Source organism: uncultured Fibrobacter sp. (genome assembly GCF_947305105.1).
Taxonomy (GTDB): Bacteria; Fibrobacterota; Fibrobacteria; order Fibrobacterales; family Fibrobacteraceae; genus Fibrobacter.
Genome location: NZ_CAMZCS010000018.1, coordinates 1 through 57,671, shown reverse-complemented (window position 1 = coordinate 57,671; position 57,671 = coordinate 1). Strand labels below are relative to the sequence as shown.

Here is a 57,671-nt window from a genome sequence, read left to right as displayed (position 1 = left end):
CAAACGGGAGAAAAACCAAATTTCTATATTAAAAAATATGACTCAAACATATTCCAATTTGGACCAATACTCTGATATTTTGGCAAATAACGCCAAAAACGCAAGCAAGAATCTCCGCACGCTGACCGCCGAGAAGAGGAGCGCCGTGCTGAACCTCGTGGCAAAACTCATCCGCGAGAAGAAACCGGAGATTTTGGCCGCCAACAAGCTTGACCTCGAAGCCGCCGCCGGAAAGCTCGACGACTCGAAGATAGACCGCTTGACCCTGAATGACGCCCGCATCGAGGCCATGGCCAAGGGTGCCGAAGAAATTGCCTCCTTTGCCGACCCGCTGAACCGCGTGCTCGAAAGCCGCGAACTCAAGAACGGCATCAAGATTAGCCGCGTTGCCGTGCCTATCGGCGCTGTATTCTTTATTTTCGAAAGCCGCCCGAACGTGACGATTGACGGCGCATGCCTCTGCTTCAAGGCGGGCAATGCCGTGATTTTGCGCGGCGGCAAGGAATCGCTCAACTCCGCGAAGTGCCTCGCCGGGATTTTCCACGAAGCGCTTGCCGCAAACGGCATCAACGAAGACGCCGTGCAGCTCGTGACCGAAACGAGCCACGACCTGGTGGGCATGCTCTTGCAGCGCAACGACTGCATCGACCTCGTGATTCCCCGCGGTGGCGAACGCCTGATCCGCGCCGTCGTGGAACAGAGCAAGATTCCCGTGATCAAGCACTTCAACGGCATCTGCCACGTGTACGTGGACAAGTCCGCCGACATCGACAAGGCGGTGAACATTCTCATCAACGCCAAGACGCAGCGCACCGGCGTGTGCAACGCCATGGAATGCGTGATTATCGACCGCCATATCGATGACGCCAACGTCAAGAAACTCCTGGATTGCCTCGCCGACCGTGGCGTGGAACTCTTCGGCAACAAGGATGCCCAGAGCCACGACAGCCGCATCGCAGACATCGGCGACGACAGCAATTACCACCACGAATACTTGGCCCTCAAGGCAAGCGTCAAGTTCGTCGACAACGTCGCCGAAGCCTGCGACCACATCGAGAAGAACAGCAGCCGCCACACCGAAGCCGTCGTTGCCGAAGACGCCAGCGTGCAGGACTACTTTGTCGCGAACGTAGACAGCAGCAGCGTGATGGTGAACGCCAGTACGCGCTTTGCCGACGGTGGCGAATACGGCCTCGGCGCCGAAGTGGGAATTTCTACCGACAAGCTGCACGCCCGCGGCCCCATGGGCGTGGAAAGCCTCTGCAGCTACAAGTGGATTCTCCGCGGCAACGGGCAGGTGCGCGGCTAAGCGCCAGCCCCTAACAATAATTCCATAGAAAATGCCTCGGCATAATTGCCGAGGCAAATTTGTTATATAATCTCTATCAGGATTCTTCCGAGTCTTCTTCTTGCAACTTGAGGACCTGTTTTTTGTAGAGGCCAGTCACAGCGCAAATTTTTTCAACGGAGTCACCCATAGCCAGCAACTTCCTCGCGATTGCCTTGGAGACGCGTTCCTCAGCGACATATACTTCATATGCGGTATCCAACGACATCATACCCTCCTTCAGGAGATATCCCGAACTAAAGTTACATAATTTGACGGCGTCGCGCAAGCCCCTGAAGATAGGGTCTCCCTCAAATTCACTAAAATCAGCATCGCGGTTCAAGGTGTCGATGGCTCGGAGCCATTGGGCTAAACGACAGTTATCTTCTGCGAATGCGCTTGCACGCTCAAAGAATTTCTTCACCTCGATGATGGTGATGGTCTGTTTCTCAAAGAATAGCAGATGTTCCTGATTTCGCAGTTGCACTGTATGGCGGTAATTATGCGACATACTCCACGGGAACGCATCAAAAAACTGGAAACTGATAAGCTGAAGGTTCTTGAGCTTTGGTATCTCGCCGCTCGCCACCATGTTACCGGTGTGGCGCGCCACGTAAAAAACGAGTCTGTCATTATAGAAGTCACTTCCCTCATGTTGCACGTCCAAGGAAATCCGGTCGCAGGGTTCGCCATCGTTGCGTTCGTTAACAAGCACCAGATCGGGTTCACTTGACTTGTAGCCCAATTCGCCAGGTATGTAAGGATTCGTCAATTTCGCATTCAAGATGCGCTCCGACCCCACGAGATTCAGACAGGCGTTTACGAGGTCCTTCGTGAGGGCGAGATTCCTTTCGTCGGCGAAAATTCTCTTGAAGCACGCATCGTTGTAGACATAGACATTTTTATTTTCATACTCCTTGACGAATGCGTCGACATCGCCACCATTGTCGTTTATTTTTCTGAGTTCCTTGAGAAATTCGGCAAATTCTTCTCGAATCATATGCTTTTCCCATTCCGGGACGCGCCGGTGCGCAAACGAGAGAAAACCCGTCTGTACTTATAGATGTTTTTACGGCGTTTTTTGTCCGAGCAAATAGGAAATTTTTCAAATGAATCTAAGGGTTTTCACCATAGTTAGTCTTTAAGGCATCTTACGGATAAACCATCTTTTTTTTCAAAAGCCATTATTCCAAGGACATTGCCATACCTTGCATCATTTTTCAAGATACGTGATATAGCATATTCTTCGGGCGGAAGAGTCGCTTCTTTTCCATCCGTTTCTGACGCTGTCCAAAAAAAAGCATCTCCATCGGTTTTTCCACCTTGGGTAAAATAACGAGTACCTTTACGATAACCCGAACCAAGGAGTATACTGAAACCAAATATGTCATATTTCCCCGTTTCCAAACTTTCAAGGCTTTCTCCAAGTTTAATGTCACCTCTATGTTCATTTGCATAATCAACCAAAATACGGTATTCGGACGTATCAGGCAAATGCCATCCGTCCGGGCAGACAGTCAAGGCTTTTTCCCAGGTATATAGGCGTCCCCATTGTGTACAATTTGAATCTTTCAAATCAAAACACGAACTCAAAGTATCCGATTTGTAGTTCAAGTTCTGGGCCATCCATACCTGTTCGCCGATTTGCACGGTCCTGTACACTTGCGAGTCACGTACATCCAGATACTCGCCGTATTCTATCTCGGGGTTGAGATACTTGGTCGTGACGCACTTGTACTCTTCGCAATCGTAGAGTTTTGAAGGGATGACAACCGTGCTGCTGGACGACTTCGCAGAACTCGACGAAGACTTCGCGCTACTGCTCGATGATTTCGGTTTGCTGCTGGATGATTTCGCAGAACTCGACGAGGATTTTTGACTGCTACTGGATGTTTTTACACTGCTGCTGGACGATTCCTTCTCTTCGCCGCTACTCGAAGAGACCACCTCACTTGACGAGGAGCCTTTCAAGCTGCTTGAAGATCGGGCCAAACTGGAGGAGGATTTTGCTTTGCCGCTCGAAGACGTTTCGGCAAGCTTATTGTCCTTAGAAGTGCTAGACTTCGCTTTGCTGCTAGAGGATTCCTTTATAGAGGAGGACTGATCCTTGCTGCTGGAAGACTCCGGTTCCGCTATTATCGATGACGAAGGTTCGTCAGGGACAACCGGATTGTTCCCTGACGATTTATCATCACCACATCCGATTAGGAAAACGAATGTGAACAGAAATAAAAGGAATCTTTTCGCCATCTTCATAAATTTAAAACAATAAGCCCTGTATTTCACCAATGCAGGGCCGTTTGTTATACGTTGCTTTTAGGACTCTTCCGTATCTTCATTCTGCAATTTGAGGACCTGTTTCTTGTAAAGGCCCGTTGCTGCGCAAATTTTTTCAACGGAATCCCCCATGGCGAGCAGTTTCCTCGCTATCGCCTTGGCCTTTCTCTCTTCGCCGATGTATTCGGCGTAAACGACATCCATCACCTTCATACCCTCCTTCAGGAGATATCCCGAACTAAAGTTATATAATTTGACGGCGTCGCGCAAGTCCTTGAAGATAGGGTCGCCCTCGAATTCGCTGAAATCGGCCTCCCGGTTCAGCGTGTCGATGGCGCGGAGCCACTGGGCAAGGCGGCTGCGGTCTTCGGCGAATGCGCTTGTCTGCTCAAAGAACTTTTTCACCTCGATGATGGTGATGGTCTGCTTCTCGAAGAAAAGCAGATGCTCCTGGTTCCGCAGCTGCACCGTATGGCGGTAATTGTGCGACATGCTCCACGGGAACGCGTCGAAGAACTGGAAACTGACAAGCTGGAGATTCTTGAGTTTCGGAATCTCGCCGCTCGCCACCATGTTGCCGGTGTGGCGCGCCACGTAGAAGACAAGCCTGTCGTTGTAAAAATCGCTTCCCTCGTGTTGCACTTCCAGGGAAATCCGGTCGCAGGGCTCGCCGTCGTTTCGCTCGTTAACAAGCACCAGGTCGGGTTCGCCCGACTTGTATCCCAGCTCGCCGGGGATGTAGGGGTTCGTCAGTTTCACGTTGGCGATGCGATCTGAACCCACGAGGTTCAGGCAGGCGTTCACAAGATCCTTCGTGAGGGCGATGTTCCTTTCGTCAGCGAAAATCCTCTTGAAACATGCGTCGTTGTAGACGTAGACATTTTCGTTCTCGCGCGCCTTGACGATAGCGTCGATGTCCTGGTTGTTCTCCTTGGCCGTCTTGAGATCCTTGAGAAATTTGGCAAATTCTTCTCTAGTCATAATGTTCCCTTTTGCGGGTACGCCCCCGTTGGCGGACAGGGGACAGTCCCCCGTCTGCATGTATAGACGTTTTTGCGGGGAAATTTTTCCGGGAATTTGTAGTAAAAAGATGTTTTCGGCGGGCAAAAAAAAGTTTCACAGGTGGTTTTCTGTTTATACAGAAAAGAGCAACCTTTAAGGCCGCCCGATTTGCGCGTTATTGACGATGAGTGACGAATTTTTTGAGGGGGGCTTGGCGGTTAGCAACCTAGTCCTGGCGCTACTTCGTAGCGCAGGACTTTCGGCTTGGTCATGTCCAAACAAGTTTGGTCGTGACCCTCGGCTTGCTAGTCCTTAAGGCAACGAACAGAGAACCCGTGGCCCTTATTGAGGCCGTACAGGTACGCATTGTCGTCGCAGTAGTACAAGAACATGAAGTACGCGAGGCTGCTACCGTACTCCGTAGAACTCCAAAAGTCCGCGTTGGGGCCCTCGTAGTCGTAATTCCCATCGTAGTCCCTGTAGCCAGCAGGCAACGCCGAGAAGGAATAGGCGTCCGAGCCATTGCCTTTGGAATACCAGCCTTCCGTGGACTTTAGCATTACTCCTGCCGTTTCTCCCCCCCCTACCGCATTGAACAGGGCGTTCCATTCCGTGGTATCGGGCAGGTGCCAGCCTTCAGGGCATACACCACGAACCTTGACGTTGTCGAGGTTGCAGATTTCCCCATAACCGCAACCATTAGCCGTGTTATCAGATATAATACCAGCGCTATCCATTGCCGCGCTCCACAGGTACAAGCGGCCATATTTCTCGCAATTAGCGGGGTCATTATCATAACAATAGCTAGAAGAGTCTCCTTCGCCTCCATTATATGTCTGCTGAATATATCTATAGTTCAAATTTTCCGCCATCCACCACTGTTCACCGATTTTCACCGTCTTGTAAGTCTGTCCGTCCCTGTCGTCCGTCAGGGTGCCATATTCGCAGTTGTCCTCAGTCTCGGTTTTACAAGGCAAAGCCACAGAACTCGATGAGCTGTTTTTTTCATCTGAACTACTAGACTTGCCATCTTTACTGCTGCTGGACGTTTTTACCGCGCTAGAACTTGACCGTGATTTGTCGCTGCTGCTAGAGTCACTTGCCTTATTAGAACTAGACTTCGCTTTTGCGCTTGACGAGGACTTTTTCTCCGAGTCCGGCTGAATCGCCTTAGTCAACGAATCGTCAACGACCCAGAGCCCCTTCTTACAGACATAGGCAGAATCCTCGTCTTCCACATAGGCAGTCTTGCCGTTGCGATCCCCTGTGCAAGCAGGCAAGTCGTCAAAAGAGGGAACTACTGTATCGACATTCTCGCCAGATTCAGCATCCTTGGCAGAGTCGGAGTCCTTGTTCTGAATCGATTCCGTCAAGGAATCATTGACCGTCCAGCGCTTGCTTTCGCAGACATAGGCCTTCTTCTCATCTTCCACATAAGCGGTAGCGCCTTCGTGATCCCTCGTGCAAGATGGCAAGTCGTCAAAAGTGGAAACTACTGTATCGACATTCTCGCCAGGTTCAGCATCCTTGGGGTCGGTTCCCTTGCTGTCGCCACCGCAAGCCGAAAGCGCAAGCAACAAGGCCCACAAAGCAAGACCTAAACAAAAACGACTCATGATACCCCCTTGGTGACATTCATTTGGGAAATCTACACTTTCTTCAACGCATCGTCAACCTGAATAGATTGCTTCGGGACTGTTCGTCCCTCGCAATGACATTGTGGGGAGGTTGCTTACAGCCAATTTTGTCTTTAAAATTTTCTAAAACTTGATCTTGTAGATCTGCGGCCAGTTTTTCCCTGTGACCCACAGGTTCTTGCCGTCGTAGGCGATTCCGTTCAGCACGTCGGCGGAGGGATAGCGTTTTTTCACGTCCTTGGCCTTGGCGGAGAAATCCAGGTACTTGACAACCTTGCCGCTGGGGAGTTCGATGACGGCGATTAGCGCCGTCTGCCAGATGTTGGCGTAAAGCGTGTTCCCGACCACTTCCAATTCGTTGAGCATAGGCACAGGCCTACCTTCATCGGTCACATGGATTGTTCCGATGACGTTGAATGCTCCCAGGGCGATTTTCAAAAGTTCATCCGAACCGTTACTCATGAGCAGGGCGTCGTGCCAATACGTAAGCCCCCATCCTTCTGTCGGGATGCGGAACTCGCCCTTCGCCTTGAACGGCTTGCGATTGTAGATAAACGCTTTTTTCGATTTCCAAGTGAGGTAGAAGATGTCCTCCCCCACGGCCACGGAACCCTCGCCGAAATAGCGTTCAACAAGGCGTGCGGAATCGAGGATTTTCCCTTCGAGCGTGCGGCGGTAAAGTCCCGAGCCGCCATACTGGCCCGTACTTTCGATCAAATCGGAACCGTCAAAGAAAAGGCCTTGCGTAAAATGGGACGTCTCGTGCGAAACGGAATCCACAATGGTCGGCACAACGCGCGGGGTTTCGGCAAATACGAGAGACGAGAGAAGGAAGACGAGAGGCAGGAGACGAGAGATGAGAGAGGATCCCTTCGGCAGGCTCAGGGATCTTATCACCAAAAGAAAACTTCGGTTGAAAATGCTCATGGCGTAAAATTACTAAATTACTTGGCATGGGCGAACTCAGGACACCGGCCAAGGTCAAGATTATCGTGGGCATCCTCGCAAAAGATTCGCAAGCGGTCGAATCGGTACGGGAGACTTTGTGCGAAAAGTTCGGCCCCGAAGACCTGAACCTAGCCCCATTCCCCTTTACGTTCACCAACTACTACGTTGACGAAATCGGCAGCGCCCCCGTCCGCGCGTTCTTCAGCTACGAGAACCTGGTGGAACGCGAAACCATCGTAGACATCAAGCTCTGGACAAACGATATCGAGCTCGAAATCGCCGAAAAGAACGGCACTCCGGGGTTGCGGCCCGTGAACCTCGACCCGGGCTACATGACACTCGGGCAGTTTTTCCTCGCCACCACCAAGGACCAGCGCCAGCGCGTGTACATGCAGCGCGGGATCTTCGTGGAGCCGACGCTTTACTTCCAGGACGGGCACTTCCACGCCTTCGACTGGACCTACCGCGATTACCAGAGCGAAAAGTACATCCAATATTTGGAACAAGTCCGCGCCCGCCTCGCCTACCAGATGAGCACGGGAAAGCCGTACCGACTCAGACGAGAGAACGGCCCTACGGGCCTACAGACGAAAGACGAGAGAGGCTCCAGGCCCGAGGCTCGAGAAACAAAAGGAGATGCCCGTCAAGGCGGGCATGACACAGTTTAACCACTAGATTCTAAATCCTAGCCCCTAAACCCTAAACTTATGAAAGCCGGAATTTTTACCATCCTCCTCCTCATCATCAGCAACGTGTTCATGACCGCCGCCTGGTACGGCAACCTCAAGCTGAAGGAAATGCACATCAGCACCGACTGGCCGCTCATCCTCGTGATTCTCGCGTCGTGGGGCGTGGCACTCATTGAGTACTTCTTCATGATCCCGGCCAACACCATCGGCAGCCGCATCAATGGCGGGCCGTTCAGCCTCATGCAGCTCAAGGTCATCCAGGAAGCCATCTCCATCACCGTATTCACGGTCATCGCGACCACGGTATTCAACAACGAAGCGCTCCAGTGGAACCACATCGTCGCCTTCGTACTGATTGTCGCCGCGGTGTTCTTCGCATTCCTCAGGTAGCCCGCAGGAGTTTACCGTGCAGTTTTTCCGGAAAGTAGCCCTGGGCAGCATTCTCGCCCCCATAGTGCTTTCGCTAGCGTGCATAGCCACGCCCGCCGAAGCAGCGGCAACTACCGGAGCAAAGAAGGACGAAAAGAGTTCAGTCCAAGAAAAGGGCAAGAACGCAGCAAAGAAGAAGCCCGCAAAAAAATCCAAACCGGCAAAGAGCAAAGGCAAAAAAAGCAGCAAGGGTTCGGACAAGGTCCTGATCGACGCGAATGACCCCAAGGCCTTCACCAAGGCCATCCTCATGGAAAAGAAGGGAGTCAAGTACGAAGTCGTCGGAGAAAAGCGTCCAGCCGCACCCAAGGTCGAACAAAAAAAGAAACCCATAGACATTTACCTGGACCTTTCCAAGATGCTCGTGCCTATCACGCACGAGGCTCTAGTCGGCTCCCCCTACGGAATCCGCGACCACCGCCTGCACAGGGGTGTCGACGTGAACGTAATCAAGAACGAACCTGTCGTTGCTGCACTGCCGGGCAGAGTCATCATGTCGAGGTACAATGCGGGCGGATACGGGCACTACATCATCGTGGAGCACGAGAACGGGCTCCAAACACTTTACGGGCATTTGTCCGAAAGATTGCAGAAAGTCGATGATTACGTCTATCCCGGAGATATCGTCGGATTGGCGGGCAGCACAGGCAAATCCTCGTCGGCGCATCTCCACTTTGAAATCCGTTATGGCGAAGTCAACATTGATCCCGCCACCGTCATCGACTTTCCGCATTGGTCCTTGAAAAAAGGCGTAGAAAAGTTCTCGATAAAAAAAGCCACTATCGCCCACCGGAACATTCAGAACAAACTCAAGAAATACAATTATTACGTGGTCAAGAAAGGCGACACCCTCGGGGATATCGCCAACTGGTTCAATATTTCTGTTGAGTCGCTCTGCAGAATCAACAATCTCAATAAAGACGCCCCGCTCCGAATCGGGTTGAAACTGCACGGAAGTAAAAATTAAGTAGGGGTTAGGATCTAGAGGTTAGAATCTAGGGGTTAGGGAAAAATATCACGGCTTCGCCGCGATTATCTACTCTAGCCCCTAGCCTCTATTCTCTAGTCTCTTATTAGTTAGTTGTTGATGGTTAGGGGTTATAATTCCCTAAACGCTTGCTTGAGTTCGCGTGTAGCAGTCTCGGGGTCGGCCACCTTCATAATTGCGGAGACAACGCAGATTCCCGCGATGCCGGAACCCTTCAGCACAAAGATGTTGTCCTTGTTGAGCCCGCCGATGGCGTTGACGGGAATGGGCACGGCCTTCACAACGTCCTTGAGCGTTTCTACCGGGGTAATGACCGTATTTACGTGAGTCGTCGTAGGGTAAATCGCACCGCAGCCCAAGTAATCAGCACCCTGCTCGTAAGCTTCGAGCGCCTGCGGCACCGTCTTGGCCGTAACACCCACGATTTTGTCATCGCCCATCAATTTGCGAGCCAGATGCGCAGGCATGTCGCTCTGCCCCACATGTACGCCTTCCGCTCCGATGGCAAGCGCCACGTCCACGCGGTCGTCGATAATCAGCGGGATTCCATAACGGGCGGTAATTTCGTGCGTCGCCGTTGCAAGCCGCATGTACTCCCGTGTAGACTTGTCCTTTTCGCGCAGCTGGATAATCGTCGCGCCGCCCTTGCAGGCCGCCTCCACCACGGGCAAGAAGCGTTCTTCGGGAACGCAAGTGCTGTCGGTGATAAAGTAAAGCGTCATATCGAGATTTTTGCGCATAAGTAAGTCCTACACGTAAAGGTAATCGTTCAGCACGGGCTGTAAACCTTCGCCCGAAATGTCGCCGTACATATCGTTAAAGCTGCGAGAGTCGTTAATTTCAAACTGCTCGTCGCCGCCTTCCCCGTCATCGTGACCGCTGTACTTGCTTTCGTGGTCGCCAATGCCCGTCGAAACGCCGGCAGAGACCTTGGTTGCCGCAATCTTCACGATGCCGTTGCGGAATTCCTTGCTTTCGCGGCTCGAGACCGTGATGCCCACGAACGGGAGGAAGATGCGATAGGCGCAGAGCACCTGGCAGAGTTCCTTCTCGTGAACGTCGAGCGGGTCGATCTTGTCGTTGTTGATGATGGGGCGCAGTCTCGGGCAGCTGAGACTCATCTCGGCGTGCGGATACTTCTTTTGCAAGTAGTAGACGTGCAACGCGGATGCAAGCGCATCGCGGCGGAAGTCCGAGAGGCCGAGGAGTGCGGAGAACGCGACACCGCGCATGCCCGCCATCAGGGCGCGTTCCTGCGAGTCGAAGCGGTACGGGAATACGCGCTTGTGACCGAGCAGGTGGAGCTTTTCGAAACGCACCTTGTCGTAGGTTTCCTGGAAGACGGTCACGTAATCCACGCCGCATTCGTGCAGGTAGCGGTACTCGTCGACATTGACCGGGTAGACTTCCACGCCCACCATGCGGAAATACTTGCGCGCAAGCTTGCAGGCCTCACCGATGTATTCCACGCTGCTTTTGGCGCGGCTTTCGCCGGTGAGAATCAGGATTTCTTCCATGCCGCTGTCGGCGATGATTTTCATCTCGTGCTCAATCTGCTCCATCGTGAGCTGCATGCGCTTGATATGGTTGTAGCAGTTGAACCCGCAATAGACGCAGTAATTTTCGCAGTAGTTCGCAATGTAGAGCGGCGTGAAGAAATAGACGTTGTTGCCGAAGTGCTTGCTCGTCTCGATTTTCGCCTTCGCGGCCATCTGTTCCAAGTACGGAGCCGCGGCCGGAGAAAGGAGCGCCTTGAAGTCTTCGAGCGTGCAGCGTTCATGTTCCAGGGCGCGCTTCACGTCCTTGCCGGTGTACTTGGAATAATCGTAGTTCTCGGATTCGGAGAGGACCTTGTCGGCGATGTCCGACTGGATGACTTCCATGCCGGGCAGGTAATCCATGATGTTCGTGCGGGCGCTCGGGTCCGTCTCTATGCGGTGCTTCTTGGCGAGAGCGCCTTCCGAAAGGTTTCCGGAATCGAACAGGTAATTGTTGTCTTTTCTTTCTGAATTCATTTTATTAGATCCTTCGACAAAGCACTTCGGCTAGTTCGACAAGCTCACCAACCAGCTCAGTGACCTTATGTCGAATCTCGTTCCTAATCTCTCAAGAATCCCGTGAGCGGGTCGGAGGCGGAAGCCCCGCGCGTGAGAACGCGCCCAAGGCCTGCGAGGTAGGCCTTGCGACCCGCCTCGATAGCAAGCTTGAAACTCTGGGCCATCATCGGCAAGTCGCCAGCAGTCGCAAGCGCCGTGTTCGCCATGATAGCGGCGGCACCCATTTCCATAGCGGCACAGGCTTCGGACGGTTTGCCGATACCCGCATCCACGATGATTGGCAAGTCGATTTCGTCGATGAGGATCTGGATGAACTCGCGCGTGGAAAGGCCCTTGTTGCTCCCGATGGGGGCTGCAAGCGGCATCACGGCTGCGGCACCCGCGTTAGCGAGGTCGCGCGCCACGTTCAGATCCGGGTACATGTACGGCATCACCACGAAACCCTCCTTCGCGAGGGTTTCGGTCGCCTTGATGGTCTCGTAGTTATCGGGCAAAAGGTACTTCGTGTCGCGCATGATTTCGATCTTGACGAAATCACCGCAGCCGAGTTCGCGGGAAAGGCGCGCGATGCGGACCGCCTCATCGGCGGTGCGGGCGCCGGACGTATTCGGCAACAGCGTCACACCCTTCGGAATGTAGTCAAGGATATTCTCGTGGTCCTTCGTATTCGCACGGCGCACCGCCAGGGTCACAATCTGTGCCCCCGCATCGCGCACCGCAGCTTCAATCAACTTGAGGGAGTATTTTCCCGAGCCCAGGATAAAGCGGGACGTAAATTCATGCCCGCCGATAACCAATTTGTCGTCCATAAAGCCTTCGTAATGTTTTTTCGGGGGTAAATATAGAATTAGTGATTAGGGGTTAGGGGCTAGGATCTAGGGGTTAGGGAAAAATATCACGGCTTCGCCGTCTTATATTGACGCACGAAGTGCGTGATTCTTATTCACTAGCCTCTAGCCCCTAGCCTCTAGTCTCTACAAAAAAACTCCCAGCCAACGCGGCCGAGAGTTTTGCAAAACACCGTCTTCGCTATTACAGCGGGATGTTGGCGTGCTTTTTCCAGTGTCTCTTCTGTTCCTTGGTCTTCAAGGCGTCAAAAGCAGTCACCAGGCGCTTGCGCACGTCGGCAGGACGGACGACCTCGTCGACCACGCCCATGGAGGCGGCCACGTAGGGGTTCATCAGTTCTTCTTCGTACTTGGCAATGCACTGAGCACGGGCAGCCACCGGATCCGGAGCCGCAGCGATTTCCTTCTTGTTGATGATTTCCACGGCACCTTCGGCACCCATCACGGCCACCTGGGCAATCGGGAGGGCGAACACGTAGTCGGCACCCACGTCCTTGCTGTTCATGGCGATGTAGGCACCACCGAAGGCCTTGCGCAGAATGAGCGTCACCTTCGGCACGGTCGCTTCGGCAAAGGCATACAGGAGCTTTGCACCGTGGCGGATAATGCCCGAGTATTCCTGCTTGGAACCCGGCATGTACCCCGGAACGTCAACAAGCGCGAGAAGCGGAATGTTGAACGCGTCGCAGAAGCGCACGAAACGGCCAGCCTTGTCGGAACCATCCACATCCAAGGAACCCGCGAGCACCTTGGGCTGGTTCGCAACAATACCAACAACTTCACCGTCCAGGCGAGCAAAGCCAATCACCACGTTCTTGCCCCAGTCGCTCTGCACTTCGAAGAAACTGTCGACATCGGCAAAGGCGGCAATCACCGACTTCACGTCGTAGGCCTGCTTGTAGTTATCCGGAACAATGTCCTGGATCGTTGCGCTGTTGTCGAACGAAGCAGCCACATCGTTCGATTCAGACTTGGAGAACAACTTCTTGAAGAAGCCCGCTTCATCATTCTTGGCGGCTTCGGCAAGCTTGCAGTTGCATTCGGCAGTTCCCTTGCGGTTGCTCTGCGGCAAATAGCTCAACAACTTGCGCACGCCTTCGAGGCAGGACTTGTCGTCGTCGTACATGAAGTGCGCCACGCCAGACTTGGAGGTATGCACCGGAGCGCCACCCAGTTCGGCAGCGGTAATGTTTTCGCCCATCACCTGCTTCACCACAGCCGGGCCGGTCAAGAACATCTGGCTCGTCTGCTTGGTCATGAAGATAAAGTCGCTCAGAGCCGGAGAATAGCAGGCACCGCCAGCGCAGGGGCCCATAATCACGGCAATCTGGGGAATCACGCCCGAAGCCCACACGTTGCGGGCCATGATGGCGCTATAACCGGCGAGCGAGAACACGCCTTCGTCAATGCGGGCTCCACCACTATCGTTCAGCGCGACAAACGGGGCACCAGCCTCGACAGCCATATCCAAAACGCGGCAAATCTTTTCGGCGTGGCACTGGCCCAAGGCACCGCCACCCACGGTAAAATCTTGAGAAGAAGCAAAAACAAGGCGGCCATTCACCTTGCCATAACCCGTCACGACACCGTCGCCCAAAATCACCTTGCTTTCTTTAAGGACGCGGTTGCTGGACTTGCGGAGAGCGCCAATTTCCACAAAGGTGCCTGCATCAAACAGCATTTCCATGCGCTCACGTGCAGTAAACTTACCGGACTGGTGCTGCTTATCGACACGTGCCGCACCACCGGCCGCCTGGGCTTGAGCCAGGAGACCTTCCAGTTTCGTCATATGCTTTTCATTCCACATAGTGTAAAGAACTCCTTTACTGTAATAATTTCGTAGCCAAAGATAAAAATTGTTAACAATCCGGTCAACTCGGAAAAAGGACTTTCAAACCCGCATAAGAAAGATGGAAGATTATTTTAAGCAAGCCGCCCCGGGGCTATCTAATCCATGCCAAGAATCAGCCGAACCGCCGTAAGGGCCTGGTGCGCGGCACAAAGCATCACTCGCGGAGCTACCAGCCCGATTCCGTCGGCGACATCGCTCACCCCGTCGCCGCAGAGGTAAAATTTGTCCGTAATCTTACGGGTACGGATGGTATTCCCGCCGTCAAAGCCCGCCATCCCGGAAGCCGCCACCAGGAACTTGTCCGGCATCGTCTCGAGGACCGCATTCACAAGCATCGCCTTCGCCTCGGCATTATCGAACGCCTCGCAAACCACATCGGCATTTGCAAGGAGCGTTGCCACATTCTCGGCAGTCACCTTCTCAAAATGCGTTTCGTATTCCGTGTACGGGGCAATCTCTTTCAAGTTCGCAAGCAGAGCTTCGGGTTTGGGGAGGCCAACCTGACACGCCTTGTATTGCTGACGGTGCAGGTTCGTCACGTCGACACAGTCAAAATCCACGAGAATAAGTTTCCCTACACCGGCACGCGCCAAAGAAATCGCGATATTCGAGCCGAGCCCGCCCAGCCCGCATACAGCAACGATCGTCGCCTGCAACTTGCGCACGGCATCGGCACCCTGCCGCTTCTCGAGCGCGGCAAACATTTCTTCGCGAGTCGGCACGCGAGTTTCCATCACCCGCCACCTACAAAGTTCACGACCTCGACCACGTCGCCATCGGCGAGCACCGTCTCGGCATACTTCGCCTTCGGAACAATTTCTTCGTTCCGCTCCACGGCAATGCGCACGGTATTGTACCCCGCTTCCGCAAGGTATTCGGCGACGGTCTTCCCCGCCGCATCGACACTCTGTCCATTAATCGTCAGCATATTGCCAAATATAAAAAAACAGCTATCCATCAAAATTCAACGGCTACCTCTAGGCGTGTTTCTTTCGTAATTCACCTAATACACAATGTAATACATTGTACATTATTATTTATATTTACAAGCAAACAAGGAGATTACGCATGAAAAAATACTCTCATGCATGGATTGCATTTATGGCAATCAAGCGTCTAGAACTCATTGCCACAACAACCGACGAAAAAGTCGTCTCCGGCGTAACCGATAAAGTCCGCACAGAAGCCACGGCCTTAGTCAAATGGTTCAAGAATTACCGCGATTTCGTGATTAAGGGAGCGTGGTACCCCGACGAAGTATTCAAAGACATGAGCACAAGCCATATTGTAAAATACACCCCCGCCGAAATCGACGAAAAAGTCACATTCCGCAAATTACCCGCGACACACAGCATCTTCACTATGATGAGCAAAAAGTCGCCCCTACTCAACAAGCCCTACATCATCGAAGACGGCAACTGCGCGGACCGTTGCGAAGCCATCTCACACAGCATCATCGACAATTTCAAAATGCTCTTCCGCGAAGAAAAGGGCTGCCCCATCGCCACCTCCGGCAACCACATCGCCATGCGGTTCTTTATCTTGAGCCACTACATCGCCGACTGCCACATGCCCCTGCACTGTGATTCGCGTTCTTTCTCCAACGAAAAAAACATACACGGCGCCATCGAAAAGAAATGGGAAGATTATATTACCAAGGCATATAAAATTGACAAAGACAACAACCGTTTCTTCTACGACCCCGACGGCTACCCGCTACCGCTTAAAGAAAGCGACTTCACCACGAACGTAGAAAACGAAATCGCCACAAGGAAATACATACACGCATGGGGCGGTAAGAACAACAACGTATGGGATTTCATGAGCGCCGTTTCGCAGTATTCCTACCTGTTCTCGTACTTCTTAATTCCCAAGGATTTCAGCAACACCCAATCCATGCAGGAATTCACCGAAGAGACCGAATGGGGTCGCAATTTCGAAACGTACAGTGCCATGATCTTTAGCGATGCCATCGACGCCATCGCCCGAATCTGGCTACACATCTGGATCAAGTACACGGACTGGCTGAAGTAGCCCTAGAACATTACTCTGTACGGAATCTGCTTGTCGAAGCGGCGGCCCTTGAGGTCGCGGTAACCCTTGCGGGCCGGGATCAGCAAATCGTCGCGAGGAACAATGCGCTTGATGGCCGTCGTACTCGTGTCCTTCGGGCCTTCGTCGAACTTGATGTTGCCGAGGAGCGTTTCGCCGCCAAGACCTTCCGCCGTCAGGTAGAAGTCCTGCACGCCCTTGAGTTCCGGCATGTTGGAGCAGCGCACGTCAATCCACTTGCTTTCATTGCCAGCCGAGGGCAACTCGCACTTGGAAATCACGTTGCCCTTCTTGCTTTCCTTGCGGATGTTGAGCGTTCCGCCTGCACCGTTCTTCACCTGCACAAGCACGCCTGGGCCCACGATGGAATCCGTAATCACGTTCTCGAAAATCGCGTAGCCGCCATCCTTGATGGCGAACTCGTCCTTGTCCGTCAAACGCACGCGGATGCCGTTGTCAAAGCCGTTCGCCGGAATCGTATCGCGGATGATGCGCAAGAAGTCAAGACGGTCGAGTTCCGCATAATGTTTGCCCTTCGTAATTTCGATGAAGTTCGAGCCGCGCTTGAGTTTCGTGGGGATGTACACCACCGACTTCTCGGGGAATTCGCTCCACGCGCCCGTCAACGGCAACTCAATTTCCTGCTTCTTGCCGTTGATGCTCACAAAGTGAGAACTTCCGTTTGCGCCGTCTTCGGTCCAGTCATTGTCGTAGCGGTAACGGATAAGGTAATCGCCCGCCTGCGGAATAATCATCGGCAAGCGAATCTTGCTGTCTTCGTAGTTGATGTAGGCGCAGAACTCGCCGTTAGACGCCTTGGAACTGCTCGAAATATCCACATGCGTCAAGGCTCCATGTTCCGCCTCGGCGCTCAGGTAACGCCCGAGGAACGGTTGCCCCAGTTCCGGCCAGCCATCGTCGGTATAGACGATATCGCGGACCTGGATGTAGGAATTTCCGCCGTCATTCTTGTCGTAGTAATGGTTCACAAAGCGCTGGCGGTTCACGTCCTGGAACGCCTCACCGCCCGCAGGCCCGTAGTAGCGCCCGTAACGGCTCAGCAGAATCGTGCCGCCGCCATCCAGCAGCCTCTTGCCCGACTTGTCGACATAGCCGCTCGTAATCGATTTGGAACGCCCGACCGTCGTCTTGTAAGAATTGTTCTCAAGGTCCGCACCCTTCTTGCAGCAGTTATCCCACGCCGTAAAAAGATAGTAGTAGCCGTTGTGCTCAATGAGGCTTGCGCCCTCGATACCCGAGCCACCGCGGTTCGCGATGTTGATCATCTTCGCGCCGTCCTTCACCTTGCCCGTCGTCTCGTCGAGTTCAAGAATGTGGATGCCCGTGCCCCACGAACCGAATGCCATCCAGACCTTTCCATCGTTGTCCTTCAGCACCGCCGCGTCAATCGCGTTGTACGAATCGCTCTTGACCGTGTGAATCACCTCGCCCATGTCCGTCCAGCCATAATCCGGCTTTGTCGGGTCGATTTCCTTGCTCGCCATGAAGCCCATGCCCGACGAGCGGATGCCCATCTCGGAACCGCAATAGTACATGCGGTACTCGCCGCCAATGTAATGGATATCCGGCGCCCAGATGTCAATCATGTTCGGCGCATACTTGTAAAGCCACTGCGAGAACTTCGGCATCGCCTGCTCGCCGTTCTTCCAGTTCAGCGCATCCTCGGAAAACTGCATGAGCATGTGGTTGTCCGTCGTCGCGAGCGCATAGCCGTCCTCGTAACGGATGATGTCCGGGTCGTGCCCCGCCCAGCGGGTCTCCTTCGCGTACCAATCGGCCGCAAAGGCCGAATAAGCCAAAGTAAGCATTGCCGCAGTCGTTACGACAGAAGCCTTGCCAATCCCGAAATTCATCATATCCTCGCTTTACCCATACACCATACCCTAAATTTATACACCCTTAAGCCATTCGTCAACCATCCAACAATCCAATACCATTGATTTTTTCACAACAAGAAACAGCGTTTTTCAGCGTCAAACCGCTTGCGAACCCGCATAAATAAAGGTATATTCAGAAAGCAGGTCTTATAGGGGCTCTTTATGAGCGAAGGCAAAACTAAAAAACGACAACTAACCTTCAGCGATGTCAAATTCCGGGTGAGCGTCAAAAAATTGATTCACCGTGATAATCGGGATTTCTTTGATTTTCTCCAACACCAATAGGTCCGAATCGCCGCTCACCAAATAGTAGGCTTTCGCAGCAATCGCACATTCCAAAAACATATTGTCTTTAGGATCTCTGCAGACATCCACTGCCGCATTCTTTTCGATAATGGTCATTACCTTTGCAATTTGGCTTTTCCACCTTGCTGCGATATCGGGCCTTTTGCAGGCTACTTTATCAATAATACGGCAATACTCTGCCATTATGTCGATAGTTGCAAAGGGCTTTATTTCTTGGCGAAAAATAAGAGACAGGAATTTTCGAGGCGAACCATTCCAAAAAATACCCGAAACAAGTACGTTGGTATCTACAACGACGTTCATCGATTTTCCTTGATGAACGTGCTTAGCATATCCGGAGTCGTTTCCAGTTCACTTGTGATTTTATCCGTCTCTTCCACAAGAGTCTTGAATTCAGACATGCTGGGCATAAGTACCGGCTTGAGCAAAATATTCGTACCATCGCACACGACAATCAGCTTATCCCCGGTATCCAGGTTCAGTTGATTACGGATACTCCTTGGAATGACGATTTGCCCTTTTGTCGATAGGCTTGTTATTTCTAGAGTGTCCATAGCGCCTCCGGTAAGATATTCTTACCACAAATATAAATAAAAACTTCGTGGCAGTCAATAGTCCAAATTAAAAAACGGCTCAAACCCCTAGATTGACGCAAAATGCGTCCGCAGGCTACGTTCGGTCATGACAAAAAGCAAACTTTTTGTCGCGACACTCACTTGCTCGCTTTCCATCCAATTTTTCTGATTTTTTCAGAGTCAAACCGCTTGCGAACCCGCATAAATAAAGGCATATTCAGAAAGCAGCTCTTATAGGGGCTCTTTATGAGCCGAGGTTAAACCTCCGAAGGCAAGATTGCACTAAATGCACCAGGCCATATACGACGGAACCTTCATTACCCCGCCTTCAACCGAAAATTGCTTGGGGTGGATTATAATAGACTCGCCCAGCCCGCCATAGCGTCCGTTTTTTAGGGAGGGGCTTGCAACGGCAAAATAAAAGTCTAGACCGTACAAATTCTAGGGCCTAGACGTTTTCGATGATTTACCCGGACACTAATAATATTTTTTAGTGTATCGGAATCATCTTATTTATTCCTTCTGTTGTCCGTGAACAGCCTCTTCAACCAAGACATTGACAGGCTCGCTGCACTTTTGGGAGACTTCCTCGTAAGAAAGTGTGGTATAAGTTTCTCGCGGGGGCATAAAGCTTTCAAACGTTTTTTCAATCGTCACGGCATCGTACACATGGGAAAATTGAGCATTCCAAAAAGAAAGACGCCGACGTGTTTTCCGTTTGTAATCTCTGAGCACGACAGAAGACTCATAGCCATCAAGAACCTCATCTGTGGAAAATTCCTGGCTGTATTCTTCAACAGATTTTTTCAACTTTCGGACGACCGCCGATTTTTCTGAATCCAGCAAAATCCACTTGTCAATCGAAGCGCCACCGCGTTGGCTTTTCAATTTCCGTTCAGCATAACTAAAGTCGGTATTGTCACACATGTCATAAGTAAACTTGAAAAATACGGAATCGTTTTTTTCGCGGAAGGAGACTGTTTTAGAATCGTTCGCCCACGCATCAGATTCAGACATGATCATTTCGTAAGCCGCTCCCTGGGACGCAGCCAAGTCGTCTTGTTCCAAAGGTTCATCAAATATTTCTCCATAAGGACGAACCATAACAATCCAGAAGGAGATGATAAAAATAAAGAGTGGAACAATCACAACAAGGGGAACACACAACCGATGCCAGATTTTTTTCGCATTGAACGCCCGGCCAAAAAATCCACTGACAATAAAAAAGAAGATATAGGACAATATTACTGCAAATAACGATGCAAACGAGAAAACGTTTTCAAAAGCATTATCCTTGATTTTATAGACAACGAAAACATAGCCGCCCACAAGAGCACTAAAGATTGCAATCCAAAGGCCGAGCCAAAGCCACTTAAAGCGAAATTTCTTATAAAATATGGCAAGAAAGAAACTCAGCAAATGCGGCAAAGCAATCAAGAATACAAGGAGAAAAGGTGGCAACAATGTCGCAGGATGTTTGAAAACATCAAGCAAAATGTCAAGCAATTGCCAAAGGAAATTTATCATATAATTCAATATATATTTTTTAGCTCACAAAGTTTTTTCAGCAAGCAGATTCAGACCTGGCAAGGCATTTTAAGAGTCTTAGAAACTTTTTGCCCCAAAAGGGGGAAGCCACCCCCTCGCTTCTGCCCCATGTCATCCCCGCCACCATTTTGTCATCCCCGCGAAGGCGGGGATCTTCCTGTGGCATACGCTACCCCCTCGCCTAAGGGGCTCCACCCCCTAAAACCCCCGAAAGTTCCTACTTCAAGAATCCGTACTTATAGACACTCTGTTCAATTTTTGAAGCGAGAATTTTTTGACGGGTGCGCAAAACCGAGATTAGATCTATGTAAGTGGAATCTTCTGAACTGCTGTTCATGTGTCCTTTGGCATCAACACCCTGGAAATGCTTGCGGATATCATAGAAACTTGCGTTAGGTTTTGCACCAGTTTGAGTGTGGTAATATTTCCAAAGTTCTAGCCCGGCATTATATACAGTTTGAGCTTCATCAGAAAGATTCAACGAGTGCGATTCCATGAATTCTTTCAGGAACTTGTTCATGAAATTACTCTTGAAAGTACTTTTACAACCAACTTGCTCGCGAGTAAAAGGAATCCAATGGTTTGTGGCTAGTGATTGCTTGTCGGTAGTTAGTACTTCGGATGAAATCCTGTTTTGCCCATGGAATAGAGTATAAATCAGGCAATCTGTTTGGAAAGCAAAATCCTCCTGCCAGCCATCATTCGGATAAAGGAACTGATCACGGTCATTAAGCCATAAAGCTTCAATACAATGACGAACGGCAAAGTAAATCGACATTTGCGTCACATTCTTTTTTGTCACTTTGAAAAAGAAATGTGCTTTGTAATCATTTGGAGTCAATTCGCAAGTCAGGAATACACCATTTTTGTTTTGCATATCCTGTCCGTTTACGCGAATAAATGCAATGAGTTCTCCATCAAGATCATAGAAGTTTCTAATCCAATGCAACATAAATTTGCAGTTATTATATGCGTAGAATGTATGTTTTCCCTGAAAAACTCCATTTGAATCATAAACATCAGCAACGGTTGGATTTAAAGACTCTTTATTTTCGAGTAAATTAGACATTTCCTTTGTATCCCATACAAAGAAACCTATTGGAAATTGGCCCTTAACATTATCAAAAGTATTTGCAGGAACAACAAAACATTTTTGCAATTTCGCTCTAAATACCTCACGGAATTTCACAAAATTTGGAGCACAAAGAGCCTTTAATTTTGAGAATTGACCTAAAACGCAACCATTTAGTTCATCATGGATTCGCAGGAGAAATTCAGCATAAAGTTCTCTTGCCGCCGTTCCAACAATACCACTCCATTTTTCATAAATCTTGTTTTCAAACGAAACGCCACTCTTGTTCTTTGCATCAGAATTCATTTGACGCTTATTTCCCGCTTCCGCATACGGAGGGTTTATGTAGATAACCAGTTTCTTACGTTTTTCGGGGTCATTGATGATTTGCTGCAATTCTTCAGGGCACTTGCCAAATTCATCATTCAGAAAATCGAACTGAAAAATATGGTTTTCGGGCATGGACCATCCGTTATTCACACGGTCCGTCATCACATCGAGATCCTGCTTATCCAATGTTGATGCCCACACATTGTCGTAGTTGGTGAGCCCGTTCAGCAGGTTGCCCGTTCCGGCGCAACAGTCCCATATACAATAGTCATCTTGCCAGGTTTCTCCGAGCACATCCGCTAAATACTGCTGAGATTTTTCCACCCATATCTGCGGAGTGAAAAAACTGCCCTTGCGTTCGCGGATATCCTGAGGAACCAACAAATCACGTCTTTCAATGATATAATCCCAATATTCCTCTTGTGGGGGTCTCTTATAGATACTCCAAAATTCCTTATACGCCTTTTGCTTATCCTTGAATTCAACCGTGGAATACGAAAGGAATCCATTCTCGTCTAGTTTCTTGGCTAACGCGTATTTTGTCCTTTTCAAGACAACAAAGAGATTGTCCTTGATGGAACGATTGTCGCTAGAAAGTAAATCAGCCAAGAAGAAGTCCGCCGATATGATTCCAGCCTTGTTTACCTTTGTCCAATCTACATTGATAGATGGTTTTACTGCAGTTTCCCATTTCTGGAATACGAAAGTAAAATTGTTCTTGGTAACTGAAATTTTTTCGGAGATGTCCTTCGTAATTTTGAAATTGGTACGAATGAATTTTTTTAGTTCTGCAGAATCACTCTTGAATCGGAAAAAAATCGATTTCTCTTCAAGTAACTTTTGGCAAAGATCGTGAAGTTGCTTAAATTCCTTGGTATCGTGATTGCTCGGGGTTACATTCCAATTAAAATCATTCTGGTAGAAAATTTCCTGAATATCGTGATACTCGATAAACGCAAATTTTTCGGCATCAAAGGCTCCGATGTACTTGGGTGGCAGGTTATGCTCAAAGGAACGCTCCTTACCGATGGTGAGCATCAATTGCACAAAAGATTCGTATATGTCGTGGGTGTTACCCTGTTTCGCCTCTGCCCATAAGATGCTCTTGAGGTCGGCGATTTCGTCTTCAAAAAGTTCCGTTCGTTCGCCAGTCGTATTGTGTTTTGCAATTACGAAGTCAATGTTTCCTAGTTGCGTATATTTGTAATCGGCAAAGAAATCCTCGCGCACGGCGGATTTCAACTGTTCTTCGCGGAGCTTTGAATAATTCATGCCTTGAATATAAGAATTTTTAGCGAAATCGGATGCTTTATCCTTTGCAATAGGGGTTTTAGGGGCAGAGCCCCTAGGCGAGAAGGTGGGAAGCAACAACGCAAGCGTCGCGCGACCTAGGGGAGACTTCTCCCTCCCCTTTCAAAATATTGGATTCACATCTTTGTAGAATTTTTCATAAATCTCTTGACATCCGCCCATAGAGAGATTATATTTATTAGTACACAAACGTTCTAGTGCTCAAAATTTCAAACGTTGCGGTTTTACGCTTGTCCGCAGCAAAAAGGAGTAAAAGATGAAACGAATAAACGTCATGAACCGAGAAATCAAAACAATGCTCGTTAACGGCGTCGATTATGTCTGCATTACTGATATTGCTCGGCAAAAGAATCCGGTGGAGCCTAAGGATGTTGTGAAAAATTGGATGAGGTCAAAAAATACAATAGAATATTTAGGTTTATGGGAAATGTTGAACAATCCCGACTTCAAAGGGGTCGAATTCGACCCCTTTTTAAAAGAAGCTGGTAGCCATTCGTTCACCATGAGCCCTTCTCGATGGATTGAAGAAACAGGTGCAATTGGACTCATTTCTAAAAATGGTGTAAACGGCGGGACTTTTGCACAATATGATATCGCCGTCAAATTTGCAAGTTGGGTTTCTGTCGAATTCGAATTGTACTTAGTTAAGGAGTTCCAACGCCTCAAGGCTGCGGAACAGGCCCAATTAGGATGGTCATTACGTCGTGAACTCTCAAAAATCAACTACCATATCCATACGGACGCCATCAAGCAGAATTTGATTCCGGCTACACTTACAAAACAACAGATGAGCATGGTTTACGCAAACGAAGCTGATGTTCTAAATGTTGCATTATTCGGATTTACTGCTAAGGAATGGCGCGATGCACATACCGATTTGCAGGGCAATGTCCGCGACTATGCGACGGTAAATCAGCTTATATGCCTTTCGAATATGGAATCGCTGAATTCCGTCCTGATCAAGGAAGGCTTGCCGCAGCCAGAACGATTGCAAAAGCTGAACCAGATTGCGATTTCGCAGATGACAGTGCTAGAATCCATCGGAGAGAACAAGTTACTGAAATAAGAGGTGGTCAAAAGTTTTGACCACCTTGCCAAGCTGAAATTAAGGCAAAAAATAAATATGAATAAGCTAGAAAACTCAGCCAAATGGTCAAAAGAACGCCTTGATGCGGAACTTGAGAAAGGCTACAACGACATGCTGAAAGGCCACACCCGCCCAGCCGCGATGGTCCTTTCCGACGTCAAGAAGAAAAGCAGTCTTTAAAACATCACCCGATACGGGATTTGCTTATCGAAGTGGCGGCCCTTGAGGTCGCGGTAACCCTTGCGAACGGGTTCCATCGAATTATCGGAGCGAACTGCGCGCTTTTCAATCGCAGTCGTTCCAGACGAACTTGAAATTCCGCTATCACGTGAACCCGGCTCCGTTTCCGATGAACTGGAAACAACCTCCGAATTTGAAATTACAGAACTCGAAGATTCCACGACTGGTTCCGGCAACTGGGCGGCCTTGAATTAGAACTTCTGGTTATCAGTCCCGGTGCGGACCCACGTGATCACGGGCATGCCCGCATCCTTCGAGATGTTCAGCACGTCGCCCACGAAGTCGCTGTCGTAGTCACCGTAAACGTAGTAGCCCTTGTTCACGGACGCATTCTCGATGCGGATATCGCAGGCAGTCTCGGAAGTCTTGACAGTATCTAGTAATGCCTTGGGCGGGCAGTAATAGCGGCCGGTCGCAAAATTCTTGAGTGTGTAATGGCGTGCGGAATCGCCCTTCACAATCACCCATAACTGGGCCTCAGCAGAATCTGCCATCGGGCGCTGCACCACGATACCGTTTTCATCTTCAAGTGCCATATTGCTATGCGTTACCGTCAGGCGGTAGCCCCCTTCGACAAGCGGAGCATTATTTACTTTGTCTACACCCGTCGAGGTGCGCTTGATTTTCTGGATATTCGCATCCTCGTCGTAATACAGGTAGTCAATGTTCACGGAACGGCGGTAAGTCCAGCCGCCCGGAGAGTTCGCGCCGTGATACATAAAGTACCAGTGCCCGAGATACTTGAAAATCGCCTGGTGATTCGTTTCGGAATTGTCGAGTTTGTCGTTGATGACACCCTTCTGCATCCAGGGGCCATTCAAGCTCGATGCCATCGAGTAGTTCGTCGTCGAGGGATAACCCGAGGCGTAACTGAAGTAGTAATTGCCGCGGTACTTGTGCATCCACGGAGCCTCGAAAAAGTCCTTGATCTTGATGTCTTCGGGAGTGCTCGCGAGTTCGAGCATGTTCTCCTTGAGTTTCACGCGACGGCCCGCATTCCACGAGCCCCAATACATCCAGATGTCATCGCCATCGTAGAAAATCGCGGGGTCGATATTCAGTTTCACGTCGTTCTGCGTTTCGTCGGTCACCAGCGCATGCCCGAGCGCGTCCGTCCACGGACCCGACGGATGATCCGCCACCGCAACGCCAATCGCAAAGCCTTCGCTACCATTTTCCTTGATTGTCGCATGGTGCACCGCCACGTACCAGTAGAACTTGCCGTTACGGTATTCGCAATGCCCCGCAAACGCGCTCGCGTTCGCCCACTTGAAAGTCTTGACACTCAGCACCGCGCCGTAATCGTGATAGTTTTCCATATCGTCGGTCACCATCACGTGCCAGTCGTTCATCACGAACGCCTCGTTGTTATTGCCCTGCGGGCCCTGCTCGTCGTGCCCAGCGAAAATGAACAGACTGTCGTGATACACGAGCGCCGCCGCATCCGCCGAATAGAAATCCGTGGTGAGCGGATTCGCCGCGAAACAAGCCGCAGCCGCAAACAACGCGATAGAAGAAATTTTATACATGACAAAAACCTTTTTGGTGAGATCCCCTAGAACATCACCCTGTACGGGATTTGCTTATCGAAGTAGCGGCCTTTGAGGTCGCGATAACCCTTGCGGGCGGGCGACATCGTATTGTCGGGGCGGACTGAGCGCGGGACAATCGCGTCCGTTCCCGAAGAACTGGACAAAATACCGGCAATTTCCGAGCTGCTAGATGAGCCCGTCAAATCTGCCAAAGAGGAGCTGGAAATCGGGTCGCCGCATGGCTCCTGATTGCAGACAATCTCCCCCGACGAACTTGCGAACACAATGTTCCTGACAATCGCTTCGCCCGAAACGCCGGATGCCGTCAGGTAAAAGTCCTTCACGCCGCCGATGCTCTTGAGGTTCGAGCAGTTCACCGTCGTCCAGCCCTTAGATGTAAATTTCTCGTTGGCAGCCACCAGTTCGCATTCCGAAAGAACGGTCCCGTCCTTCTTGCCGTCGCGAATGCTGAGCTTGCCGCCTGTAAGGCTCTTCACCTCGACAGCTACTTCCACAGACTTGATGGAATCCGTCACCACGTTCTCGAAAATCGCGTAGCCGCCGTCCTTGATGGCGAACTCGTCGTCCTTCGTGAGGCGCACGCGGATGCCGTTGTCAAAGCCGTTCGCAGGAATCGTATCACGAATCACGCGCAAAAAATCGATGCGGTCGAGTTCCGCAAAGTTCCCGTTCGGTTCCGGTTCCAGTTCGATGAAGTTGCCGCCGCGCTTGAGTGTCGCAGGCACCATCACGATGGCCTTTTCGGGGAACGTGCCCCACTCCCCCGTCGGCGGGAGCGTCACCGTCTGCGACTTGCCATTCACCGTCACCTTGTGCGTCGCGGCCGCATCGCCGCCGTTGGCGTAGCGGTAACGCAGCAGGTAATCGCCCGCCTGCATAATGTTCATCGGCAGGCGAATCTTGGAGCCCTCGGTATTCACGTACGCAAGGTATTCCCCGTTCGAAGCCGTATTGCTCCGCGTAATCGCGAGGTCGCCCGACACCGCACGCGTCAGCACGCCATGCTCCACCTCGGCACTCAAATAACGCCCGAGGAAGGGCTGTCCCATCTCAACCCAGTTATCCTCGGTAAACACGACATCACGGATGTGGATATGGTTGTACTTGTCGCCATTCAAATCGTAGTAGTGATGCACAAAACGCACGCGGTTCAAGTCCTGGAAGGCCTCGCCGCCGCCCGGCCCCACGTAGCGCCCGTAACGTTCCAAGAGAATCGTGCCGCCACCGGTCGCCATATCGTTCCCTGCGCGGTCCTTGTACGGGCCCGTCACCTTGTCGGCACGGCCATAAGCCGTCTTGTAGGTAGTCTGCTCAATATTCGCGCCCTGCTGACAGCACTTGTCCCAAGCAGTAAAGAGGAAATACTTCCCCCCATGTTCAATGAGGCTCGGTCCTTCTTCCGCGCCCTCGCTCGCCTTGCTCGTACGGCGGGCAATGTTGTAGACCGTCTTGTCGTCGCTCGCCTGGTAACCCGATTGCGCATCCAACTTGATCAGCTGAATGCCGAGCCCGAACGAGCCGAACGCCATCCAATAATTGCCCTCGGTATCCTTGACCACGTCGGCATCGATGGCGTTGTACTTGTCCGAAGTCACGGTGTGGAAAACATGGCCATGGTCCTTCCAGCCGTAGCCATCCGTTCCGGGCATAATCGAAGTCGTCGCCTGGTAGCCAATGGCCGAAGAGCGCTTGCCAAAGACGGACACGCAATAATACACGCGGAATTCGCCATTCATGTAATAAATGTCCGGAGCCCAGATGCCCTCGGTACCGGGCGCATACTCGTAGGCCCACTGCGGAATCGCGCTCACGGTCGACTTGTGGTCGCGCCAAGTGTAGGCATCTTCGGAAGTCCACAGTTGCAGATTGTTGTTCGTGCTCATGAGGGCGTAGCCGTCCTCGAAGCGCACCATACTCGGGTCGTGACCGGGTTGCAAGTTGTCTTTCGCGTACCAATCTGCGGAAAAAGCAAACGACACTCCAAACGCAACCCCTAGGCCAACACACCCAAACATTGAGCCAAAACGGCAACGAAATCCCAAACACATATAATACTCCCTGACGGTTTACCCTTAATATACCTTTTATTTTCGTAAAAGTCAATAAAAATTCTTTATTAAAAGTCTACGTTTTTACAAAATTTCAAACAATTACATGTATTTTCAAGCACATCAAGCAAATAAGAAAGTCCACATTTAAACAAGCATTCATAAAGCCCCACCCAAATCAACACCACGGCAGAAAAATTCCAAGAAAAATATTTTCCAAAAATGTTAAATTCAAATCATGAAAAAAATTGCCCTTATCTCTTTATGCGGAGTCGCGCTGTTCACGGCTTGCAGCGACGAATCCTCTTCTAATGTCAAAGTTTCCACTGACGACTCGGACATCATCGCAAAAACACACGACGACCTACCAGCCTGTTCCGACACCCGAGAAGGTGCGTTCGCCTACGTAAAAGACGAAAAGCAGGGCTACACTTGCCATAATAATACGTGGACTCCTGAAGAACCTTCTCAAGAATCCTCGTCTTCAAAAATTGAGGACAATTCCTCTAGCAGCGAAGCTTCTTCTAGCGGAGCCAACGACATCCAGGAACCTACTTCGTCTGCGACAGACGAGCCATCTTCGTCCGAAACCGTAAACTCGTCTTCTAGCACCGAAAGTTCCAGCAGCGCAGAGCCGAACTCTTCTACGGATTCTTCCTCTTCCGAGGAAGCCCCTACTTCTTTTGCAAGCCGCGACATCAGCGTAGGCGCATACCAGTATGTATTTACCGACACAGACAATTTAAACGTAGTCATTTACAACAACGAAGAACAAGCTATCAGCAACCTAACACTTCGTTTATATGTATCTGGGAAACCTGAAAACATAGAACCCGTTCCAGGTGAAGGGAGACAGCCGGGTTCCTGTCCGTTCATCATTGACGAGGATATCTGCCAACTGCACGACAGCCTCGGATTTAGTTTACCCTGCAAACTTGCAGATGGCACGGACGCCAGCGATACACTAAGAAACAACTTTAGACATTCCATTCCTATAAAAATAGACAGTTCCTATAACGCATCAACAGAAGAATACACCTATTATATTCCTGTCCCTCTCGGAAGTCTGGAAATTCCCCCATCAAGCAGCCTGAGAATTGACATAAACTTTTCGAGCGGAATTTACCAGAGCAACACATGCGAAACCCTTAGGACCAAGGCAAAAAAAGAACTTAATTCAACTAGCGGGGGTTGGTCCTGGGCGGCCCACCAAAAAGACGTAGACGGAGCCGACTACGACGGAATTCCCCTATGGGAAAGGGATCAGGGCGACACCGAAAAAGCCCCGATTAACCCATACATCACCATTTACATGGACGACGAACTTATCTCCGGCATTCCCCCGAAATTCTAAGTTCGCCGCACTTAATTGCCATATTCAAAAGGTTTTCGCTCACGCGGAGCAAGCAACAATTCAATAGAAAAGTAGAACCGGAATCCGGACGCCTTTACGACATCGTCTGCCCAAACATTTTCCACCCCACTCCTGTAGCGTAAGCCAATTTCAATGTTCGGTTCACAAAAATCCAACACCATACCAGCGCCAAACGCCGGGTAGAACTGATATGGCAATTTCCTTTTTTTGTCGGCATCATCGTTCTCTTGTAGCGAATTAAACCGACCCCCCGCATTTACAAGCCCATAAAGAGTCACAAAGCCCCTTCTATACACGGCATATCCGGCATTCAATTCAAGACCGGCATCAAAGAAATAAAGTGAATCCGATTCAGCATAATCCCCCTTTTGAAAATCAAAGATGACTCCATACAGGATTTTCTCACGTATTCTGCCCCATCCAATGTTGAAGCCTATAGAATTTTCAACTTTGTCAGAGATATCGCCTGCATAAACGTCAAATAAAGCACCCAGCGTCACCCAGCGACTCTTATTGTTGTCGAAAAATATATCCGTCCAGTATTTTCCGACTAGATAATCCAACTGCTTACGATTTGAGAGCTGCGCCTTGCGCTCTTCGATCAACGAGGATACTTGAACTTTGCTTTCGTACAGGCCAACAAGCAAAATAAAAACAAAAGCCCTGTCACTCTCATTTTCTATTTCGTCAAGAGTCTTTACGAGCCTCCCCGACCGCAATTCCTCAGCCATTTTATCCTTAATTTCAAAATAGAATTCATCGTAAAAGCCTTTCACAGCCTTCTTCTCATCAATGTAATAAAGCGACATGGTACTCGTGTTATAAAGCGCCACGGAATCTACATTGCTAAGGAATTCAAAATCCTTCAAGAAATATTTAACCAAAAGCTTTTCGCTTTCGTAAAACAAAGGCCGTTCGGTCGTCTTTTTGATTTTTTCGGCTTTCTCGACAATTTGCTTGAGGTCATCGAGGTGGTTGTCTCGCAAAGCATCCATCATCGCATTACGGCAACGTAACAAGCCCGCCGAATCAAGCGGCGTATCCTCTGCGGCGCAATAACCCCGTCCCATGAACAAGGCCACCACACAAAAAAGAAAGGCCAAACAGCTAAAAAAGTCACGCATAACATAAATATATATTATCAAGTAAAAAAAATAATTTATTTTATATTGGGTAGATTTGAATTAGGAGCGAAGAATATGAAAAGAATCATGCTGTCAGCACTTTGCGCCACGTCTGTCATTTACGCAGGCTCATTCGAAACCTGGAATGGGGCCAAAGTTAGTGAAGACGCAAATTCTGATCCTCAAATCCATACAGGCCTTGGCAATGGACTCAAAACAGAAGGCTATTGGTATTCCTACAATGGTGCTTCGAAATCATCTAAAATTAGCTGGCCTGTACCAATAGACCCCCTTTACGACAGACAAAGTTTAGAGCCCGTCATCTACGAATGCAAAGGCTTTTGCGGCACAGCAAATCTAAACAAAGAATCTAACGAACACGATCCGTTTGTCGGCGTGGGATTCAACGTCGTTGGTCAAATTTCGGAAACAGATCCAAATCCAGCTACCGGCGACGCATCCGCCTGGGGTGGGCTCTGCGTGACCTACACGTCTGACACGGATATCGCGTTGGAACTCGGCCTTGGCGAAGCCGTCGATTCCACAATCAATTACGCAAATCCGGCCGTAAATCTCCCTGCATCCAAAACAGGGAACAAGGTTGTCGCTTCATGGTCCGACTTTAAACAACCTTCATGGTACGATGGCACGGTTAAATTTGACGGAGAAACAGCGGCAAAACAACTTGCCGCCGTACACTTTAAAATTCAGGCGGCCTCAGGCGATTACAAATTCAACATTTGCGCCGTTGGCCCCAAAGATGGCACATGCCCGGAAAAATGCAGCACCCCGACAGCAACAGAAGCAATCAAGGTTGTTCGCGAAGTTTCTGCAGCCAAAGCTATTTTAAACGGGCACACGCTCGAATTCACGGGCATAAAGGCAACCGCCGAAGTAATCAATTCGCTCGGGCAAGTCGTGATGAAGGGCGCTATTGGTAACGCAGCAACGCTCAACCTTGCAACGCTCGATGCGGGAATTTACATCATACGCATCAGCGGGAATAACGTGAATCTTTCAAAGAAAATTGTACTGAAGTAAAGCAATACAAAAAAGATTAGTATGCAAAAATCCCCCGGCATCGCCGAGGGAGTTTTTCTTAAAATGAGATTGCCACGCTTCGCTCGCAATGACAAGTGAAGCGCAAATGTCAATTATATTAGGTGTGAGCGTCGACCCATTCGGCGTTCTTCTTGCAAGCCTCGACGGACTTGGCGAAGGCAGCCTTTTCTTCGTCGTTCATGGAAACTTCGAGAATCTTTTCGACACCGTTAGCGCCAACCACGACCGGCACGCCGCAGTAGAGGCCCTTCACGCCGTATTCGCCGTTCAGCATGGCAGCGCAGGAGAACACGTTCTTCTTGTCGAGGAGGTAGGCTTCGGCCATGTGCACGGCAGAAGTAGCCGGGCTGTAGAAAGCGGAGCCGCGGCCGAGGAGGTTCACGATTTCGCCACCGGCACCGGCGGTACGCTTGGCGAGTTCGGCAAACTTTTCCTTGCTCATGAGCTGAGAAACCGGAATACCGGCAACAGTCACGCATTCCATGATGGAGACCATCGTGTCGCCGTGGCCGCCCATCACGAGGGCCTTCACGTCTTCGACAGACACGCCGAGTTCGTCGGCAACGAAGCAAGCGAGACGGGCAGAGTCAAGCACACCAGCCATACCGATGACCTTGTTGGCCGGGAGACCGGACTGCTTCTGCATGTTGTAGACCATAGCGTCGAGCGGGTTCGTGATGACGATAACGAAAGCGTCCGGAGCGTTAGCCTTGATGGCTTCGGCGACCGTCTTGATGACGCCGCAGTTCTTGTCGAGGAGGTCGTCACGGCTCATGCCCGGCATACGCGGGAAACCGGCGGTAACAATAACCACGTCCGCACCCTTGAGGTCGGCGTAGTCGGTAGAGCCCTGAAGATCGACAGAGGAGTTGATGACGGAACGGCCTTCCATGATATCGAGAGCCTTGCCCTTGGGCATGCCCTGAGTTTGCGGAATGTCGATAAGAACAACGTCGCCGAGATTCTTCTGGGCGATAACGAGAGCCATTGTACCACCAATCTGACCTGCACCAACGAGTGCAATCTTCTTTCTAGCCATGATTAACCTTCCTTTTAAGGCGTTTGAAATTTTTCGCTGTAAATATAGCAAAAAATGAAAAGAAAAAAAGCGTCTACAAGTCGCATTAGTAGCCAAAACTAGCGCAAAAAAAGCAAAAAAAAACGTCCCAACGAAACTACCAACTTCTTAAGAAACGTTTACAAATCCTTGGATAAATAATCAACATTTTCTCCCCTGGCCTCTGATTTAAGGCCCCAAAAACAGGATAGATTAAAAATGTTTTTGGAAAGGAGGCCTTATGGCAAAGAAGAAACTACTCAGCGTAGTTGTTTTGACCGGTATATTCGCGCTCACGAGCTGCGATGACTCGGAATCGACCGCAACCGGTCCAGGGTCGGAAACCACCCCGGAAATCGCGGGTTTAATCACATCAAGCTCAGACGGATTCGCATTTCCGGGGAGTTCCAGCGATGGAACCACATTACCGGGAAGTTCAGGCGGGCTTTTCGTCCCCCCCGGCAGTTCCGACGGCTTGGGCGGACAACCGGGTATAGGTGGCGGAATAAACTTCGGTGGCACTCCCGCTGCCGGAAGTTCCAGCAGCATCGGCCAAGCCGCACCGGGTTCCAGCTCCAACATCGGCGGCACCGTAATCAATTCCAGCAGCATCGGTCAAGCAGCACCGGGCAGTTCTAGCAACGGCCAGGCAAACCCAAGGAGTTCCAGCAACGGGCAAGTAGCTCCGGCAAGTTCCAGCAGCGCAGGCCAGGCAAATCCGGCCAGTTCTAGCGAAGTCGCCCAGGCTAGCGGCGGCATTTTCCTCGCCGAAGGCCAGGAAGAAGAAAAAGACCTGATGAAAGTTGTCTATAAGACACGCACCGGTTGGGATGGCGAAGGAATTCTCGCTTATCCGGAACAGCTCTCCAGCGACAAGAAGCACGCCGTCGTGGTGTGGGGTCCCGGTGGCGGCGAAAAGCCCGACGCTTACGAAGGCATGATCCGCAGACTCGCCTCCCACGGATTCGTGGTGATTGCGCTTAAAGAATCTCCGGGCGACGCCAGCCAAGCCACGAAGGCTCTTGACTGGTTGGAACAGCAGAACAAGGATTCCAAGAGCCCGCTGAACGGCAAGCTCGACATGAATACCGTCGGTTGTTCCGGGCACTCCATGGGCGGCCTTGAATCCGAACAGGCGGCCATTAAGGACAAACGAGTTATCACGGCGTTCCTCAACAACAGCGGCGACCGCAATGGAGGTGCGTTCAAGAACATTCCTGCCACCAAGACGGCCGGAGTCGTCTTCGGCGAAAAGGGCATGGAACACGACAACGCCATCTCTGACTACAGGAGTGCGACAAGCGTTCCGGCCTGCATGATCGAAATGACCGGTGGACCGATGAACAGCGAAGGCGGATACGGCCACGGTTCCGGTCCGTGGGACGGCATGGCCATTACGATTGCCTGGATGCGCTGGCACCTTGGCGGCGAAGACTTCCGCAAGGCAGACTTCGTCGGTTCTAGCGGCAAATACATCGACGGCAACATCATTGGCAAACAAGGCAAATGGAAAGGCGAGTGCAAGAACTTCAATTAACGAGTTTTTGTTGTGCAAAAGCTGGCGGCTTCGGCCGTCAGTTTTTTTTCATAGAGGATAACTCAACTAAGGCGCTAAAAGCGCCAAGTTTCGTATATCTCGCCTCTCGTCTCTCGTCCCTCGTCTCTCGTCTTTTTCTACATTTACTGCCACTATGAGCATACAGATTCCTCAGCTGCCCAAGGGCACGCGTGATTTTTACCCGGAAGCGCAACGCATCCAGAACTATATTTTCGATACCTGGCGCAGTGTCGCCGAAAGTTTCGCCTACGAAGAATACGAAGGCCCGATGTTTGAGCACCTTGAACTCTATACGGGCAAATCCGGCGAAGAAATCGTAAGCCAGCTTTACAACTTTAAAGACAAGGGCGACCGCGAAATCGCGCTCCGCCCCGAAATGACCCCGACGCTCGCCCGCCTCGTGATCCAGAAGGCGCGCGAACTCAAGAAGCCTTTCAAGTGGTTCAGCATGCCGCGCCTTTTCCGCTACGAGAAGGCACAGAAGGGCCGCCTGCGCGAGTTCTTCCAGCTGAACATGGACATCATCGGCACCGAGAGCATCTATGCCGAAGCCGACCTGCTCGCCTCCATCGCGACGATGTTGCGCAAGTTCGGCCTCAAGGACGGCGAATTTGCGATTGGCGTCTCTAGCCGCAAGCTTCTGGCCACGTACCTCGAAGAAATCGGTGCCCCGAACCCAGCGCTTGTGTACCCGGTGCTTGACCGCCGCCTGAAAATCGGCCCCGAAGCCTTTGCGAAGGCACTCGCCGAAGCCGGCCTCACCGAAGACCAGGTGAAAAAGCTTGACGACTTCATGGGCTGCAAAAGCCTCGAAGAAGTGCGCAATGCGGTTCACAGCGAAAACGCGGGCGCCGCTCTCAAAGAAATCGAAGATTTATTTGAGACGCTCGCTGCCGCGGGCTACGGCGATTGCGTGAATCTCGATCTTTCGATTGTGCGCGGACTCGCCTACTACACCGGCATCGTATTCGAAGTGTTCGACAAGGGCAAATCGATGCGCGCAATCGCCGGCGGCGGCCGCTACGACAGCCTCACCGAAAAGCTCGGTGGCGAACGTATCCCAGGCGTGGGCTTTGGCATGGGCGACGTCGTGCTCGCCGACCTGCTGGCCGAACACAACCTGTTGCCCAGCCCCAAGCAGAGCGTGGACTTCTACATTGCAAGCTTCACAAACGACATGAAGAAAGTGTTCGAGACCGCCCAGACATTCCGCGACGCAAAACTCGGCAACTTCTCCGTTTCTCACCCGCTCGCCCCGATGAAGATGGGCAAGCAGCTGGACCAGGCCAACTACCAGGGTGCAAAAATTGTCATCTATGTCGACGGCTCCAAGGCAGGCGCTGGCGAATTTGAATTCAAGGACATGCGCACCGGCGAAATGTTTGTCGGAAACCCCGCAGCCATCGTGGAACGATTGAAAACCGAGATCAAGAAACCAGAATAATCAATGACCCCGAAAAAAGCGTTAATTACCATCATAAGCCTGTTCCTTGTTCTTGGATTGATGGCCATTATTTTCCCGTCCGACGGCATACACATCAGTGAATCACTCACACTCCGTTTTCCGTCCCTGACCGATGTTTTCCCTGTCGCCGACACCACGGCAAACGGGAAAAACGACCCGGAAGACGAGATCAGAGCTATGATGGAAGCTACCCGGCAGAAGCAGTTCGCCGCCTTTGCCGATTCCTTGCGCTTTTACCAGGACTTTTTCGATAGCGGCAAAACAAGGTTCGACCTCCCTAACAACGACCCCACGTGGTTCGACAGGTTCTTCCTGCACCTCCAGTTGGCGTCGATAGACAGTTCCGTTGTACACATCGTGCATTACGGGGACTCCCAGTTGGAAGAAGACCGCATTTCGTCGACTATCCGCGAAGACCTCCAGGAGGAATTCGGCGGTGCCGGGCCAGGCATGCTCCCGCCCGTCCTCAAAATCCAGCCGCAAACGACCGTCCACTGGAGCCGGGGTGCCCTAGAGCGCTACATTCTCTTTGGCCCCAAAGACGAAGAAGCCACTCATAGCCGCTATGGACCGCTGGCTCAGTTCGCCAACTTGAACGGAACCGCAGTTATCGGCATCAAGCGCCGTCTGGACCGCAAAGACAGGACAAAAGTTTATCCGCACGCCGGCGGCTACGCCACTATCAAGGTCCTTGCAGGCAAGCGCGGAAAGCTAAAAGCGAGGTTGGATTACGACCGCACCTTCACGACTGTCGTGGGCCTAAACCCGGACAGCACGGAAAAAATCAAGACTTCGGTCAAGATGGTCGAAGCCGAACCGCCTCTCGTAGATTCTTCTTACACAAAACTTAACGTATATACGTGGAAACTCCCCGATACAACGTCGTCTGTAAAGATTACGCTCACGGGAAATACCGAAATTTACGCCGTTTCCGCAGACGGAGCCTACGGCGTGGCCGTCGACAACGTGGCCATGCGCGGTTCCTCGGGAACGATTTTCCACAGAATTGACCCGGAACTGCTTGCAGAATCGTACAAGGCAATGAACGCGAAGCTTATCATGATGGAATACGGTGGAAACATGGTCCCGAGCATTTCTACATCCAACATAGACTATATAAAGAAGCTCGTCACGCGCCAGATTCTCGCCATCCAGAAGGCCAACCCGGATGCAGACATCATATTCATCGGCCCCGCCGACATGGAAAGGCAATCCGACGGACGCTGGAAGACCTACCCCGCTCTCCGCATGACCATCGCAGCCCTCCGCGAAGTCGCCCTCGAAAATGGAGTCGCCTATTGGGACATGCACCGCGTCATGGGCGGTAACGGAACCATGTCGAAATGGGTCAAGCGCGAACCCCCGCTGGGATTCACGGACCATATCCACTTTACCCGCCGTGGCGCAACGCACATGGGCGACCTGTTCAGTTCTTCGCTGCGCATGTACTACGACTTTTTCAAATTCAGGGGCAGGCACAACATCTCGGACAAGAAGTTACTCGCACTGCGTTCCTTCAACGACTCTATAAGCACCGCAGAGGCGAAGAAGCCTGTGGTGGAAGAAACCACAAAGAAGCCTATTGCGGCACCGGCGCCCAAACCGATCACGGAGCCCGTGCGTAAACCCGTCGTCGCCGAACAGCCGACGCGCAAGCCGATTGCCGAACCGACACGCAAACCGGTCGCAGAACAACCTGTTCGCAAACCGATCGCAGAACCGACACGTAAGCCTGTCGCAGAGCAGCCCGCCCGCAAGCCGATTACAGAACCGGTGCGCAAGCCTGTTGCCGAACCGACACGCAAGCCCGTTGCCGAACAGCCTGCACGCAAGCCGGTCACGACAAAGAAAACAACAGAACAGACAACGGCCAAGAAAAAGACAAGGCGCAAAGTCAACGACACAGAAAATCCGCAGATAAAGAAGCGGAAACAAATTCAGCAGACTACGCCGGCCGACCAACAGAAGCGAAAGGTAAGGAAAAAAAGAAGGCCCGTAAACGGGCAAAAGCAGGGGAGCAACACAAACTTGTCTAAAAAGCAGCCGACAACGCCGGCTACAAGAAGGGAAAAGAGATGAGAAAGGTAGCACTAATCATTGCGATAACCGCATGTTGCGTCTTCGCTAGGGAGCCTGCGCCCTCCCCCAGCGACTACACCTTGGACCTGTCCAAGTACGGTTTTATAGACACCTCGCTCAACAAGATTCAGTTCCCGAAGGGGAACAAGTCCTTTGAGCCCTTCTTCAAGAAGCTCGATACACTTGTCTTTGAAAACCGTGGGCAAGTGAGAATCCTGCACATCGGCGGTTCCCATATCCAGGCCGATGCCATGTCGGGCCGTATCCGCGAGCACCTGGTCAAGGAATACCCCGGAGCCAGCGCCGGCCGTGGATTCGTATTCCCGTTCTCTGCCGCCAAGACAAACACGCCCTCCAGCTACGGAAGCACCTACAAAGGAATTTGGGACATGAGCAAGAACGTGCTGCGCGAAGTCAAGAAGCCGCTCGGGCTCCTTGGAATTGCCGTCAGCACAAGCGACCCCCGCGCTGAATTTTCTATTCTCCTGAACCGCTACAACCCGCAGCCCATCTGGAGCGAGACAAGAATCCGCCTCTTCGGTTACAGCGACCACGGAGACGTAATCCCCGTTTTACACGTGGATTCCCTCGAAATTCCGGGAAAACTCGATTCTGCAACACAGAGTTTCACATTCCCGATTCCTCGCCCCATCGATTCCATTCATATTTCGTTCCGCTGGCTCGACAGCCTGCAACAGGCTGAAATTGCACGGTTCATCACGGACTCGCTCCGCCAAGATTCCATCGCCAAGGCCGCCGCCCTCGCCGATTCGCTGGCAAAAGATTCCTTGGCCCGGAAGGATTCCTCGAAGAAACCTGCCGCTATACCGGATAACGTCGCGCTCCCGCTTGACTCCATGTACCAGGACAGCAGCGTGATTGATACAGCACTGGATGAACCTCCCCCGTTTGAACCGGAACCGATGGCACCGCTGGACGTGTCGTCCAACGATTCAAAACCCGGCAGGCCGAGATTCACGCTCACGGGTATTTATACCGAAAGTGACGCCCCGGGTATCATGTACGCAAACGTAGGCATCAACGGAGCGAAGGTCCCCAACTACTTCGAAGCCACATGCCCGCTGCTCGAAAAGGAACTCGCCTTCCTCAAGCCGGACCTGGTCATTTTCGCAATCGGCATCAACGATGCGAACGTAGATAGGTTCGATGACAAAGGCTTCCGCGCCAACTACGACACGCTGATTACGCGGATTCGCAAGGTCAGCCCCAATGCGGCCATCATTTTTGAAACGAACAACGACTCCTTCCGCAAAACCAAGAGGAAAAAATATGCGCAGCACCCCAACGGCGAAGTGGCGCGCAAGTCGTTCTTCATGCTCGCAGACAAGTACAAAGCCGGTATCTGGGACAAGTTCTCCATCATGGGAGGCCTCGGTTCCATGGCCAAGTGGGAAAAAGCGGACCTCGCCAAGAAAGACAAAGTCCACTTCAAGCTTGCCGGTTACAACCTGCTCGGCGATCTTTTCTACAAAGCTATCATCCAGGCGTACCAGGACCATATCGCAAGCCTCCCCGCATTGGAACCCGAAGCACCGAAACCAGCCCCCAAGAAAGCCGACTCCACGAAGGTCCCGTCCAAGGCAAAAAAATAGAATCCAGAATTTGTAACCCATGTTAGACCATTTAATCCCATTTTTAAGTCACACATTCGCGTTCGACCCGAACTCGCCGCTGCTCTTTACGCAGTTCTATTTTTGGGGTTTCTTTGCTGTCGTATTTGCAATACTTACCCTCGTACACAACAAGCTCCTCCTCCGTAACGCGTTCCTCTTTTTCACTAGCCTTTTCTTCTACTACAAGACGAGCGGAAGTTACGTTTGCATCTTGATTTTCTGTGTCATCGCGAATTTCTTTATCGGCAAATGGATCGAAAAAGCCGAAGAACACTGGAAAAAGAAATTCCTGATGATTATTGTCGTCATCATCGACCTGCTGGTGCTCTGCTACTACAAGTATTCTTACTTCTTCCTGGATGCGCTTTACGACTTTACCGGAATCGAGTTGCACGTTTACAACTTCTTCGCTGCCGCAAGCAACAAGATGTTCGGCACAAATTCGCTCGTCGACACGATTATCCTCCCGGTGGGCATCTCGTTCTTCACGTTCCAGGCGATGAGCTACTGCATCGACATCTACCGCGGTAAAATCAAGGCCGTAGACAACATCCTGAACTTCGGTTTCTACCTGTCGTTCTTCCCGCAGCTGGTCGCAGGCCCGATTGTGCGTGCCGACAAGTTCGTCCCGCAGCTCTACAAACCGTTTTTCCTCCCCCGTCGCACATTCGGCATCGCCGTGTTCTGGATTCTGAACGGCCTCGCGAAGAAAATCATTTTGAGCGACTACCTCGCCACGAACTTCGTGGACCGCGTTTTCGATACGCCACTCCTGTTTACCGGCCTCGAGAACCTCATCGCGCTCTTTGCCTACTCGCTGCAGGTTTATGCCGACTTCTCGGGCTATACCGACATCGCCATCGGCGTGGCGCTTCTCATGGGATTTCGCCTGCCACAGAACTTCAACAGCCCCTACAAGGCGCTCAGCCCCACCGAATTCTGGCGTCGCTGGCATATTTCCCTTTCGAGTTGGTGGCGCGACTACCTCTACATCCCTCTGGGCGGCAACCGCGGGGCTTCCGTCGGCACGTTCTTCTGGATGGGTTTCTTAAGCCTTGTCGCCGTCCTGCTTTCAGGCAGTGTGTGGGTCGCCGCTGCCCTCATCGCGCTATTCCTCTATATTTCAATTTACGCATATTTCAAGCCGGAATCCCGCAAGTTCATCACCACAAACATGAACGCCATGGCCACACAAATCGTGGGCGGTTGGTGGCATGGTGCTAGCTGGAACTTCATCATCTGGGGCGGCCTCAACGGGTTCGGCCAGGTGTTCAACAAGATTTGGGTCAAGAGGAGCCGCACATTCAGAGCATCTGCGGCCCTGTTCTTCTTCGCCATCAGCGCCATCATCTACAAGAACTACGACGTCGCCATCTGCGCCATTTCGGCCGTATGGTTCGGCGTGCTGTTCGTCGGCATCTACGCCGTCATGCTTTTCCGCCTGTTCAGCGACAAGTATTTCCACTGGCTCTATGTCGCCTGGAACGTATCGCTCACGTTCGTGTTCATCACGTTTACGCGTCTCTTCTTCCGTGCAGGATCCAACCTCGACCCCGCCGAAGCGAACGAAGTCGCCTGGAACACGGCCAAGAACATGGTCCAGCAGATGGGCACCGCCTGGAAATGGGACGATTCGCTCTGGACAATCGCCTGGGAACACATCAACATCATTCTCGTGTTCATCGCGGGCATGCTCATCCACTGGATTCCCAAGAAGTTCAAGAGCCGTTACAGGATTGCATTCGCATCACTCCCGCTCCCTGGAATGGTCGCCGCAACGGCGTTTATCATCTTCGTGATATACCAGTTCATGAGTGCCGATAGCTGCCCGTTCATTTATTTCCAGTTCTAGGAACGATGAGGTGTGAGGTCGGCACTTCGTGCATTTGAGGTCGGTCGCTAACGCTCCCTTTGAGGTGTGAGGAAAGTAAACAGTGGTTGGTGGTTAGTGGTTAGGGAAAACTTGTCATTGCGAGGGGTGAAAACCCCGAAGCAATCTCCATCAGAGAATCTAGAGGCTAGGATCTAGGGGCTGGAACCTCAAACCTCAGAGTGCGTAGCACGACCTCATACCTCGAGCCTCACACCTCACAGCTCATGCCTCGAGCCTACATCGTATCATATATCCGACCGTCTTTATCCGAGATGCAGCGCAGCGGCCTAGCATATCACGAAATTTTACCATTTCCTCTTTTTTACCCGCTTTTCGCATTCCTTAACGTATATTTGGAGGATGAACAAAAGAATACATAAAATTTTAGGATATCTATTCATTTCGTCTACGGCATTTCTATGGATAGCCTGTAGCGGGGACGCCCCCCTCACTGCGGATGACGATTCCGAGTCAAACAAGCCCCATTTATCCATTGATATCAAGAAAGAACTTTCAAATCTGAAAAGGCGCGATATAAGGACAATGGGGACAACCGTGACGGGATATGACGCTTGCATTACACGAATCATAGCCAATGAAGACTTGGAACACAACTTTATCATAACAGACAAAGGCGAACTCGAGGCGAGGAAGATTGTGGAAACCAAAATAAAAGATTTTTTGGAAAGTCCCAAGGGGGGAGCTTTTCTTTCTGATAGTTCAAATAAGTGTTACACATCCGTTATGAACCAATTTCCACAAGTCCCATTTGATGACGACGTCAAGCTCTGCGATTCTTATTCTGAAGAAATTACCATAGACGACCAGAACTTCAAAAACCTCATGATAGCAGACGAAATCAGCCGCGAAGCATTCGAAGAAAGCCTCAAAAGAGCCAATGAATTACTTGCTGGGTGTGATTCTCCCAAATAGCAAATGAGGTATGAGGTCGGGGCTTCGCGCCTCGCGCCTACATCGTATCATATATCTGGTCGTCTTTGCACAAAACACTGCGCAGCGGCCCAGTTCATCACTAAATTTTATTTTTTTCCTCTTTTTTACTCGCTTTTCGCATCCCTTAACTTATATTTTGAGTATGAATAAAAGAGTGCGTAAAATTTTTGGAAATCTGTTCATTTCATCCACGGCGCTTCTGTGGACCGCCTGTGGCAGCGACTCTGCCAGCGCACCAGACATTACCATACCCCAAGCAGGCAATAATCCAGCCAGTTCATCCAGTGAATCCATTCAAACATCTTCCAATGGTTCCGTTCCAACATCTTCCAGTGAGCCCTTTCCAACTTCTTCTAGCGAATCGATAACAAGTTCTAATGGGACTTCCAATGCATTTTTCAATATCGAAGAGGAACTTTCAAAACTGAAAAGGCCAGACACGACTGGATTAAGAGGGACAACCGTATCAGGATATCAGGCTTGCATTAATGGAATTCTAGCCGATGAGAATTCGGAATACATCGCTTATATGGTTCGAAGTGGTGAATTCGAGGCAGCACGGGTTGTAGACGACAGAATAGAAGCGTTTCTAGAAAGTCCCAAAGGAGCGTCTCTTCCCCAGAGTTTAAAGAACTGCTACAAGTCCGCCACGTACCTCATTGGTGCAGCAGCATTAGACTATGGCGTCGTCCCCTGCCATTCCGAATCTGAAGATGTTATCGTTGACGACAATTACATCAACAACCTCTTGGCGGCAGACGAAATCAAGCGCAAGGATTTCAAAAAAGCCCTCGAAAGAGTCAATGAAAGAATTGCTGAGTGCGAAACGAGGTAGGAAGTAGGAAGTAGGAAGTAGACAGTAGGAAGTAGGAACTGGGGTTGTCATTGCGAAGGGCGAATAGCCCTGAAGCAATCTCTAAGTATGAGGTCGGCACTTCGTGCCTTTGAGGTCGGTCGCTAACGCTCCCTTTGAGGTGTGAGGAAAGTAAACAGTGGTTGGTGGTTAGTGGTTAGGGAAATAGACGAGAGAGTAGGAAGTAGGAACTGGGGTTGTCATTGCGAGGGGCGAATAGCTCGTGCCAGGAATTTCATACCTCAGAGTGCGTAGCGCGACCTCATACCTCACACCTCACAGCTCACTGCTCGTGCCTCGAGCCTCGAACCTGAAAACGTATTTTGGAGATAAGTATGACTAAAAAGATTCACAACTTCTTCGGGAATCTATTCCTTTCGGCAACGGCCTTGTGCTGGATGAGTTGCGACAGTTCGTCCAGCACATCCCCGGTTAGCATACCCGACGAGAATCCAACTTCTTCAAGCGATTTACCAGCATTATCGTCAAGTGACCACCCAACCTCATCAAACGATACCGAATCTTCGCCTTCAACAGAATCCTCAAGCGACGCGGCATCTTCGAGTTCCATAGGCAAAATTTCAGATTCAAAAGACTTTATCGACATTGACGAAGAATTATCCAAGTTGACTCCTCCAGATACGACCGGGCTTAGAGGGCAATGCATTTCGGAACAACAACATTGCGAAACCATTGAAAATTACAACGCTTATTTTAACGATGCATGGCAAGTGGAAGTAATCGCAAGGGAAAAGCGAGATTCCATTCTCAAAGACAGCGCCACATTTTCTTCATATAAATTAAAGTGTTACAAGGACTTAATTAAACAAGCGATGGCCCCCGTATATGGGGTATCTTGGTGTTCCAATCCAAATCGAGAAAAAAACACGGACGAAACTTGCGAAACCGAAGGTCAAATCCGAATCGACGAAGAATATCTAAAAGCCCTCCAGGACAACTACAACACGAAAAAAAGAAACTACCAAAGGATTTTTGAGGATATCAATGAAAAAGCAAAAAAATGCGAGGACAGGGAGTAAAATATTTAAGGCATGAACAAAAGAGTATGCAAAATTTTGGGAAATCTCTTCATTTCGTCTACGGCGTTTCTGTGGGCCGCTTGTGACAGCGAATCCGCCAGCGCCGCACAAGACATTTCCGCATCAAACGAGCCCCGCCCATTCATCGATATCGAGAAGGAGCTTTCAAAGCTAGAAAAGCCTGATACGACCGGATTAAGAGGGACAACCGTATCGGGATACAAGGCCTGCATTGCAGGAATTTTAGCCGCAGGACCTTCGGAATACACCAGTTATATTGGGGACGATGGCGAATTCGAGGCTAAAGGCGTTGTAGATAACAGAATAGAAGAATTTCTGGAAAGTCCCAAAGGAGCAGCCCTTTCCGATAGCATAAGGAACTGCTACAAGTCCGCCAAATACCTGATTTCTGCAGGCGCATTGGACTACGGCGTCATTCCCTGCGGTTCCTATCCCGATGAAGTTATCGTTGACGACCAGTACATCAACAACCTCCTGAAAGCAGACGAAATCAAGCGCAGTTCATTCAAAAACGCCATCGAAAGAGTCAATGAAAGAATTGCTGAGTGCGAAACAAGGTAGGAAGTGGTTAGGAAAATAGACGAGAGAGTAGGAAGTAGGAACTGGGGTTGTCATTGCGAAGGGCGAATAGCCCTGAAGCAATCTCCAAGATAAGAATCTAGAGACTAGGATCTAGGGGCAGAAACCTCATACCTCGCGCCTCGAGCCCCGAACCTGAAAACGTATTTTGGAGATAGATATGAATAAAAAAATTCACAACTTCTTCGGGAATTTATTCCTTTCGGCAACGGCCTTGTGCTGGATGAGTTGCGATAGTACATCTAGCAATTCTCCCATCCACATAGCCGACGAAGACCCGGCATCTTCAAACGGCATTTCAGCAAGTTCATCGTCAAGCAACATCTCCGCCGAATCCTCATCAAGCGAAGTTTCTGCAAGTTCGTCATCAAACGAAGTTTCTGCAAATTCATCGTCGGCAGATCCCGCTTCTTCTAGCCTTGCAGCTTCTTCTAGCCTAACGGCATCTTCCAGCAGCGCAACCTCCTCGTCTTCTCATGAAATTCCATCCAGTTCCTCGGAAGAACCAATTGATTCGACGGGTTTCATCAACATCGTCCAAGCATTGTCCACACTGACACCCCCCGACACAAATAAACTTATGGGAAAGTGCGTCTCCACCGAAAACTACTGTGCCACACAGAGAAAATCCGACGGACACGAATTCAATCCTATCCAATATTCTCTTATAGCAGACGCTGAAGAATACGCAACCGGAAAAATAGATTCTCTCCTCAATGACGAACAAAGCGCATCGTTCTCAGAAAACAAAATTGAATGCCTCAAATCACTATTCCGCTATACATGCGTCCCTGATTATGGCATTTACACGCCTCTAGATTGCGATGAATATCTCAAAACAAAAACTCTTGAAACTCCATGTGACTCCCTCGAAGAAGGAGTCCGCATTGACGCATCGTACATCCGTTCACTTGAATATGTTTATCAACTTGAACGCGGAACTTATATCAAAGTTCTAAAGCGCATCAACGGAAACGTCGCAAGTTGCGATTCCCTTGAATAGTAGTCCATAAAACTATATTTGAAGTCGTGGACAGCGCAGAAAAAAATTCAGCATTCGACAAAAGGCTCAAGCGGCAGGTCATAGGAAAACCTCACCGCTTCTTGGCCGTTGTCCCGCTCGGGTTCGAAAAAACATTCGTCAGGGAAATGGACTTTTTAAGACGAGAGAGTGTCGAAAATCAAGGCACAAACTCGCTAGACATAAAAATTGCCGGTGACGGGAAAGTTGAATTTACGGCAAAACTCGTCGACGCTTGGAAAATCGTGGCATTCAGCCGCATCGCCAACCGCATCCTGGTGCACATCGCCGATTTCAAGGCCGAAAATTTCCGCGAGCTAGAAAAGAAAGCCGCCGAGATTCCCTGGGAACTTTTCCTAACCACTAACCACCAACCACTAACCACTATTCACGTTACTTGCAAACATTCGCGCCTGTACCACAGTGACGCCGTCGCCGAACGTTTGCTGAAAGTGATTGAAGGGGGAAGTCTCCCCCTCGCTTCAGCCCCTGTCGGGTCTTCCGCTACCCCCTCTGCGGGGACACCCCGCAACGCCCCGAAAAGCGAAGCGAGCGACCTCGCACCTCATACCTCAAGCCTCTACGTCACGCTGATTGACGACCGATGCACACTCTGGCTTGACCTCGCCGGCGAAGAACTCTACAAACGCGGTCACGAACGCTTCGTGAACGACGCCCCGCTCAAAGAAACCATCGCCGCCGCAATACTCCAAGAAGCATTCAATGCCGCCATCCTAACCACCAACCACCAACCACTAATCACTCTTATTGACCCAATGTCCGGCAGCGGCACCTTCAGCCTCGAAGCGGCCTACATGGCACACGGGCTCATTCCTGGCAAATGCCGAGACTTCGCACTCAAGCACCAGCCAGCGTTCAAACCCGCAACCTGGAACCACATTGTCAATTCGGCAAACGCAAACCCGAATCCGTCATTGCGAAGGAACAATGATTCCGAGTTGTCATTGCAAAAGATCGATGATTCCATATTGTCATTGCAAGGGAATGATGATTCCATATTGTCATTGCGAAGGAACGATGATTCCATGTTGTCATTGCGAAGGAACGATGATTCCATGTTGTCATTGCGAAGGAACGAAGTGACTGCGGCAATCTCCAGCACGATTCACAAAATCATCACCTCCGATATTTCGGAAAGGGCAGTTGAAATCATCCAGCACAATGTGGAATGTTGCCCGCTCGCAAACATCGCTCCGAGCGCTAACGCACCAACAATCAGCCCACAGCTTCGCGACTTTTTCAGCTACACGGCAAAAGAAATTGCAGACCTCTGCGGAGAATCCGCCCCCGTCATCGTGCTGAACCCGCCCTACGGCAAGCGTCTCGACTTTGACGCACCAAAACTTTATACGCAAATCGGCAAGAAACTTGCAGAACTCGCCCGCGAACTTGCGCCCCTCGGCAAGCAACTCACGGTCGCCATCCTCGCCCCTAAAGACGATTCACGCCCAGGCTCTAAATACACATGCACCGCGAACCTGCTGCACGAATGCCCCGCACTTGACCCACAACAAAACTCCGACGCAAAAAACATCGTCACAAGCCACGGCGGCCTCAGCCTGAACGCGATAATCGCAAGAATTTAAGGCTCTTGACTTTTTATTTTTAATTTTATATATTGTACATCAGATGACAGGGTGGCAGACCAGTCCACCTAAGACAAAAAAGAAAGGTCAATGGATGACAGGGTGGCAGACCAGTCCACCTAAGACAAAAAAGAAAGGTCAATGGATGAGCCGTATTTCATATATCCTATGAAATACGGTTTTTTTTTGGAGGAAACATGAAAAAAGCACAAACTGTCATTCTAAAGAAAGCCTTTTTTGACAAACACATTAATCATAAAGAAATTCTATCAAACAAAGCTGGTCGTCCCTATCTTTCTCTTATCATTGAATATAACGAGAAAATATTCGCCATACCTTTTAGAACAAACATTAAACACAAATATGCATTCGTATTCAAGACATCAACAAGAACAAATAACGAAAAAGATAAACTTCCCGGCATTGATTTTACAAAGGCCGTCATCATTCAAGAATCAGACATAGAAAGACATTGCGCTATAGATAAGAATGAATGGATTGAACTAAACAAAAATCTTGACACAATAACAAAAAACTTTATTGAATTTATCCAAAAATTCAAGAGATCTTTAAAAAATTCATCATTTGAAAAACTCCCCGAATTTAAATTTTCATCGTTACAATACTTTATAAATGATTTAGAGGACCTGTTTAAAGAGGATTTTACTCCACCGGCAGATTCTTCGTCCGGCGCATGAACCGGAGCGTTTCCTTTTCGCCCTTCTCGGCCAGCATCTGGAGCAGATAAAGTAATTTGCGGTAAGTCGTCTCGGTCATTTTTTCGTGAGCGGTACTTTTGGTCAAATACAGCAGCGGGGATTCCTGCGTGTACGCCTTGTTGTACGTCTTGGAGGCCGCCACGCGGTCGCAGAACATTTCCTTGATGTAGCGGTCGGGCATGTCCATCGGCACGAGTTTCTTGGTTTTCATGTCGTAGTCGTACCAGAACTCGAAATGGTGCTTGTTGCGGCCTTTGTGGTGCATCCAGGCCAGACTGTAGCCTTTATCGAAACGTTCACCGTTATTGGGCGACTGGTCGCCCGTGTAATACCGGGCCCCCGGAATAAACTCGGTCAGGCTGTACTTGGAAAGGTCGTGAAACAGCCCCTGGAAACCGATGCCCGCCTTGAAACAGAGGCGAACCACCTCGTTGCGGTGCTTCGTTATCGTGATGAAATGCCGGATGGGATGGAAACTCATAGCCGTACCACGTCGTCACAGATTTCGGCGACCGCCGAGCGGTGCGTCACGAGGATGATCGTCTTGTCGGCAAGGCCCGCGAACAGACGTCCATACAATTCACGTTCCGTGTTCTCGTCGAGTGCGGAACTGATTTCGTCAAGGAGGAGGATATTGCCAGGGCGCAAGAGACCGCGCGCAATCGCGATGCGCTGTGCCTGCCCTTCACTCAAGCCGCCGCCACGTTCGCTAAGTTCCGTATCGATTCCCTTGGGCAAATCATCGACAAACTCGGCGCATGCCAGGCGGAGCACCTCACGCAATTCGTCTTCACTGGCATCGGGTTTTGCAAGCAGCAGGTTATGCCGGATGGTCCCGCTCATGAGCGTGTTGCCTTGCGGCACATACACAAAGTTGGCACGCATTTTTTCCGAAAGGATTTCCACAGCCCCCGAAGCACTCCCGTCATCGGCGCTGCACTGCGAATAAATCAGCATCCTGCCGCGATCCGGCCGCACAAAGGCAAGCAACAGCCGCAACAGTGTCGTCTTCCCTGCTCCGGTCTCGCCCATCACGGCCACCTTGCTCCCGGGCTCAAAATCGTAGCTGAAATGGTCTATCGCCTCGTGGTTCTGCCCCACGTAACCAAAGCTCACATCCTCGAGACGGACGCCAAGGCGACCGTCCATGACCTGGGCCGGTTCGTCCGTACTTTCGTCGGATTCGCGCTGTTTTTCCAAATCTTGCAGCCGGTCTATTCCAGCCATGGCGTGAATCACCTTGGGCCCCATGTTCAAGAGCGAAAAAATCGGGTGCTGGATCTGCCCGACCAGCTGCAAGAAGGACGTCATCACGCCAAAGGTTATGACGCCGTTGCGCAGTCCGATTCCGCCCCACACAAACGCCACCAAGTAGCCGAGCCCCAGCGTGCAGCCGAAAAGCAACCGCGTCACCATGGTAAAGCGCGCCCGACGGCAAACATTGCGCCTCAACAGGCCCTGCTGTTCATCCAGCAAGCCCGTGACCCAGCCCTCACTGCCGAGCGAACGCAGCACGGCATTGTATTCCATGCCCTCCTGCACCTGCGTCTGGATGCGGCTTTCGCTCTCGCGAATCGCAAGCGTCATATTCTTTAGCTTATGCGAAATCAGCTTGCCGAACACCACGGCCACGGGCGTCAAGAGCAACAGCACCCAGGCAAGCCTCGGGTCGAACCAGCGCAACAACAGGAACGAGCCGACCAGCTGCAGCGTGGTCACGAGAATCTGCGGAAGGGTGTCCATCGATACCTCGCTGATGGTCTCGATGTCCTTGGAAAAACGCGAGGTGATGTCGCCGGAATGGAGTTCCTTGATGTCATAGAGCTTGCGACGGAACAGGACCTCGAACATCTTGAGGCGCAACCCGCTAGCCGCACGGACCGAAGCATCGGCAGTCATGTAAAAACATATCTGGCGCAGCACTACGCTACCCACCACGGTCAGCACGAGCAGCACAACCATGTGAACGATATCGTCGTCGCTCCCCGTGCGGATAGTCTCATCGATAAACCGCTTGGAAAGCCAGACCATCAAGAGTCCGAGCGAAACACGGAGCGCCCCCATAACGACCCGAGCCGCTATGTTCAGGCGGAAACCCCGCGTAAAGCGCCAAAGCCAGACGAGATAGCTCATTCGACTACTTTAACCTTCTGCCATTCGCCGACAATCGCCGACACATCCGCTTTTGCGCGTTCCAAGTCCACGTCGTATTCGTTACAAAGCGCCTCGGCAAGGGCTTCTACAGTGAATTCACCTAGCGATTCCGCCTTTTCCCACAGCCAAGCGGCAGTTTCGTTCAGGCAAAGCAGGCGGCCAAAATCCAGGGCACCGATGCCCTCGCCCATAATCACCTTTTCGCCACACACGTCACGCAAAACAAAGCCTTTTTTCAATTTCATATCGGAATCCTTCTATAAATTGCCAAGAGCCACCTCCTAAAAGGTAACACAGCAAACCAAATTTTTGCAGTCAGCCGGCTGCCCAAAGAGTCCAAAGAGCGCCTTTTTCCGCCCTTCCCCACCACATGGGTTGCGCGGGCCCGGACATCTGCAAGCCGGCAATGTTCCCGGCCAGCCAAATTTCCGTCCCCCATCAAGGTCACAGCATCGCCATCGAGGCAAACAATGCGGTGAACGACATACCGCCCACCTTCGACCTGCGCAAGGACGACATCGCCCACTTTCAAGGTCTCGGGTTTCTCGAGCACGACGCTGTCCTCGCCGCCCACGATAAATGGGAGCATGCTCCGTCCGTTCACCGGAAACGTGACGGAAACGCCCTCGCCCACCAAGCGGATGGCCTCCTGCATTATGCTTTCGTCGCTAGCCATCAATCACATCCACTATCGTTTCACGGCAAAGTCGCGCCGCACCTTCGTCCGGCAAACATTCCAAATACCACAAGGGGACATTCGAGGCCAAGGCGTTTTCGGTATAATGCAACCCATCGGCAATTAAGCGTTCCCAGCGTTTGCCCGAAATACTGGGAACCAGGGCCGCATAGGCCTTGACTCCGCGCAAACGCTGAATTTTGTTGAACGGGGCTTGCGAAAGAAGCACAATCCCGCCCAAAGGCAGGCTCTCGTTCTTGTAACACGGAGTCTTTCCGCTCCAAGGGGAACCGTAAACCACAGCGCGCGCCACGCCCGCCGGGGATTCCGGTGCAAAAAAACGCACCACGGGATTATCGTCGTTGAGCAAGGCCGAGCCCTCGTTGTAACGCAGCCAAAGCCGTGCATGCGTGCTCTTGCCCGTGCCGCTCTGGCCAAGGAACATGTAGCCCTTCCCACGATAACCAACCGTCGCCGAGTGGAAAAGTGCCGTCCCGAGATTGGCCGTCGCAAGGGCGTAAAGCACCATCAGGGAATTGTTCACGGCGAATTTCACGGAATTCTGGTTCGAAATGTCAGGCACAACCAGGCGGGCCTGCGCATATCCGGGCGAACAGAGGAGCATTCCCACGTCCGCACCGCGCAACCGGAAATTGAACATGGAAGAACCGGCATCGTCATGCCCGCAAAGGATTTCCTGCCCTTCGTCCTCTTGCCGGGTCTCTTCGATAAATCCAGGCAAGGCCGTAGAATGCTCGACAGCAAGGGTAAACAAAGGGCTCTCCGGCACATCGCCGTCCCCAGACGGCACCGCAAAGGGCTCGTAATTGTCCATTAACGCAAACAAGTCCACCCCAGCCGATTCAGGCAGGTTGGAGCCAACGGAAAAAACATGTCCTGCGACTTCATAAAGTCGAGTTTTCATTCACGAATATCCCTTAACGAAAACTTGCGCAAACGGATACGCAGCGGAATCGATCTAAATAACCATCCCCAATAATAGAACTCTTTCCACAGAGATTCGGAGGGAACGAAGGCAAAAAGGCGCAGAGAACGCCACTTCTGAGCAAACCATCTCGGAACGACATTCCATTTCTCTCGTTGATTATAGAATCCGAAGTGTCCTTCGGCCAAAATCATGTCCAACATCCATGCTCCACGCCAATGGTCAGGGCGGCACAGCATTTGATTTTGTTCCAAACCCAAAACATGTTCCAAGACCCACATGAGCGCACCGCAAGTATGAGAGAGCCCCATCCTTGGCAACTGGGCGGCCACCTCCTTCCTATCGCTTTCCGTGGAATGTTGCAACAAGATAAAGTAATCCACCAATTGTCTGAATCCAATTCCCTTATTGATAAAATGCTTCTGGATATGGGCTAGCTGCATCACTAGCGCGAATTGGAGTGACGGGACATAGAAACCTTCGGGAACTTTGTTCACATCCTTGATTTTACTTTCCAGATACCGCATCAAACAAGAATTTGTAAATGGATTGTAATTCCCAGAAGACAATTTAAAGTGAATCTCGACTTGGGCGTTTGAACAATTTCGGGATAAATTCAAATGATGCGAAGCTTCAAGAACATTTGATTCCTTGATATACGACCACCCAAGTTTGTCTAAATGGCGAATAATTTCATCTTTTCCACCCGAAACCCAAATATCAATATCTCCACACTGGCGCAAGAGTGGATCTGGATACAGCCTAGCATTGGCAGGGCCTTTCAGAACGGCCGTCTGGCATCCGCATTCAGCAAAAGCCTCCGTCAGGCGAGCCGCTTCGGCATTCAATATGCTGTTGTGTCCCCTTATCTGCTCAGTTTCCCAAGCCCATTGTAACAAAATATCCGAAGGGGGACGTTTGTCTACTGGAAGGCGACCAATACCAAGGTACGCCAAGCCCAACACAGATTGCCTTGTCGCAATATCTTGCAGGCAAAGCCAGTCTTCGCGTGTATGTGCTAAAAAATCAGAAACAGCCGCACCGGGATTCCCCAGCGCGAGCCGTAAAAGAGCAAAGAAATGTTCTGCTTCCGCCGAATTCACATAAACCATCATCAGGGAGAACTGATGTAAACATCAATGACATCGTCTGGTTCATCTGAACCTGCAAGCAGATTCGACGATTGAACCAGAGCGACAATGTTCATCTTCGGCGAAAAGTATTCCTTCCTGTCTATTTCGTCGTTTTCCATACTACTTAACAATAACTCTTCTACCGTTCTTGAAGTAAGAGCCCTTCGTGGTGGGTTTGCCATTGAGCTTACGTCCCTGGAGGTCATACCAACGATCCACCTTGAACTCGCCCGTTGTCGTATTCCAAGAGCCCTTGCCTACGACAGCTCCATCACCGTTCTGGAATTCCACCTCAATGATTTCGGGCAATTCCGATGCCCCCATCGAACGGCGAGCAGAAGCCCTGACCGACCTTGTAGCCGCGGCGTTTTCCTCATTCACCAAGTAGGCCCTCATCGGGCGCAACCAGGCGCCAGAACCGGCTTTCACGAACTGCCCGACCTTCAAATTATTCTGGGCAACAGCGACAAAGCCATACGCACGTCCCAATTCAGGATCACCCGCAGCAAATGTCTTATGTGCATACGTGCCTTTGAACGTCCAATTTCCGCTTGTGGAATTTCTGATTTCGCTCGTATTGAAAGCAACAGGAGCATCCAGATCAAACGAAAGTGGCGCCGTTTCAGTAGGCATAACCAGATAGGGCTTGTTCGCCACGATTGAGCCTGCTTCTGGCGGAACCACTGTAGCTCTCCATTTTCCATCGACCTTTTCAAGATGGGCAAATTCGTAGAAGTTTCCACCATGCACCTTGCTTGTATCGACAGAGAACGGCAACACAATAGTCGACATTTTACCCTGTTCGAAAACGCGGTTGTATCTGACCGTATCAGCAAAGACATCCGTCGGAATATCTATAGTTCCAAAAGAGTTTGCATCCAGCTCTGCAAGCGTTGTTCCATCATTATACTTGGTAAATTGGACTGCACCATAAACAACCACTTCGGGTTCATCCGGCACCCACTTGGCGTAGAAGGTCTTGTCACCCGAAGAGCCCGTCACAATTTGAGTTACAGCATCGCCTTCGAAGTCAGGATTATCGAACCAGCCACCAAAAGTGAAGCCTTCACGACCCTCTGCTTCTCCCAAAGCAAATGTTTCGGTTTCGCTCGTGTAAGACGTTCTGCTGTTGGCCTTAGTACCACCATTCAATTCATAGGTAAGGGTATAGACCTTAATCCACTTTCCGTACAGAGTCAAATCACCATAAGAACCCTTCTTAATCTGCGTAACCTTTGTCGTATAATTTGTTTCTTTAAACCATCCACCAAAATCATAACCTTCACGCGACTGGGGATACTTTATGTCCTTTTTATCATTAATCGTATATGTCGTCGGATTCTGAGGGTTATTTACACAACCATCACATTCGTAAGTAATCGTGTAAGTAGCCAAGTTCCAAGTCGGATACAGCGTAACAGAAGCCACAACCGTAAGGGATTCGCCAAATTCATATTCCTTTGTTCCACCCATAGTTGTCGACCAACCATTCTGCTCGTAACCTGCACGGCGGAAGATGCCTGCGGATTCGAGAGTGATGGATGAGCCATGTTCCACGAACTGGTCCGAAATGGAACCATAGGAATTGTTGTCGGCCAGATACATGACCCTGTACGTCTTCTTGGACCACTTGGCATAGAAGGTCTTGTCGCCAGTCGTTCCCTGAATCACTTGGGAAGCCGGGTTGGTGAAATTGGCATCGTAGAACCACCCCTCAAACACATAGCCTTCAGAATCGGCCGGAGCAGCCAAGGCGAATGTCGGCGTTTCAATGGTATAGAAAACTGGATTTTCACCCGCATTCGACACACCATTCATTTCGTAAGTCACCGTGAATGTGTCGAGAGCCCATTTTGCATAAAGGATAATGCTCTCGTGAATTTGCGCTGCAAACTGATAAGGATTCTCGCCTTCTGCATCCGTAAACCATCCGTCGAATTCATAACCACTATCTGCAATCGGATCCGTCGGAGCAGTCACCGTATCGCCGGCACCCACGCGAACATAATCCACAGTCGTCCTACCATGCTGATTAGCATTATAAGTCACCGTATATGTTTCAACATCGGTCCATACGGCATACAAAACAAGTTCGTCAGATGCGGGCACTGTATCCAGCGAAACAGAATCACTTTCATGAGCCCCTTCAGTCAGCGCCCAACCGGTAAAGTACGACCACGTATCGCATTCACCATCCGACGCATATTCTTTGCAGCGAGAACTCGGCAAGGAACCAAGTCCCTCGACTGTAATCACTTCGCCACTGGCAACCTGTTTTGTCTTTTCGCTTTCGTTAGTTTCCGGGAAAACACCGGGAGCAACATTGAAGGTCACCGTATAGACCGGAGCCCAGACAGCGAAAATCGTATCGGTATGGGAAACGGTCCCGAGATCGGCCACCGGGGCGGTAGCGTCACGGGTCATGGCCCAACCGACAAAGTTATGATTTTCACGGGACGGCACGCCAACTTCGTCGGCGGTAATCGCCATTCCAGCCTCAAGGAATTTGTCCTTATCCGCCTTTCCATTGGCAAAGGCACCACCGTTGGCATCGAAGACTATCTTGTAACCGTCAATTCCGTAGCCATTCAGAGAAAGTCCCGTCTCGCCAATGGACCACGGTTCATTCTTGCAGGTGCTATCTGCATTCATTCCGTTCAAAGCGCAAATGACTTCATCGGAATTGATATTGTCAACCTGGACAGTCTGATCTGTAACATTACAGTCTTTACAGGATTTACCGACACCACCGATTTCTTCACCTTGGTAATAATTCGTTCCTTCGTAAAAATCGTTTTCTGTAGATATTTTTCCAGACCAAACATTTCCGGCAATTCCACCGACAGCACCATCAGTACCGGTATTTGTGAGTCCCGGACCGGCATAGATGCAAGAAGACACGGTCACATCCGTTTTCGTTATGCCGATAATACCGCCAATATACGCCTTGCTTCCGCTCGTCTGGATTTCGACAAGGCTCATGCAATTGGATATCGTACCCTTTTTAGCATTACCTACAATGCCACCGACACCCTGGCTATTGCCCGTCGTCTTGATGATTCCCGAGGTCATGCAATTGTCAACGACATTGGTCCCTTTATCGGACATCCAACCAACAACAGCTCCAACCGAAATTTGATTGTCCTGATTACTAATAATGGTACCGGCATTCGTTGTAGCCTGGATATCCACATTTTCAAGAATCAGGTTCAGGACTTTTCCATCACCCAGCACTCCGACAAAACCAAGATTCTGGGCATACTCCTTATTGATGACAGAAAGCTCATCTCCATTTATGTAAAGATTCTTGATGATATGGTTCTGTCCGTCAAATATCTTTCCATAATACTTATCGCCCTTTCCGGCAGCCAGTGGAATCCATAGATGTCCACCCAAATCCAGGTCGGCGGTCAGCTTCGCATTGCCACTATTATAATTAGCGCCATACCAAGCGAGTTCCGCCTCGGTATTGATGATATAATAATCACCCTCTTTTACTGGCTGCGTTTTCGAAGTTCCATCCCATGCCGCAAATGCCTGCCCTATTCCAAAAAGGCAGACCACAAAAAGAAAGAAATGCAATTTTTTTAAAATTCTCATAATTTTCTCCTTGGGGGTTAGTAACAACAAAATATTCAATTTATTCAAAAATATAGTATAGTAAGAAAATAAACGCAAACATTGTTTACATGTTGTGAAACGAATCACCCCCAAACCCACGTATTACGTGACCGCCGCCACAAAAGCAAAATGCCCTTTTTTTGCTATATTTCAAGTTAGAATAATTGGCAAGCCCCATTTTTCTAGCTTTGCCACACAAAAAAAAAGAGGATAAAAAATGCCGAAACTTCGTTCGCTCAAGACTATGGAAGGCCGTGAAATGGCCGGTGCACGCGCCCTGTGGCACGCAACAGGAACCAAGGTGGAAGACTTTGGTAAGCCCGTGATTTGCGTGGTGAACAGCTACACCCAGTTTGTTCCGGGACACGTCCACCTGAAGGACTTGGGCCAGGTGGTCGCCCGCGCGATCGAAGCCGCCGGCGGTGTCGCTAAGGAAATGAACACCATCGCCGTGGACGACGGTATCGCCATGGGCCACGACGGCATGCTTTACAGCCTCCCGAGCCGCGACCTCATCGCCGACTCCACCGAATACATGGCAAACGCCCACCGCGCCGACGCCCTCGTTTGCATCTCTAACTGCGACAAGGTGACTCCGGGCATGCTCATGGCCGCCATGCGCCTCAACATCCCCGCAATCTTCGTCAGCGGCGGCCCGATGGAAGCTGGCCACGTGACCACGAAGGACGGCAAGGACCGCGCCCTCGACCTGATTGACGCCATGATCGATTCCGCCGACAGCTCTGTCAGCGACGAAGACGTGGCCGCCATCGAAGCGAACTCCTGCCCCACTTGCGGTTCTTGCTCCGGCATGTTCACCGCGAACTCCATGAACTCCTTGACCGAAGCCCTCGGCCTCAGTTTGCCGGGCAACGGCACCATCGTCGCGACCCACGCCGAACGCAAGAAGCTGTTCGAAGCCGCCGGTAAGCGCATCGTGGAACTCTGTCACCAGTATTACGATTTGAACGACGACAGCATTCTCCCGCGTAGCATCGCCACGAAGGACGCCTTCGAAAACGCCATGCGCCTCGACATCGCCATGG

Annotated in this window: 52 protein-coding genes; 22 read left to right on the top strand and 30 right to left on the bottom strand. The window is 50.7% G+C overall.

What is annotated here, in order from left to right:
• Nucleotides 1-37: 37 nt before the first annotated feature.
• Entirely contained in the window at nucleotides 38-1,309 is a 1,272-nt protein-coding gene (locus Q0Y46_RS09545; RefSeq protein WP_297946941.1) for a glutamate-5-semialdehyde dehydrogenase, read from the top strand.
• A gap of 76 nt (nucleotides 1,310-1,385) precedes the next feature.
• Here the strand turns inward: Q0Y46_RS09545 and Q0Y46_RS09540 are convergent, their stop codons facing one another.
• The 5 genes from Q0Y46_RS09540 to Q0Y46_RS09520 all read right to left on the bottom strand — a co-directional run bounded on the left by Q0Y46_RS09540 (nucleotide 1,386) and on the right by Q0Y46_RS09520 (nucleotide 7,140).
• Complete coding sequence (locus Q0Y46_RS09540) at nucleotides 1,386-2,327, bottom strand: PD-(D/E)XK nuclease family transposase (RefSeq protein WP_297946939.1); 942 nt, start codon at nucleotides 2,325-2,327, stop codon at nucleotides 1,386-1,388.
• 134 nt (nucleotides 2,328-2,461) lie between these two features.
• Entirely contained in the window at nucleotides 2,462-3,577 is a 1,116-nt protein-coding gene (locus Q0Y46_RS09535) for an FISUMP domain-containing protein (RefSeq protein WP_297946937.1), read from the bottom strand.
• A 66-nt stretch (nucleotides 3,578-3,643) separates the two neighbouring features.
• Entirely contained in the window at nucleotides 3,644-4,585 is a 942-nt protein-coding gene (locus tag Q0Y46_RS09530) for a PD-(D/E)XK nuclease family transposase (protein WP_297946934.1), read from the bottom strand.
• A 326-nt stretch (nucleotides 4,586-4,911) separates the two neighbouring features.
• Nucleotides 4,912-6,222 carry a fibrobacter succinogenes major paralogous domain-containing protein gene (locus Q0Y46_RS09525; protein WP_297946932.1) on the bottom strand — a complete coding sequence of 437 codons (1,311 nt, stop codon included), beginning with the start codon at nucleotides 6,220-6,222 and terminating at the stop codon, nucleotides 4,912-4,914.
• A 144-nt stretch (nucleotides 6,223-6,366) separates the two neighbouring features.
• Nucleotides 6,367-7,140, bottom strand: a complete 774-nt coding sequence (locus Q0Y46_RS09520) for a glutaminyl-peptide cyclotransferase (RefSeq protein ID WP_297946930.1) — start codon at nucleotides 7,138-7,140, stop codon at nucleotides 6,367-6,369.
• 56 nt (nucleotides 7,141-7,196) lie between these two features.
• Here Q0Y46_RS09520 and Q0Y46_RS09515 point away from each other — a divergent pair, with 56 nt between their 5' ends.
• The 3 genes from Q0Y46_RS09515 to Q0Y46_RS09505 are packed head-to-tail and all read left to right on the top strand — an operon-like array spanning nucleotide 7,197 to nucleotide 9,276.
• Nucleotides 7,197-7,859 (top strand): DUF4416 family protein, encoded by a 663-nt coding sequence (locus Q0Y46_RS09515; RefSeq protein WP_297946928.1) that lies wholly within the window; start codon nucleotides 7,197-7,199, stop codon nucleotides 7,857-7,859.
• A 39-nt stretch (nucleotides 7,860-7,898) separates the two neighbouring features.
• Nucleotides 7,899-8,270, top strand: coding sequence for a DMT family protein (locus Q0Y46_RS09510; protein ID WP_290960322.1), 372 nt, complete (start codon nucleotides 7,899-7,901; stop codon nucleotides 8,268-8,270).
• 16 nt (nucleotides 8,271-8,286) lie between these two features.
• On the top strand, nucleotides 8,287-9,276 hold the full coding sequence (locus Q0Y46_RS09505) for a M23 family metallopeptidase (RefSeq protein WP_297946926.1): 990 nt from the start codon (nucleotides 8,287-8,289) through the stop codon (nucleotides 9,274-9,276).
• A gap of 131 nt (nucleotides 9,277-9,407) precedes the next feature.
• Here Q0Y46_RS09505 and thiE read toward each other — a convergent pair whose 3' ends face one another.
• From thiE to thiS, 6 genes are all read right to left on the bottom strand, one after another.
• Nucleotides 9,408-10,037: a thiamine phosphate synthase gene (thiE, locus tag Q0Y46_RS09500; RefSeq protein ID WP_297946924.1), complete on the bottom strand. Its 630-nt coding sequence runs from the start codon at nucleotides 10,035-10,037 to the stop codon at nucleotides 9,408-9,410.
• A 9-nt stretch (nucleotides 10,038-10,046) separates the two neighbouring features.
• Nucleotides 10,047-11,312, bottom strand: a complete 1,266-nt coding sequence (gene thiH / locus Q0Y46_RS09495; RefSeq protein ID WP_297946922.1) for a 2-iminoacetate synthase ThiH — start codon at nucleotides 11,310-11,312, stop codon at nucleotides 10,047-10,049.
• Nucleotides 11,313-11,395: 83 nt separating this feature from the next.
• Nucleotides 11,396-12,163: a thiazole synthase gene (locus Q0Y46_RS09490; protein WP_297946921.1), complete on the bottom strand. Its 768-nt coding sequence runs from the start codon at nucleotides 12,161-12,163 to the stop codon at nucleotides 11,396-11,398.
• A gap of 223 nt (nucleotides 12,164-12,386) precedes the next feature.
• Nucleotides 12,387-14,009 (bottom strand): acyl-CoA carboxylase subunit beta, encoded by a 1,623-nt coding sequence (locus tag Q0Y46_RS09485; protein ID WP_366522513.1) that lies wholly within the window; start codon nucleotides 14,007-14,009, stop codon nucleotides 12,387-12,389.
• A gap of 140 nt (nucleotides 14,010-14,149) precedes the next feature.
• Nucleotides 14,150-14,788: a thiamine biosynthesis protein ThiF gene (thiF, locus tag Q0Y46_RS09480; RefSeq protein WP_297946917.1), complete on the bottom strand. Its 639-nt coding sequence runs from the start codon at nucleotides 14,786-14,788 to the stop codon at nucleotides 14,150-14,152.
• Nucleotides 14,788-14,982 carry a sulfur carrier protein ThiS gene (gene thiS, locus Q0Y46_RS09475; protein ID WP_072978161.1) on the bottom strand — a complete coding sequence of 65 codons (195 nt, stop codon included), beginning with the start codon at nucleotides 14,980-14,982 and terminating at the stop codon, nucleotides 14,788-14,790. The genes thiF and thiS overlap by 1 nt, the downstream gene beginning before the upstream one ends.
• Nucleotides 14,983-15,122: 140 nt before the next feature.
• Here thiS and Q0Y46_RS09470 point away from each other — a divergent pair, with 140 nt between their 5' ends.
• Entirely contained in the window at nucleotides 15,123-16,088 is a 966-nt protein-coding gene (locus Q0Y46_RS09470) for a hypothetical protein (protein WP_295685234.1), read from the top strand.
• A 2-nt stretch (nucleotides 16,089-16,090) separates the two neighbouring features.
• On the opposite strand, the gene Q0Y46_RS09465 is transcribed toward Q0Y46_RS09470, so the two are convergent.
• From Q0Y46_RS09465 to Q0Y46_RS09445, 5 genes are all read right to left on the bottom strand, one after another.
• On the bottom strand, nucleotides 16,091-17,983 hold the full coding sequence (locus tag Q0Y46_RS09465; RefSeq protein ID WP_297946914.1) for a family 43 glycosylhydrolase: 1,893 nt from the start codon (nucleotides 17,981-17,983) through the stop codon (nucleotides 16,091-16,093).
• A 213-nt stretch (nucleotides 17,984-18,196) separates the two neighbouring features.
• On the bottom strand, nucleotides 18,197-18,613 hold the full coding sequence (locus Q0Y46_RS09460; protein WP_295685228.1) for a putative toxin-antitoxin system toxin component, PIN family: 417 nt from the start codon (nucleotides 18,611-18,613) through the stop codon (nucleotides 18,197-18,199).
• Nucleotides 18,610-18,864: an AbrB/MazE/SpoVT family DNA-binding domain-containing protein gene (locus tag Q0Y46_RS09455; RefSeq protein WP_297946912.1), complete on the bottom strand. Its 255-nt coding sequence runs from the start codon at nucleotides 18,862-18,864 to the stop codon at nucleotides 18,610-18,612. Before Q0Y46_RS09455 ends, Q0Y46_RS09460 begins: the two co-directional genes overlap by 4 nt.
• Nucleotides 18,865-19,398: 534 nt before the next feature.
• Nucleotides 19,399-20,412: a hypothetical protein gene (locus Q0Y46_RS09450; RefSeq protein ID WP_297946910.1), complete on the bottom strand. Its 1,014-nt coding sequence runs from the start codon at nucleotides 20,410-20,412 to the stop codon at nucleotides 19,399-19,401.
• 238 nt (nucleotides 20,413-20,650) lie between these two features.
• A complete protein-coding gene (locus tag Q0Y46_RS09445; RefSeq protein ID WP_297946909.1) occupies nucleotides 20,651-23,107 on the bottom strand; it encodes a hypothetical protein in 2,457 nt (818 codons plus the stop codon).
• A gap of 295 nt (nucleotides 23,108-23,402) precedes the next feature.
• On the opposite strand from Q0Y46_RS09445, the gene Q0Y46_RS09440 reads away from it, so the two are divergent.
• Together Q0Y46_RS09440 and Q0Y46_RS09435 are read left to right on the top strand one after the other, a co-directional pair.
• The gene (locus tag Q0Y46_RS09440; RefSeq protein ID WP_297946907.1) at nucleotides 23,403-24,212 is read left to right on the top strand and encodes a KilA-N domain-containing protein; all 810 of its coding nucleotides are present in this window, start codon (nucleotides 23,403-23,405) and stop codon (nucleotides 24,210-24,212) included.
• Nucleotides 24,213-24,269: 57 nt separating this feature from the next.
• Entirely contained in the window at nucleotides 24,270-24,413 is a 144-nt protein-coding gene (locus tag Q0Y46_RS09435) for a hypothetical protein (protein WP_297946905.1), read from the top strand.
• On the opposite strand, the gene Q0Y46_RS09430 is transcribed toward Q0Y46_RS09435, so the two are convergent.
• From Q0Y46_RS09430 to Q0Y46_RS09420, 3 genes are read right to left on the bottom strand one after another with little or no spacing between them, the layout of a single operon-like run.
• Nucleotides 24,410-24,649 carry a hypothetical protein gene (locus tag Q0Y46_RS09430; RefSeq protein ID WP_297946903.1) on the bottom strand — a complete coding sequence of 80 codons (240 nt, stop codon included), beginning with the start codon at nucleotides 24,647-24,649 and terminating at the stop codon, nucleotides 24,410-24,412. The two genes, Q0Y46_RS09435 and Q0Y46_RS09430, sit on opposite strands and share 4 nt — an antisense overlap.
• Nucleotides 24,650-24,664: 15 nt before the next feature.
• Nucleotides 24,665-26,002: a family 43 glycosylhydrolase gene (locus Q0Y46_RS09425; RefSeq protein WP_297946901.1), complete on the bottom strand. Its 1,338-nt coding sequence runs from the start codon at nucleotides 26,000-26,002 to the stop codon at nucleotides 24,665-24,667.
• A gap of 26 nt (nucleotides 26,003-26,028) precedes the next feature.
• Nucleotides 26,029-28,005, bottom strand: coding sequence for a family 43 glycosylhydrolase (locus Q0Y46_RS09420; protein WP_297946899.1), 1,977 nt, complete (start codon nucleotides 28,003-28,005; stop codon nucleotides 26,029-26,031).
• 307 nt (nucleotides 28,006-28,312) lie between these two features.
• Between Q0Y46_RS09420 and Q0Y46_RS09415 the strand changes: the two genes are divergently transcribed.
• Complete coding sequence (locus Q0Y46_RS09415; RefSeq protein ID WP_297946897.1) at nucleotides 28,313-29,428, top strand: hypothetical protein; 1,116 nt, start codon at nucleotides 28,313-28,315, stop codon at nucleotides 29,426-29,428.
• An 11-nt stretch (nucleotides 29,429-29,439) separates the two neighbouring features.
• Here the strand turns inward: Q0Y46_RS09415 and Q0Y46_RS09410 are convergent, their stop codons facing one another.
• The gene (locus Q0Y46_RS09410) at nucleotides 29,440-30,573 is read right to left on the bottom strand and encodes a hypothetical protein (protein WP_297946895.1); all 1,134 of its coding nucleotides are present in this window, start codon (nucleotides 30,571-30,573) and stop codon (nucleotides 29,440-29,442) included.
• Nucleotides 30,574-30,648: 75 nt separating this feature from the next.
• On the opposite strand from Q0Y46_RS09410, the gene Q0Y46_RS09405 reads away from it, so the two are divergent.
• Nucleotides 30,649-31,614 carry a T9SS type A sorting domain-containing protein gene (locus Q0Y46_RS09405; protein ID WP_297946893.1) on the top strand — a complete coding sequence of 322 codons (966 nt, stop codon included), beginning with the start codon at nucleotides 30,649-30,651 and terminating at the stop codon, nucleotides 31,612-31,614.
• Nucleotides 31,615-31,732: 118 nt separating this feature from the next.
• Here Q0Y46_RS09405 and mdh read toward each other — a convergent pair whose 3' ends face one another.
• Nucleotides 31,733-32,674, bottom strand: a complete 942-nt coding sequence (gene mdh, locus Q0Y46_RS09400; RefSeq protein ID WP_297946891.1) for a malate dehydrogenase — start codon at nucleotides 32,672-32,674, stop codon at nucleotides 31,733-31,735.
• A gap of 259 nt (nucleotides 32,675-32,933) precedes the next feature.
• Here mdh and Q0Y46_RS09395 point away from each other — a divergent pair, with 259 nt between their 5' ends.
• From Q0Y46_RS09395 to Q0Y46_RS09365, 7 genes are all read left to right on the top strand, one after another.
• Nucleotides 32,934-34,229, top strand: coding sequence for an alpha/beta hydrolase (locus Q0Y46_RS09395; RefSeq protein ID WP_297946889.1), 1,296 nt, complete (start codon nucleotides 32,934-32,936; stop codon nucleotides 34,227-34,229).
• 154 nt (nucleotides 34,230-34,383) lie between these two features.
• Nucleotides 34,384-35,694 carry a histidine--tRNA ligase gene (gene hisS / locus Q0Y46_RS09390; RefSeq protein WP_297946887.1) on the top strand — a complete coding sequence of 437 codons (1,311 nt, stop codon included), beginning with the start codon at nucleotides 34,384-34,386 and terminating at the stop codon, nucleotides 35,692-35,694.
• A gap of 3 nt (nucleotides 35,695-35,697) precedes the next feature.
• Nucleotides 35,698-37,794 (top strand): GDSL-type esterase/lipase family protein, encoded by a 2,097-nt coding sequence (locus tag Q0Y46_RS09385; RefSeq protein ID WP_297946885.1) that lies wholly within the window; start codon nucleotides 35,698-35,700, stop codon nucleotides 37,792-37,794.
• Nucleotides 37,791-39,407, top strand: a complete 1,617-nt coding sequence (locus Q0Y46_RS09380; protein WP_297946883.1) for a GDSL-type esterase/lipase family protein — start codon at nucleotides 37,791-37,793, stop codon at nucleotides 39,405-39,407. Before Q0Y46_RS09385 ends, Q0Y46_RS09380 begins: the two co-directional genes overlap by 4 nt.
• Nucleotides 39,408-39,426: 19 nt before the next feature.
• Nucleotides 39,427-41,280 (top strand): MBOAT family O-acyltransferase, encoded by a 1,854-nt coding sequence (locus tag Q0Y46_RS09375; RefSeq protein ID WP_297946881.1) that lies wholly within the window; start codon nucleotides 39,427-39,429, stop codon nucleotides 41,278-41,280.
• A 381-nt stretch (nucleotides 41,281-41,661) separates the two neighbouring features.
• Nucleotides 41,662-42,234 (top strand): hypothetical protein, encoded by a 573-nt coding sequence (locus tag Q0Y46_RS09370; protein WP_295683125.1) that lies wholly within the window; start codon nucleotides 41,662-41,664, stop codon nucleotides 42,232-42,234.
• Nucleotides 42,235-42,397: 163 nt separating this feature from the next.
• Complete coding sequence (locus Q0Y46_RS09365) at nucleotides 42,398-43,090, top strand: hypothetical protein (protein ID WP_295683128.1); 693 nt, start codon at nucleotides 42,398-42,400, stop codon at nucleotides 43,088-43,090.
• Between the two features lie 367 nt (nucleotides 43,091-43,457).
• Here the strand turns inward: Q0Y46_RS09365 and Q0Y46_RS09360 are convergent, their stop codons facing one another.
• Nucleotides 43,458-43,679 carry a hypothetical protein gene (locus Q0Y46_RS09360; protein ID WP_297946879.1) on the bottom strand — a complete coding sequence of 74 codons (222 nt, stop codon included), beginning with the start codon at nucleotides 43,677-43,679 and terminating at the stop codon, nucleotides 43,458-43,460.
• A 55-nt stretch (nucleotides 43,680-43,734) separates the two neighbouring features.
• Between Q0Y46_RS09360 and Q0Y46_RS09355 the strand changes: the two genes are divergently transcribed.
• The 5 genes from Q0Y46_RS09355 (at nucleotide 43,735) to Q0Y46_RS09335 (ending at nucleotide 48,074) form a co-directional block, all read left to right on the top strand.
• A complete protein-coding gene (locus Q0Y46_RS09355; protein WP_297946877.1) occupies nucleotides 43,735-44,148 on the top strand; it encodes a hypothetical protein in 414 nt (137 codons plus the stop codon).
• A 12-nt stretch (nucleotides 44,149-44,160) separates the two neighbouring features.
• The gene (locus Q0Y46_RS09350) at nucleotides 44,161-44,730 is read left to right on the top strand and encodes a hypothetical protein (RefSeq protein ID WP_297946875.1); all 570 of its coding nucleotides are present in this window, start codon (nucleotides 44,161-44,163) and stop codon (nucleotides 44,728-44,730) included.
• A gap of 178 nt (nucleotides 44,731-44,908) precedes the next feature.
• A complete protein-coding gene (locus Q0Y46_RS09345; RefSeq protein WP_297946873.1) occupies nucleotides 44,909-45,751 on the top strand; it encodes a hypothetical protein in 843 nt (280 codons plus the stop codon).
• Between the two features lie 26 nt (nucleotides 45,752-45,777).
• Complete coding sequence (locus Q0Y46_RS09340; RefSeq protein WP_297946871.1) at nucleotides 45,778-47,376, top strand: RNA methyltransferase; 1,599 nt, start codon at nucleotides 45,778-45,780, stop codon at nucleotides 47,374-47,376.
• Between the two features lie 197 nt (nucleotides 47,377-47,573).
• Nucleotides 47,574-48,074 (top strand): hypothetical protein, encoded by a 501-nt coding sequence (locus tag Q0Y46_RS09335; protein WP_297946869.1) that lies wholly within the window; start codon nucleotides 47,574-47,576, stop codon nucleotides 48,072-48,074.
• On the opposite strand, the gene Q0Y46_RS09330 is transcribed toward Q0Y46_RS09335, so the two are convergent.
• The 8 genes from Q0Y46_RS09330 to Q0Y46_RS09295 are packed head-to-tail and all read right to left on the bottom strand — an operon-like array spanning nucleotide 48,040 to nucleotide 56,604.
• Nucleotides 48,040-48,576, bottom strand: coding sequence for a DUF5662 family protein (locus tag Q0Y46_RS09330; protein ID WP_297946867.1), 537 nt, complete (start codon nucleotides 48,574-48,576; stop codon nucleotides 48,040-48,042). The genes Q0Y46_RS09335 and Q0Y46_RS09330 overlap by 35 nt on opposite strands.
• A complete protein-coding gene (locus tag Q0Y46_RS09325) occupies nucleotides 48,573-50,228 on the bottom strand; it encodes an ABC transporter ATP-binding protein (protein ID WP_297946865.1) in 1,656 nt (551 codons plus the stop codon). Before Q0Y46_RS09325 ends, Q0Y46_RS09330 begins: the two co-directional genes overlap by 4 nt.
• A complete protein-coding gene (locus Q0Y46_RS09320; RefSeq protein ID WP_297946864.1) occupies nucleotides 50,225-50,494 on the bottom strand; it encodes a PqqD family protein in 270 nt (89 codons plus the stop codon). Before Q0Y46_RS09320 ends, Q0Y46_RS09325 begins: the two co-directional genes overlap by 4 nt.
• Nucleotides 50,491-50,925 (bottom strand): S24/S26 family peptidase, encoded by a 435-nt coding sequence (locus Q0Y46_RS09315; protein ID WP_297946862.1) that lies wholly within the window; start codon nucleotides 50,923-50,925, stop codon nucleotides 50,491-50,493. The genes Q0Y46_RS09320 and Q0Y46_RS09315 overlap by 4 nt, the downstream gene beginning before the upstream one ends.
• On the bottom strand, nucleotides 50,918-51,850 hold the full coding sequence (locus tag Q0Y46_RS09310) for a hypothetical protein (protein WP_297946860.1): 933 nt from the start codon (nucleotides 51,848-51,850) through the stop codon (nucleotides 50,918-50,920). Before Q0Y46_RS09310 ends, Q0Y46_RS09315 begins: the two co-directional genes overlap by 8 nt.
• Nucleotides 51,847-52,986 (bottom strand): nucleotidyltransferase family protein, encoded by a 1,140-nt coding sequence (locus Q0Y46_RS09305; protein WP_297946858.1) that lies wholly within the window; start codon nucleotides 52,984-52,986, stop codon nucleotides 51,847-51,849. Before Q0Y46_RS09305 ends, Q0Y46_RS09310 begins: the two co-directional genes overlap by 4 nt.
• Entirely contained in the window at nucleotides 52,986-53,123 is a 138-nt protein-coding gene (locus Q0Y46_RS09300; RefSeq protein WP_297946856.1) for a hypothetical protein, read from the bottom strand. Before Q0Y46_RS09300 ends, Q0Y46_RS09305 begins: the two co-directional genes overlap by 1 nt.
• 1 nt (nucleotide 53,124) lies before the next feature.
• Entirely contained in the window at nucleotides 53,125-56,604 is a 3,480-nt protein-coding gene (locus tag Q0Y46_RS09295) for an InlB B-repeat-containing protein (protein ID WP_297946854.1), read from the bottom strand.
• Nucleotides 56,605-56,842: 238 nt separating this feature from the next.
• Between Q0Y46_RS09295 and Q0Y46_RS09290 the strand changes: the two genes are divergently transcribed.
• The coding region (locus tag Q0Y46_RS09290; protein WP_297946852.1) for a dihydroxy-acid dehydratase at nucleotides 56,843-57,671 on the top strand (829 nt) is incomplete at its 3' end.

Bases quoted from the DNA above. Each gene is read 5' to 3' on its own strand.
- Q0Y46_RS09545 (WP_297946941.1), top strand. From the start codon at position 38: ATGACTCAAACATATTCCAATTTGGACCAATACTCTGATATTTTGGCA.
- Q0Y46_RS09540 (WP_297946939.1), bottom strand. From the start codon at position 2,327: ATGATTCGAGAAGAATTTGCCGAATTTCTCAAGGAACTCAGAAAAATA.
- Q0Y46_RS09535 (WP_297946937.1), bottom strand. From the start codon at position 3,577: ATGGCGAAAAGATTCCTTTTATTTCTGTTCACATTCGTTTTCCTAATC.
- Q0Y46_RS09530 (WP_297946934.1), bottom strand. From the start codon at position 4,585: ATGACTAGAGAAGAATTTGCCAAATTTCTCAAGGATCTCAAGACGGCC.
- Q0Y46_RS09525 (WP_297946932.1), bottom strand. From the start codon at position 6,222: ATGAGTCGTTTTTGTTTAGGTCTTGCTTTGTGGGCCTTGTTGCTTGCG.
- Q0Y46_RS09515 (WP_297946928.1), top strand. From the start codon at position 7,197: ATGGGCGAACTCAGGACACCGGCCAAGGTCAAGATTATCGTGGGCATC.
- Q0Y46_RS09510 (WP_290960322.1), top strand. From the start codon at position 7,899: ATGAAAGCCGGAATTTTTACCATCCTCCTCCTCATCATCAGCAACGTG.
- thiE (WP_297946924.1), bottom strand. From the start codon at position 10,037: ATGCGCAAAAATCTCGATATGACGCTTTACTTTATCACCGACAGCACT.
- thiH (WP_297946922.1), bottom strand. From the start codon at position 11,312: ATGAATTCAGAAAGAAAAGACAACAATTACCTGTTCGATTCCGGAAAC.
- Q0Y46_RS09490 (WP_297946921.1), bottom strand. From the start codon at position 12,163: ATGGACGACAAATTGGTTATCGGCGGGCATGAATTTACGTCCCGCTTT.
- Q0Y46_RS09485 (WP_366522513.1), bottom strand. From the start codon at position 14,009: ATGTGGAATGAAAAGCATATGACGAAACTGGAAGGTCTCCTGGCTCAA.
- thiF (WP_297946917.1), bottom strand. From the start codon at position 14,788: ATGGAAACTCGCGTGCCGACTCGCGAAGAAATGTTTGCCGCGCTCGAG.
- thiS (WP_072978161.1), bottom strand. From the start codon at position 14,982: ATGCTGACGATTAATGGACAGAGTGTCGATGCGGCGGGGAAGACCGTC.
- Q0Y46_RS09470 (WP_295685234.1), top strand. From the start codon at position 15,123: ATGAAAAAATACTCTCATGCATGGATTGCATTTATGGCAATCAAGCGT.
- Q0Y46_RS09465 (WP_297946914.1), bottom strand. From the start codon at position 17,983: ATGATGAATTTCGGGATTGGCAAGGCTTCTGTCGTAACGACTGCGGCA.
- Q0Y46_RS09460 (WP_295685228.1), bottom strand. From the start codon at position 18,613: ATGAACGTCGTTGTAGATACCAACGTACTTGTTTCGGGTATTTTTTGG.
- Q0Y46_RS09455 (WP_297946912.1), bottom strand. From the start codon at position 18,864: ATGGACACTCTAGAAATAACAAGCCTATCGACAAAAGGGCAAATCGTC.
- Q0Y46_RS09450 (WP_297946910.1), bottom strand. From the start codon at position 20,412: ATGATAAATTTCCTTTGGCAATTGCTTGACATTTTGCTTGATGTTTTC.
- Q0Y46_RS09445 (WP_297946909.1), bottom strand. From the start codon at position 23,107: ATGAATTATTCAAAGCTCCGCGAAGAACAGTTGAAATCCGCCGTGCGC.
- Q0Y46_RS09440 (WP_297946907.1), top strand. From the start codon at position 23,403: ATGAAACGAATAAACGTCATGAACCGAGAAATCAAAACAATGCTCGTT.
- Q0Y46_RS09435 (WP_297946905.1), top strand. From the start codon at position 24,270: ATGAATAAGCTAGAAAACTCAGCCAAATGGTCAAAAGAACGCCTTGAT.
- Q0Y46_RS09425 (WP_297946901.1), bottom strand. From the start codon at position 26,002: ATGTATAAAATTTCTTCTATCGCGTTGTTTGCGGCTGCGGCTTGTTTC.
- Q0Y46_RS09415 (WP_297946897.1), top strand. From the start codon at position 28,313: ATGAAAAAAATTGCCCTTATCTCTTTATGCGGAGTCGCGCTGTTCACG.
- Q0Y46_RS09410 (WP_297946895.1), bottom strand. From the start codon at position 30,573: ATGCGTGACTTTTTTAGCTGTTTGGCCTTTCTTTTTTGTGTGGTGGCC.
- Q0Y46_RS09405 (WP_297946893.1), top strand. From the start codon at position 30,649: ATGAAAAGAATCATGCTGTCAGCACTTTGCGCCACGTCTGTCATTTAC.
- mdh (WP_297946891.1), bottom strand. From the start codon at position 32,674: ATGGCTAGAAAGAAGATTGCACTCGTTGGTGCAGGTCAGATTGGTGGT.
- Q0Y46_RS09395 (WP_297946889.1), top strand. From the start codon at position 32,934: ATGGCAAAGAAGAAACTACTCAGCGTAGTTGTTTTGACCGGTATATTC.
- hisS (WP_297946887.1), top strand. From the start codon at position 34,384: ATGAGCATACAGATTCCTCAGCTGCCCAAGGGCACGCGTGATTTTTAC.
- Q0Y46_RS09385 (WP_297946885.1), top strand. From the start codon at position 35,698: ATGACCCCGAAAAAAGCGTTAATTACCATCATAAGCCTGTTCCTTGTT.
- Q0Y46_RS09380 (WP_297946883.1), top strand. From the start codon at position 37,791: ATGAGAAAGGTAGCACTAATCATTGCGATAACCGCATGTTGCGTCTTC.
- Q0Y46_RS09375 (WP_297946881.1), top strand. From the start codon at position 39,427: ATGTTAGACCATTTAATCCCATTTTTAAGTCACACATTCGCGTTCGAC.
- Q0Y46_RS09370 (WP_295683125.1), top strand. From the start codon at position 41,662: ATGAACAAAAGAATACATAAAATTTTAGGATATCTATTCATTTCGTCT.
- Q0Y46_RS09365 (WP_295683128.1), top strand. From the start codon at position 42,398: ATGAATAAAAGAGTGCGTAAAATTTTTGGAAATCTGTTCATTTCATCC.
- Q0Y46_RS09360 (WP_297946879.1), bottom strand. From the start codon at position 43,679: ATGGAACTCGAAGATGCCGCGTCGCTTGAGGATTCTGTTGAAGGCGAA.
- Q0Y46_RS09350 (WP_297946875.1), top strand. From the start codon at position 44,161: ATGAACAAAAGAGTATGCAAAATTTTGGGAAATCTCTTCATTTCGTCT.
- Q0Y46_RS09345 (WP_297946873.1), top strand. From the start codon at position 44,909: ATGAATAAAAAAATTCACAACTTCTTCGGGAATTTATTCCTTTCGGCA.
- Q0Y46_RS09335 (WP_297946869.1), top strand. From the start codon at position 47,574: ATGAAAAAAGCACAAACTGTCATTCTAAAGAAAGCCTTTTTTGACAAA.
- Q0Y46_RS09330 (WP_297946867.1), bottom strand. From the start codon at position 48,576: ATGAGTTTCCATCCCATCCGGCATTTCATCACGATAACGAAGCACCGC.
- Q0Y46_RS09325 (WP_297946865.1), bottom strand. From the start codon at position 50,228: ATGAGCTATCTCGTCTGGCTTTGGCGCTTTACGCGGGGTTTCCGCCTG.
- Q0Y46_RS09320 (WP_297946864.1), bottom strand. From the start codon at position 50,494: ATGAAATTGAAAAAAGGCTTTGTTTTGCGTGACGTGTGTGGCGAAAAG.
- Q0Y46_RS09315 (WP_297946862.1), bottom strand. From the start codon at position 50,925: ATGGCTAGCGACGAAAGCATAATGCAGGAGGCCATCCGCTTGGTGGGC.
- Q0Y46_RS09310 (WP_297946860.1), bottom strand. From the start codon at position 51,850: ATGAAAACTCGACTTTATGAAGTCGCAGGACATGTTTTTTCCGTTGGC.
- Q0Y46_RS09305 (WP_297946858.1), bottom strand. From the start codon at position 52,986: ATGATGGTTTATGTGAATTCGGCGGAAGCAGAACATTTCTTTGCTCTT.
- Q0Y46_RS09300 (WP_297946856.1), bottom strand. From the start codon at position 53,123: ATGGAAAACGACGAAATAGACAGGAAGGAATACTTTTCGCCGAAGATG.
- Q0Y46_RS09295 (WP_297946854.1), bottom strand. From the start codon at position 56,604: ATGAGAATTTTAAAAAAATTGCATTTCTTTCTTTTTGTGGTCTGCCTT.